Raw genomic sequence first — 45,011 nt, 5'->3', positions numbered from 1 at the left:
CTCAAAGAGTTTTCCGTTTCGACTGCGCCGGAAGTGGGGCGAATTATAGGCCACTAAATTTTCGAGTCAAGCCTTAAATTCATAATTCTGTCATAAGCTCTCAAAAGCAGAGGCCAGCCTAACGGCTGGCCTCTCTTCTATATAGCTACAGCGCGAACCTTACAGACTCGGGAATGCAAATTGCGACGCTTCATGGCTGGCACGCTGCGGCCAACGCTGGGTAATCGCTTTACGGCGGGTGTAGAACCGCACGCCGTCCGGACCATAGGCATGCAGATCACCGAACAATGAACGCTTCCAGCCGCCAAAGCTGTGATACGCCACTGGCACCGGCAGCGGAACGTTAACCCCGACCATCCCCACTTCAATCTCGTCGCAGAAAAGACGAGCCGCCTCACCGTCACGGGTGAAAATGCACGTACCGTTGCCGTATTCATGATCGTTGATCAGCTTCATCGCCTCTTCGAGGCTATTCACCCGCACGATGCACAGTACCGGACCAAAAATCTCTTCTTTATAGATACGCATCTCAGGCGTCACGCGATCAAACAGGCAGCCCCCCAGGAAGAAGCCCTCTTCATGATCCTTCACGCTCAGGCCGCGACCATCGACCACAAGCTCAGCACCGGCAGCCACACCATCCTCGACATAGCCGCTGACTTTGTCGCGTGCTTGCCCCGACACTAATGGCCCCATGTCCAGGCCACACGAAGTGCCGGCACCGATTTTCAGCGCCTTGATTTGCGGGACCAACTTGGCTACCAGCGCATCTGCCACTTGATCGCCCACACACACTGCAACCGAAATCGCCATGCAACGCTCACCGCAAGAACCGTAGGCCGCCCCCATCAACGCGTTAACTGCGTTATCCAGGTCGGCATCCGGCATTAGCACCGCATGATTCTTCGCCCCGCCCAGCGCCTGAACACGCTTGCCGCGCTTGGTGCCTTCGGCATAGATGTATTCAGCAATCGGCGTCGACCCAACAAAGCTCAACGCTTTGACTTCCGGCGCCTCAATCAATGCATCCACTGCGCCTTTATCACCATGAACCACACTCAGCACGCCCTTCGGCAGACCGGCCTCATGCAGCAACTGAGCAATAAACAAGGTAGAGCTCGGATCACGCTCTGAAGGTTTGAGGATGAAACAGTTGCCGCACACAATAGCCAGCGGGTACATCCACAGCGGAACCATGGCCGGGAAGTTGAAAGGCGTAATGCCTGCAACCACGCCCAACGGTTGGAAATCCGACCATGCATCAATATTCGGGCCTACGTTACGGCTGTACTCGCCCTTCAGGATTTCTGGCGCAGAGCATGCAAATTCAACGTTCTCAATCCCACGCTTCAGCTCACCCGCAGCGTCTTCCAGAGTCTTGCCATGCTCTTCGCTGATCAATTGAGAAATGCGCGCCTCGTTCTGTTCCAGCAACTGCTTGAAACGGAACATCACTTGGGCACGCTTGGCAGGCGGAGTATTGCGCCAAGCCGGGAATGCGGCCTTGGCTGAATCAATGGCTTTTTGAATCGTTTCGCGGCTGGCCAGCGGCACTTGGTGAATCACTTTACCGGTCGACGGGTTATACACATCAGCGGTACGGCCAGATTCGCTCAGCAATTGGCCATTAATAAAGTGTTGAATGGTGCTCATGGGTGCTCCAAAAAGTTGTCCACAGGCGCGAACGCTGCGCGCCTGCCTCTATTCCCAAAACTGCTTCTATATATAGAAGAATCAGTCAATCTGGTTCAGCGCTTCACCGACCGCATCGAACAAACGATCCAGGTCTTGCGGCTTGCTGTTGAAGGTTGGTCCGAACTGCAGGGTGTCACCACCAAAACGCACGTAGAAACCTGCTTTCCACAACTTCATCGCGGCATCGAATGGACGAACAATCGCATCGCCATCACGCGGAGCAATTTGAATCGCACCAGCCAGACCATAGTTACGAATATCGATGACGTTTTTGACACCCTTCAGGCCATGAATCGCATTCTCGAAATGCGGTGCTACCTCTGCCACGCTCTGCACCAGGCTTTCCTTTTGCAGCAGGTTCAGTGCAGCAAGGCCCGCAGCACAGGCTACCGGGTGAGCCGAATAGGTATAACCGTGTGGGAATTCAACCGCGTACTCAGGCGTCGGCTGGTTCATGAATGTCTGATAGATCTCGGTGCTCGCGATCACGGCGCCCATTGGAATCGCACCGTTGGTGACTTGCTTGGCGATACACATCAAGTCCGGTGTGACACCAAAGCTATCAGCACCAAACATCGAGCCTGTACGACCAAAACCAGTAATCACTTCATCGAACACCAACAGGATGTTGTGTTGATCGCAGATTTCACGCAGACGTTTCAGATAACCCTTAGGCGGAACCAGCACACCGGCCGACCCAGCCATCGGCTCCACAAACACTGCCGCGATGTTCGATGCATCATGCAACTCGATCAGCTTGAGCAGTTCATCAGCCAGCGCCACCCCACCCTGCTCCGGCATGCCGCGAGAAAACGCGTTGCTCGCCAACAGCGTGTGCGGCAAGTGATCCACATCACTCATCGCCTGACCAAACAGTTTGCGGTTCCCGTTTACCCCACCCAGGCTGGTACCCGCGATGTTCACTCCGTGGTAACCACGGGCACGGCCAATCATCTTGGTTTTGGTCGATTGGCCTTTCAGACGCCAGTAGGCACGCACCATCTTGACCGCAGTATCGGCACACTCAGAACCCGAGTCGGTGAAGAACACGTGATTCAAGTTACCTGGGGTCAGGGACGTGATTTTCTCAGCCAACTGGAAGGACAGCGGGTGACCGTACTGGAATGCAGGCGAGTAATCGAGCGTCCCCAGTTGTTTGGCCACGGCTTCCTGGATTTCTGTGCGGGTATGCCCTGCACCGCAGGTCCACAGACCTGACAACGAATCGTAAATTTGCCGACCTTTGTCATCCGTCAGATAGCTACCCTTCGCGCCCACGATAAAGCGTGGATCGCGATGGAAGTTACGGTTAGCGGTGTAAGGCATCCAATGAGCGTCCAGCTTGAGCTGGCTAGTCACTGAGATTTCGGCATTTTCAGGCATGTTCATCGGCAAAACCTCGCAAAGCAGAAAGCGGCGTGGGATTGAAAGCGTTGTTGCAGGTAAGTTGCCACGCCTATAAAGTCGATGAAATCCAACTCTTCTAACCTTTAGTTAGGTCCGGACTAAACTATGAGCAGCCGTCGTCACGATGCACTGGCGCAAGTCAGCGACTTTGATATTCGATTGCTTCGCATCTTTCGCAGCGTCGTGGAATGCGGTGGTTTCTCTGCCGCCGAAACCGTGCTCGGGATAGGGCGTTCGGCTATCAGCCAACAGATGAGCGACCTCGAGCAACGCTTAGGTTTACGTCTGTGCCAGCGAGGTCGCGCCGGTTTTTCTCTGACAGAAGAAGGTCGTGAGGTCTATCAGTCCGCCTTGCAGTTACTGGGAGCGCTAGAAAGTTTTCGCACAGAGGTCAACGGTCTGCACCAACACCTGCGTGGCGAGTTGACGATCGGTCTTACCGATAACCTCGTCACCCTGCCCCACATGCGCATCACTCATGCACTGGCACAACTCAAAGAGCGCGGGCCTGACGTTCAAATCCACATTCGCATGATCGCTCCCAATGAAGTAGAACAAGGCGTGCTCGACGGGCGCCTTCATGTGGGGGTCGTCCCGCAGGCCAGCGCGCTGTCCGGGCTTGAATATCAACCGCTGTACAGCGAGCGCTCACTGCTTTACTGCGCCGTCGGTCATCCCTTGTTTTATGTCGACGACCGTCAACTGGACGACCAGCGCCTCAATAATCAAGACGCAATTGCCCCGACCTTCCGCCTGCCCGCCGATATCCAGGCGCACTATCAGGCCCTCAACTGCACCGCCAGTGCGTCGGACCGCGAAGGTATGGCGTTCTTGATCCTGACCGGGCGCTACATCGGCTACCTGCCCGATCACTACGCCAGCTTCTGGGTTCAACAAGGCCGCCTCCGGGCCCTGAAAGCCAAAACCCGTTTTTATGACCTGAGCCTTGCGTCTGTCACCCGTAAAGGCAGACGGCCACATCTGGTGCTCGAAAGTTTCCTTGAGAGCCTCGAAGCGACACGCTAACGTGAATAGCGGCCTCAAGCCCCCTGTTAATGTTCGGAAACCACATGCCATCGACCCTCATCGGCCTTTGCGAATTCCGCGAAGAAATCCGCAAAAGCCGCTTCATCACCCTTGCCGCTCCCATCACCAGCGCCCAGCAAGCTCAGGACTTCATCGAGCAGCACAGCGACCTGAACGCCACACACAACTGCTGGGCCTGGAAGCTGGGCGACCAATACCGCAGCAGCGATGACGGGGAACCGGGAGGCACCGCCGGGCGACCGATTCTGTCCGCCATCGAAGCGCAAGACTGCGACCAAGTCGTGGTCCTGGTGATCCGTTGGTACGGCGGCATCCAGCTTGGCACCGGGGGACTCGCACGCGCCTATGGCGGTGGCGCCAATAAATGCCTGCAAGGCGCAGAAAAACTCCCGCTCATCAGCCGCGTGGCACTGCACTGCACCTGCCATTTCAGTGAGCTGGCCCTGGTGAAACTGCGTCTGGCCGAGCTCAATGGCCTGCTCATTCATGAGACGTTCACCGCCAATGGCGTTGATCTACAGCTGGAACTCGGTGAAGAACATATCGCAGCCTTGCAGCAACAATTGGCCGGTATCAGCCGCGGCCGAATTCTGTTGCACCCAGACACCTCCCACAGCGACGCTTAATCGCGCGCATGCCCACTCCCCTGCAGTTGCCCACAATCACTGTGCACCCGACTGTGGATAACCTGAGCACATACCGCTGAAGCCCTTGAACTACGGGGCCTCCAGCAGTTTGTACACTTTTTATCCAATTCAATAGCGATTCACGAAAAATATAGACAAAACAATACTTTAGCTCCGTTAATCGCCGTTAGAACAAAGCACCATGGTGCTTATGCCTGCGCAGCCAAGTTGCGCACAGATACTGTGGAACAACCTGTGGATAACCCGTGCAAATGCAGCGCGGATTCAGTGCCCATAACGCTTACTTAATCCTGTACGTTTTTTAATCAGTTCCGGTCATACGGATCCATTCCCCAAGCTCTCCGGTTCATGAGTCCTACTCACTAAATTACGTGAGCGTACATACAGACACTGGGCACTTGCACAGGGAAGGAGTAAAAACAGCAACGGTGACTTCCATTACTTTTCAGAGGGCGGATTCATGGCAGCAAAAAAAGCACTTATCGTTGGAGCCTCACGCGGACTAGGCCTGGGATTGGTCACAGCCCTAGCCCATGATGGCTGGCACGTCACCGCAACCGTTCGTGACCCTCAGCGTGCAGATGCATTAAAGAAACTCGATCACGTGCAAGTCGAACAACTCGATATCGACAACTTGCAAGCCATCAAGTCACTGCAACAACGCCTGAGCGCAGAAGTCTTTGACCTGGTGTTTATCAACGCCGGTATCAAGGGTCCCGACGATCAGACCTCCGGGAGTGCCAGCCTCACCGACATTGGCCAGTTATTCCTGACCAACAGCGTGGCCCCCATCAACGTCGCAAAGGCCTTTGTCACCCAGATCACCAAGGGCAATGGCGTTCTGGCGTTCATGAGCTCACGGCTGGGTAGCATCACTATTCCCAACGCCCCGCAACTGGCGCTCTACAAAGCCAGCAAGGCCGCGCTCAACTCACTGACCAACACCTTCGTGACCCAACTCCCAGAGGAGCGGCCAACCGTACTCTCCCTCCATCCAGGCATTGTGAAAACCGATCTCACCGGTGGCACTGGCGACATTGACGTCGACACCAGCATCCGGGGCATCGTGGAACAGCTCTACACGTACGCGGGAAAAGGCGGGCATCACTATATCGACTACAAGGGTCAGACCATTCCCTGGTAATGATATGAAGGGCAGCCGCATCAGGCTGCCCTTTGCTTAAAGCCCCAGCAGCGACAACATGATGAACGTGGCAAACAACACAAAATGCGTCATGCCCTCAATCGCATTGGTCTCTCCGTCGTTCAAATTAATCGCACACACCACCAGCGTCATCACCACCATGACCGTCTGCACCGGGGTCATTGCCATCTGAAAGGGCTGGCCGGTATACAGCGCCATCGCCTCCATCACAGGCACCGTCAAAATCACAGTGGACAACGAAGCGCCCAAGGCCACATTCACCACCGATTGCATGCGATTAGCCAGTGCTGCCCGCAGTGCGGTCAGAATTTCCGGGGCTGCCGAGATCGCCGCGACCAGAATAGCCGTCACCACCGGCGGCGCCCCCGTCCCCTCAAGCCCCAGATCCAGCGCCTTGGACATCACTTCTGCCAGCGCGCCAATCACAATCACACCCAGGCCCAGAATCGTGACCGACCACTTCACACTGCCAGACGCCCCTTCGGGTTCACGCTTACGGCCCTTTTTCTCCGGGTAGCTGTAACTGAAAAAGTAACTGTGCGGCCCCACCTGCATCCGCAAAAACAAGGTGTAAAGCAGCAGCATCGCGCCGATGGTGAAGGCTGAGTAAATTTTCCAGTCTGACTCGGGGATAAATTCTGGCACCACCATCGACACACCCATGGCCGTCAGAATCATCACGCTATAGGTACGGGCAGAGTCGTCGTTGTAGGACTGCTCGCCATGCTTGATCCCGCCCATCAGCGCGGCCAGACCGAGGATGCCGTTGATATCGAGCATTACTGCCGAATAGATCGTGTCGCGCACCAAGGTCGGCGACGCTTCGTTGCTCATCATGATGGCCAGAATGACCACTTCCACCAACACCGCGGACAACGTCAAGATCATCGTTCCATAAGGATCGCCGACCTTTTCTGCCAACACCTCGGCGTGATGAGCCACCCGCATCGAGGCGCAGACAATGGCGGCGATCAACACGAAACCGCCGACCAAAGCCATTGCCTGACCATTGCCCAATAACCAATGCTCCAGCGGGAAAGCCACACAGGCCATGATTACCGCCAGCAGCAGGAGTTTTTCATCTTTCAATAAAGTCAGCATCGCGCGCCTTTTGCCGAGAGTCGAATACAGGTTGTGAGGTCACAGACTGCCGAAAGTCACTAACGTTTCGTTACATCTTAGTTCACAGATACCTTCTTCGAAGGTGCAGCCCTGCGTCTGAACGGCGGCTGGTGCGACAAATGGCGAGGGCTTTTTTACAAGCTGTGTTGCCGCGCGCCTGTAGAATGCCGCCATCTGCACCTGATCTGATGAGTAAAACGACTATGTATGACTGGCTGAACGCCCTGCCAAAAGCAGAACTGCACCTGCACCTTGAAGGCTCGCTGGAGCCCGAGTTGCTGTTCTCGCTGGCCGAGCGCAACAAGGTCGCCCTCCCCTGGAACGATGTTGAAACCTTGCGCAAGGCCTATGCCTTCAACAACCTGCAAGAGTTCCTCGACCTCTACTACAAAGGCGCGGACGTACTGCGCACCTCGCAGGACTTCTACGACCTGACCTGGGCCTACCTGTTGCGTTGCAAGGCACAGAACGTCATTCACACCGAACCGTTCTTCGACCCACAAACCCACACCGACCGTGGCGTGCCATTTGAAGTGGTACTCAACGGCATCGCGGCCGCACTCAAAGACGGCGAACAGCAACTGGGGATCACCAGCGGGTTGATCCTGAGCTTCCTGCGCCACTTGAGCGAAGAAGAAGCGCAAAAAACCCTCGACCAGGCACTGCCATTTCGCGACGCATTTGTCGCCGTTGGCCTGGACAGCTCAGAAATGGGCCACCCGCCGAGCAAGTTCCAGCGTGTATTCGACCGTGCCCGTCACGAAGGCTTCCTGACCGTGGCCCACGCGGGTGAAGAAGGCCCGCCGGAATACATCTGGGAAGCCATCGACCTCCTTAAAATCCAGCGTATCGACCACGGTGTTCGCGCGATTGAAGACGAGCGCCTGATGCAACGCATCATCGACGATCAAATCCCGCTGACCGTCTGCCCGCTGTCCAACACCAAGCTGTGTGTGTTCGACCACATGTCGCAACACAATATTCTCGACATGCTTGAGCGCGGCGTTAAGGTCACTGTCAACTCAGATGACCCGGCCTACTTTGGTGGCTACGTGACCGAAAACTTCCACGCGCTGCACACCCATTTGGGCATGACGCAGGACCAGGCCAAACGCCTGGCGCAAAACAGCCTGGACGCCCGCCTGATCAAACCGTAAAAACCCAGCCCTGTAGGAGCTTGCCTCGCGATCTTTTTAAAGGATCAAAAGATCGCGAGACAAGCTCCTACAGGGCACTACGCTGCCCTGCCAACTCCGCACACCGCTCAATCAGCATGTCGCGCAGCAGCTTCACCGGTTTACTCAACTGCGCTCGATGGCTGCACAGCAAATTCAATGGCGCGCGTTCGCACGTCAACTCCGGCAATAACACCTTGAGCCTGCCCGCCGTCACATCGTTCGCCACGTCCAGCCACGACTTATACGCAATCCCCGCCCCGGCAATCGCCCACAAACGCACCACATCAGCATCATCACTGAAACGGTCGCCACTCACCGTCAGCCCCACCTCCCGCTTGCCGTCATCAAACTGCCAATGGTCATGCACCCGCGTTCCGAGCATGTACAAGAGGCAATTATGTTGCAGCAGATGTTCAAGCTGACGCGGCTCGCCTTGTCGCGCCAAATAATCGGGGGACGCACACAGCACCCGCCGATTGTCTGTGGCAACCGGCAGCGCGACCAGGCTGGAGTCTTCCGGCTCGCCATAACGCAAGGCGATATCCACCGGCTGGCGAAACAGATCGGCTATCCGATCACCCAACAACAAACGCACCGCCAACTGCGGGTGCTCACGCTGAAACTCGTCCAGCCACGGCAACAGCAGGTTACGTCCAAAGTCGGACGGCGCAGAGAGCTGCAGCATCCCGCTCACCTGATCTTGCCCACGAGCTAAAAGGCGACGTCCTTCATCCAGGCTGCTCAAGGCCGTACGGGCATAATCAAGAAAGCCTTGCCCTTCTGCCGTCAGGCGCAAGCTGCGTGTGGAGCGCGCCAACAATCGAGCGCCCAGTTGCACTTCGATGCGCTTGAGTGCGGCACTGGCCACGGCGGGCGAAAGGTCCATCACCCGCGCGGCCGCCGACAGGCTGCCCAAGTCCGCAGCGCGAACAAATAATTGCAGGTCATCGAAACGCAGCATTCGGCGCAACCCCTGGTGATTATCAAAATAATATTGAAAGAGACTGCTGTTTTAGCCGGTTTTATCCTTCAATGAAATGGTTAATGATCGACCCACTTTCGTACTCACTGCCAGGACTTGTCCCATGAAAGCTATCGCCTACTACCAGTCGCTGCCGATCCAAGACCCCAACGCCTTGCAAGACATTGAGCTGCCAGAGCCGGTGGCGGGCCCCAGAGACCTGCTGGTCGAGGTCAAGGCCATTTCGGTCAATCCGGTAGATACCAAGGTTCGCCAGAACGTACAGCCCGAAGGCGGTGCCGCCAAAGTACTGGGTTGGGATGTGGCCGGGGTAGTCAAAGCCGTCGGCAATGAAGTCAGCCTGTTCAACGTCGGCGATAAGATCTTTTATGCAGGCTCTATCGCTCGTGCTGGCAACAACAGCGAACTGCACGTGGTCGATGAGCGCATTGTCGGGCACATGCCCAAGAGCCTGGGCTTCGCAGAAGCGGCGGCGCTGCCATTGACCGCCATCACTGCCTGGGAACTGTTGTTTGAACGTCTGGGTATCAAAGAAGGCAAGGCCGACGAGCAACAAAGCTTGCTGATTGTTGGCGCTGCTGGTGGCGTCGGCTCGATCCTGACCCAACTGGCCAGCCAGTTGACGGCACTCAAGGTGATTGGCAGCGCCTCGCGCCCCGAAACCCAGGCCTGGGTGCGCGAGCTGGGTGCCGATGAGGTCATCAACCACGCGCAGCCTCTGAGCGAAGAACTCAAACGCCAGGGCATCGACGCGGTAACCCACGTCGCCAGCCTGACGCAAACTGATCAGCACCTGGACCAACTGGTCGAAGCCCTCGCCCCTCAAGGCAAGTTCGCGCTGATCGACGATCCGAAAACCTTCGATGTCACCAAACTCAAGCGCAAGAGCCTGTCCCTGCACTGGGAGTTCATGTACACCCGCCCACTGTTCGAAACACCGGACATGATCGAGCAGCATCACCTGCTGAACCGAGTCGCTGAGCTGATTGACGCGGGTACCTTGCGCACCACTGTGGGCGAACACTTTGGCACCATCAATGCCGCGAACCTGCGCCGCGCACACGCGCTGCTGGAAAGCGGCAAGTCCAAAGGCAAAATCGTACTGGAGGGGTTCTGAACAAAAACTTGGGGATTAAAACGGTCAAATTTTAACCGTCAGTCAGAGACTTGATGCCTGTCATACCTCGTCGTGATTTCAGGCATACACTGGCCACCTTTGCCAACCAAAGGAGGCCAGTCATGAAAATCCTGATAAAGGCGTTAGCAAAATCTCCTGATTGCCAATGGCAGGTTCAAATCGATCAGCAAGCCGTAAACTTTCGCACAAAGGCCGAGGCCAAAGCCTTTGTGGATACATTGCAAACACGCTTGCGGGCCCCGCACACATTGCCCAAACGCTTGGCGGTCTGACTCAGACCGCTTCTTCAGCGGCGACTCGCGCCTTGTACACACGGCGAGTCGCCATCGCGATCGTCACCACCAGCACCCCGCATAAGGTGATGACCATCGCCATCGGCATCGCGCTGCCATCATGCAGAACGCCCACCAATGAAGCCGCTCCGGCTGCCACACTGAACTGTAAAAAGCCCATCATCGCTGAAGCACTGCCCGCACGCGCGCCCTGCCCATTCATGGCACACGCCGCCGCGTTCGGGATGATGCACCCCAGGCTGGCAATGCAAATAAACAGCGGGATAAGCAATGGCCACAACTGCTCAGTGTGCAAGGCGCTGACACCCAGCAAAGCCACGCCCGCTGCCAGATAAACCCAGACCGTACGCGCCAGCAAAAAGGCCGGTCCGCGCTTGGCCAGCAAACGGGAGTTCAGTTGCGCCACCAGGATAAAACCTGCCGCATTGCTGCCGAACAGCCAGCCATAGTGCTCGGCGGGCACGCCGTAGAGTTTGATAAAGACAAATGGCGAGCCGGCGATGTAGGCAAACATCCCGGCCATTGCGATCCCCCCGGTCAACGCATGCCCCAGAAACTCACGTTCCTTGAGCAAACGACCGTATTGGCGCAGCGCGCCAGACAACGGCTGACGAGGCACGTTGGCAGGCAAGCTCTCCGGCAACCCCAATGCCACGGCCACCGCCGCGAGTACGCTGAAGCAGGTCAAGGCGATGAAAATCGACTGCCAGCCATAGAGGTTGACCATCAGGCCACCCAGCATCGGCGCCAGAATCGGTGCCAATCCCATCACCAGCATCAGTTGCGAGAACACCTTGGCCGAGCCCACCGCATCGCACTTGTCACTGACAATCGCACGCGACAGCACTATCCCCGCGCAACCGCCCAGCGCTTGTACAAAACGCGCGCCAATCAACCAATCGAGCGTCGGGGCAAAGGCACAGGCAAATGAGCCGAGGGTGAACAGGCCCACGCCAACCAGCAACGGTATGCGCCGGCCAAAGCGGTCAGCGATGGGACCGTACACCAGTTGGCCAATGGACAAACCCAGGAAATACACCGCGAGGGTGAGTTGGATATGTGTTTCATCGGTAGCAAAGGCCAAAGCCATCGCTGGAAACCCTGGCAAGTAGAAGTCGATCGCCAAAGGGCCAAAAGCGCTGAGCGCGCCCAGAATCAGGATTGTTCTAACGTTCATCAGTTGTCCAAATCGTACTGTGGGTGGCGCGGTACGACAGTCTAGCTGTGGTTGCAGACGATGAACATTAAGTTAGCGAGCTATCTAATCAATCCTCTGTAAAGCGAGCTGCCTCGCGATCTTTTGATCGTTTAAAAGATCGCGAGGTTTTATTCGTCAAGCCGTGGCTGACACCTCAAAACCAGCACCTTCAATCGCGCCGACAATGTCTTTTGCAGGCCGCTCGCTATTGACCTTTACGGTCTTGGACGCCAGGTCCACTTCGACTGTCGACTGCGGATCAAGGTGCTGAATCGCGCCGGTCACGCCGCGCACACAGCCACCACAGGTCATTCCATCCACTTTAAAAGTTTGCATGTCACCGCCTCCTTTGTTTGAGATGAGCCCAGCATCCACCTTGCCATCGTGGCAAGGTCAAGCCCCTTCTTGCGTCAGCCCACTGGCAATCTGCTTCTGGCTCGGCCAAGCTGGATGCCTTGTGATTTCAAAACAGGGTACCGAGCCATGCGCTGGTCCACTTTGAGCCTAGTCAGTGTTTTGAGCCTCGCCGGTTTGCCCCTGTGGGCAGCGGCCGATCAGGACTATGGCGTCCTGATCATTTCTCGCGAGCGCCTAGAAGTCCCCACCAGTTGCGAGGTCGGGGTGTACATCGACGACCAATTGGCCGGGCGCTTGTTTCAAGAGCAGGCGCTGTCCTTCAACTTACCTGCGGGCAATGTAGGTATTCGTCTCAAACTGTTACCCGGTCAGGCGCCAGGTTGCTTGCCCGGCATGCTGGTGCCACCTGCACAGCAACTCACGTTGAAAGCCGGTGATGTGCGCAAATACCGAATCGCCCTCGGGCAAGACGGCATGTACCTCAAACCCGCCAAATTGGAATACTGACTGTAACTCGCGAAATAACCCACAGCAGTGGCCTTGACCTTCCCACGGGGTCAAGGTCGATCCTAGGGACAGATAACTTCTAAAGGAGGACTGCTCGTGCCCACCCAATTCGATCTGCCGATTGAAGGTATGACCTGCGCCAGTTGCGCTGGACGCGTCGAAAAAGCGTTGGCCAAAGTCTCGGGCGTCAGTGCTGTCAGCGTCAATCTGGCCACCGAACAGGCGCGTATCGAGGCCCCTGCCGACAGCTTGCCCGCACTGGTCGATGCCGTGCAAAAGGCGGGTTACAGTGTTCCGGCCCACAGCCTGGAACTGAATGTGGGTGGCATGACCTGCGCATCCTGCGCCGGACGCGTGGAAAAAGCCCTCGGCAAAGTCCCCGGCGTCGAAAGTGTCAGCGTCAACCTGGCCAATGAACGCGCCCACGTTGAACTGCTTGGCCATGTCGACCCCGCCCAACTGATTGATGCCGTCAACCGCGCCGGCTATTCGGCCAGTCTGTACCAAGCGCAAAACCAGAAAGCCGTGCAGGACGATCAGCAAAAACGCTTGCACCGTGAGCGTTGGGCACTGGTACTGGCCATTGCACTGGCGCTGCCATTAGTCCTGCCGATGCTGTTAATGCCCCTGGGGATTCATTGGATGCTGCCCGCCTGGGCGCAATTTGTACTTGCCACCCCGGTGCAATTCATTTTGGGGGCACGTTTTTACTCGGCCGCCTGGAAGGCCGTTAAAGCCGGCGCCGGCAACATGGACCTGCTCGTCGCCCTCGGCACCAGCGCGGGCTACGGCTTGAGCCTGTACGAGTGGGCTATCGCTGCACCCGGCACCACACCGCACCTGTACTTTGAAGCCTCGGCCGTGGTCATCGCCCTGGTGCTGCTCGGCAAATACCTCGAAAGCCGCGCCAAACGCCAGACCGCCAGCGCTATTCGCGCCCTGGAAGCCTTACGCCCGGAGCGCGCCTTGCGGGTAATAGATGGCCAGGAACAAGACGTTGCCATCAGCGACTTGCGCCTCAATGACCTGGTGCAGGTCAAACCCGGCGAGCGTTTCCCGGTGGACGGTGAAGTGGTCGAAGGCCAAAGCCACGCCGATGAGGCGCTGATCAGCGGCGAAAGCCTGCCCGTGCCGAAACAGCCAGGCGATAAAGTCACCGGTGGCGCAATCAACGGCGAAGGCCGCCTGGTGATCAAAACCCTCGCACTCGGTACAGAGACCGTGTTGGCGCGCATCATTCGCCTGGTCGAAGACGCCCAGGCCGGCAAGGCGCCGATCCAGAAGCTGGTGGATAAAGTCAGCCAGATCTTTGTTCCGGTCGTGCTGCTGATTGCCCTCGCCACGTTGCTGGGCTGGTGGCTCTATGGCGCGCCGATTGAGACAGCACTGATCAACGCGGTGGCCGTGCTGGTGATCGCGTGCCCTTGTGCGCTGGGGCTGGCGACACCGACGGCGATCATGGCCGGGACCGGTGTCGCCGCGCGCTACGGGATCCTGATCAAAGACGCCGAAGCACTGGAGCGTGCGCATGAAGTCAATGCCGTGGTCTTCGATAAAACCGGCACGCTGACCTCCGGCAGCCCACAAATCGCCCACCTTGCGGCGCTGGACGGCGATGAAGCAGGCTTGCTGCAAGCCGCCGGCGCCCTGCAACGCGGCAGTGAACACCCCTTGGCCAAGGCTGTGCTGGATGCCTGTGCCGCACGCCACTTGAACGTACCGGATGTGGCAGACAGCCAGTCCCTGACCGGGCGCGGCATCGCTGGCACACTCGAAGGCCGCCGCCTGGCCTTGGGCAACCGTCGCTTGCTCGATGAAACCGGCCTCGCCCCGGGTTCACTGGCAGAGTCCGCAACCGCTTGGGAGCACGAGGGCCGCACCCTGTCGTGGCTGATCGAGCAAAGCCCTGAGCCTCGTGTACTGGGACTGTTTGCCTTTGGCGACACCCTGAAAACCGGCGCGCAGTCGGCGATCGAGCAACTCAATGAGCGCCACATCAGCAGCCACTTGCTGACCGGCGACAACCGCGGCAGTGCACGCGTGGTCGCTGAGGCGCTGGGCATTCGTGATGTCCACGCCGAAGTCCTGCCTGCCGACAAAGCCGCCACCGTGGCCGAGCTGAAAAAAACCGGCGTAGTGGCGATGGTTGGCGACGGCATCAACGACGCCCCGGCGCTGGCTGCGGCCGACATCGGTATCGCCATGGGTGGCGGCACCGACGTGGCCATGCATGCCGCCGGTATTACCTTGATGCGCGGCGATCCACGGCTGGTGCCTGCCGCCCTGGAAATCAGTCGCAAGACCTACGCGAAAATCCGTCAGAACCTGTTCTGGGCCTTCGTCTACAACGTGATCGGCATCCCGCTGGCCGCCTTTGGCTTTTTAAACCCGGTACTGGCGGGCGCGGCCATGGCATTCTCCAGCGTCAGCGTGGTCAGCAACGCACTGTTACTGAAGTTCTGGAAACCCAAAGACCTTGAGTGAGGAGGCAACTGTCATGAATATCGGCCAGGCCGCCAAGCACAGCGGCCTGAGCGCCAAAATGATTCGTTACTACGAGTCCATTGGCTTGCTCAAACCCGCCCACCGCAGCGACAGCGGCTATCGCCTGTACAGCGACGACGACTTACACACGCTGGCGTTTATCAAACGCTCGCGTGACCTGGGGTTTTCACTGGAAGAAGTCGGCAAGCTGCTGACCTTGTGGCAAGACCGCCAGCGCGCCAGCGGTGATGTGAAAGCGCTGGCACGCCAACATATCGAGGCCCTGAATCAAAAGATTCTGGAACTCAGCAGCTTGCGCGACACCTTGCAGGTACTGGTCGAAAGCTGCCAGGGCGATCACCGCCCGGATTGCCCGATCCTCAAGGACCTGGAGTCGGGCAGTTGCTGTGAACACGTCACCCGATGACCCCGTGTGGCTGCCTCGGCAACGGTTACAGTTGCTGTCAAACCACCATCCACAGCACTTTGCCGATCATCAGCACGCTGACCACCGCACACAGCACCGCAAAGCCCTGCTGCATCCGCTGCCCCGAGACTTTCGGGGCTGCCACACGCCCGATGATCATTCCCGCCAACGTGGCGCTGATAAACAGCACACCTTGCTCTGACAAGCTGAAGCCCTGATAGACCAGATGCCCCAGGGTGCCCAGAGACACCAGCGCCACCACCATCAGCGAGGTGGCGACAATCCCGTGCATCGGCACATCACTGAACTTGCGAAAGGCTGGGACGATCAAAAAACCGCCTCCGACGCCCAGCAATCCGGTCAGCAACCCCGAGCTGGCGCCGATCGATGCCAGTGTGGCCGCGCAGCGCAGGTCCCACTTCAGATGTCCGGTCGATGGATTGAGCTGGCAATTTTTCGGCTGCATGTCTTCGTCTGCCGGGCAACCTGCGCGGGCCTTCAAAAACATGCGTGTGGAGACGAACACCATCACACCGCCAAACAAAGCCATCAGCACCGCGCCCGGCAGCAATTTGGCCAGATGCAGGCCCAACGGCGACGCCAGCCAGCCGGCACCGGCCATCAGCGCTGCAGCCTTGTAGCGCACCAGCCCCTTGCGCAAGCCGTCAACCGCACCCACCGAGGCTGCAACGCCCACCGCCATTAACGCCACCGGCGTGGCGTCGACCAACGTCCAGCCCAGGCCCAGCGTCAACGCGGGTATGGCCAGAATACCGCCGCCGGCGCCGGTCAGCCCCAACAGCAGGCCCACCAGCGCTCCCAAGATGATAATCAGCATGGTTGAACTCAGTCCGGCTTGCAGTCAGTAAACCACTCGCGCCCCTTGAGCATCCCTTGCCAGTAGAACCAAGGCAGCAACGTCGCTTTCAGGAGCCAGGCCGACTTGCGCGGCACGGTAGGGTCCATCGGAAATGTCGGGAGCAGTTTTCCGCCGTAGCCGAACTCAGCCAGGATCACCTTGCCTTTCTCTACGGTCAGCGGACAGGAACCATAGCCGTCATAGCGCTTGGGCAGGGCTACGCCTTTGCGCAAAGCAATCAGATTCTCGGCCACCACCACAACTTGCTTGCGCGCTGCGGCCGCGGTCTTGGCATTCGAGGTGCCGCACACATCACCCGCGGCGAAAATCTCGGGGTAGCGCGGATGCTGCAACGTGGCCGGATCGGTCTCAAACCAGCCCGCCTTGTCCGCCAGTTCGCTGCGGCGGATGACATCCGGAGCCTGTTGCGGCGGCACCACGTGCAGCATGTCGAAGCGTTTCTCGATCCGCGTGACTTGGCCATCGGCGCCCGTTACATCGAACCAGGCGGTCTTGTTCGGCCCGTCGACCTTCACCAGATTGGACTGAAAGGCCAATTGAGCCTTGTAGGCTTCAACGTACTTCATCAATGGCGCAACAAAGGTCGGCACGCCAAACAACGCAGCCCCCGCCAGATTGAACTCCACCGATATAGCATCCAGCACACCCTGCTTGCGCCAGTGATCGCACGACAGGTACATGGCCTTTTGCGGCGCGCCGGCACACTTGATCGGCATCCCCGGCTGCGTGAATAACGCCTTGCCCCCGCGCATCGAGCGCACCAGTTCCCACGTGTACGGTGCCAGGTCATGACGGTAATTGGACGTCACGCCGTGCTTGCCCAAGGTTTCTTCCAGGCCTTCAATTTTTTCCCAGGCCAGTTGCAGGCCAGGGCAAACGATCAACTGCTGATAGCCCACCTCGGTGCCGTCACACAACAACACCACTTTGCGCTGGGGGGCGAAGGCACACAGGGACGCCTTGATCCATTGCGCGCCCTTAGGCATCACCTCACCTGTCGAACGCACCGTGTCGCGCACGTCATAAGCGCCACCGCCCACCAGTGTCCAGGCCGGCTGATAAAAGTGCTCGGTGTTGGGCTCGATTACCGCGATGCGCAGGGACGCATCGCGCTTCAACAGGCTCGCAGTCACCGACAGCCCCGCCGAGCCGCCGCCCACGACCACCACGTCAAACTGCCGCACTTCACGCGAGCCCTGGGTCGCCAATTCATACAACTTGGAAGACCGATTGCCGGTGCGGCAATACGCCAATACCGGCTGCGGCAACTCGCTCAGCAACTGACGCAGTTGTTGCGCCTGTTCAGTGGTGGCACCCGAGGTCTGCACCGGTACATACGCAAAACTCAGCCCCAACGCCTCGGCGGCCTGACGCATCGCGCTGTGCTCGGGTTGCTCGGGGCCGCCTTCATGGTCCGGACGGTTGCAGACCACACTGCGAAAACCCTGTGCAGCCAGCGCTTGGAGGTCAGACAGCGCGAGCTGGCCAGACACCGAGAACGAGGCATCGATTCGCTTGATGTTTTGCTCCATTGGGCACTCCAGGCACAACAAAAATGAATGGAATTAGAGGGCGGAGAATGTCGCTGGCAACGGCCTGTATTATTTTTTAAGGGCTTGCCCGCAATACAGGCCAGACAACGTTTGCATCACCGAGACCACTTCGAAACTGGCGAGAGAATAGAAAATATATTTGCCCATCCTGCGGGTATTGACCATGCCCTCATCGCGCAACACGCCGAGTTGTTGCGACAGGGTGGGCTGGCGAATGCCGGTCAGGTCTTCAAGCTCACCGACATTGCGTTCGCCCTGGGTCAGTTGGCACAGCAATAACAGCCGGTCTTCATTGGCGAGGGCTTTGAGAAGGGTGCAGGCTTTGGACGCAGAATCGCGCAGCAGGCCGATCTCTTCACTGGTGAGTTGGGCAGACATGGAGAACTCCGTGACGTAATGGTCGACAGTCTACGTCTCGATAATATATGTTTCAATATATTGAAGTATCTTTTGATTCACGCGAGGCCTTTCATGCACGCCGAAATTCAAGGTTTCTACGACCCCAATACCTCAACCGTGAGCTACGTGGTGTACGAAGCAAACGCCAGCGAGTGTGCCATCATTGACCCGGTGCTCGACTACAACGCCGCAGCCGGGCGCATCAGTACCGACAGCGCAGACAGCATCATCCGGTTTGTAGAAGCCCACGACCTCAAGGTGCAGTGGCTGCTGGAGACGCACGCCCACGCCGATCATTTGTCTGCCAGCGCCTACCTCAAGCAAAAGCTCGGCGGCCAGATCGGCATTGGTTCGGCAATTACCCAGGTACAGGGTGTGTTCCGCGATATCTACAACCTTGAGCCTGAGTTCAGACTGGACGGTTCGCAATTCGACCATTTGTTCGAGCCGGACGAAGTCTTCCATATCGGCCGCTTGCACGTGCGTGCTCTGCATGTGCCGGGCCACACGCCCGCCGACATGGCCTATCAGATCGAACACCACAACATCTTCGTGGGTGACACCCTGTTCATGCCGGATGTCGGCACCGCGCGGTGCGACTTCCCGGGGGGCGATGCACAGCAGCTGTATCAATCCATCAAGCGCCTGCTGGCTTTGCCAACAGACACCCGACTGTTCATGTGCCACGACTACCCACCCGCCGGGCGTGAGGCCTCGTGGTCGACCACGGTCGGCGAACAGCGGGCACGCAATATCCACGTCAATGACAGCGTGGCCTTGGCCGACTTTGTCGACATGCGCACCACCCGCGACGCCACCCTTGGCGTCCCGGCGCTGTTGATCCCGGCGATCCAGGTCAACATTCGCGCCGGTCATCTGCCGCCTGCCGATGAAAGCGGCGTGTGCAGCCTGAAAATCCCGCTGAACCGGTTTTAAAAACTCGCAGGCATAAAAAATCCGGCCCAGGCCGGATTTTTTATTCATCGAATCACTGCATCCACGGGGGAGGCGGTTCTTCGGACTTGCTTGATGGCGCCTCATCGGCCGCGCGCACTGCCTGACGACGTTCTTCGTCCAGACGCGCTGCTTCGATCTCGCGGATCACCCCGCCAACATCAGCCAGCTCTTCTGGGTCGTCAAACTCACCGGTCAACAAGCTGCCAGGGTGCAACGTACCCGCTTCGTAAAGCGCCCACATTTCCTTGGCATAGCGGGTGTTCTTCAACTCCGGGGCAAAGCGTCCAAAGTAAGCAGCCATGTTGCCCACATCACGCTCCAACATGTTGAACGCGTGGTTGTTACCCGCGGCATCCACCGCCTGAGGCAAGTCGATGATCACCGGGCCGGTGGGCGTCAGTAACACGTTGAATTCGGACAAGTCACCGTGAACCAGCCCCGTGCACAACATCAGCACGATCTGCGAGATCAGGTACGCGTGGTATTCGCGGGCCTGTTCCGGCTCCAGCACCACATCGTTCAGACGTGGCGCCGCATCACCGTACTCATCGGCCACCAACTCCATCAACAGCACGCCTTCCAGGAAGTCGAACGGCTTGGGCACCCGCACACCGGCACCCGCCAGCCTGAACAGGGCCGCCACTTCGGCGTTCTGCCAGGCGTCCTCGGCTTCTTTGCGGCCGTACTTCGAGCCCTTGGCCATCGCTCGGGCCTGCCGGCTGTTGCGAACCTTGCGACCCTCCTGATACTCGGCGGCCTGGCGGAAACTTCGTTTGTTAGCCTCCTTGTAAACCTTGGCGCATCGCAGCTCTTTGCCGCAGCGGACCACATAAACAGCTGCCTCTTTGCCACTCATGAGTGGGCGCAGCACCTCGTCGATCAGACCGTCCTCGATCAGGGGTTCTAAGCGTTTTGGAGTCTTCATCAGCTTTTATTGTGGGTCCTTTGTTACCAAACACGCGAATGTCACTCGTTATACGGCAATCCACTCACTACGGGGAGAGGGAGACCGTGCAAGAGTCGCTTGTAGGCACGCCATGTGCCAAAAAATCCCGACGTCAGCCGTTCTAGATGATAGACGAGCGCCTACATTCGGGCATCGACTAATCCCGTTCATCAAACGCGCACCCTACTAGAGCCAAGCAGAATGTATGCAGGACGCATCCCAAAACAACCTTATCAATGTCTGAATAATTCGCCGGGTGTGAAACTGAACATTTTTTTAAATGCCGCAATAAAAGCAGACGTCGACTCATAACCACACGACAACGCCGCCAGGGTCACACTGCCGCCCTCTTCCAGCACCCGCAAGGAGGACAGCAAACGCATGCGCTGGCGCCAACTGCGAAAACTCATGCCGGTTTCACGGTCAAACATGCGCATCAGGGTTTTTTCGGATGTTCCCAAACGCTCGGCCCAGACGCTGAGCGTCACTTCCGCTTCAGGGTTTTCAATCAATTCATTACACAGCGCCAACAACCGCGCATGACGGGGCAATGGCAGCGAAAAACCGACCTGATTCAAACCCGCCAACTGGTCAAGCAACACCTGCACCAGGCGCTCCTCAGGGCTGCCACCCTGAGGGTATTCCACCGGCAAGGCGCAAAAACGCTTGATCAGTTCACGCGCCAGCGGTGTCACTTCCAGCACCCGGCAATGCGCGGGCGCCCACAGGCAATCCTCCCGGCGCACATACAGGCTGCGCATTTCGGCCCGCATCGAGGTCACGACTTCGTGATCCAGCCCGGCCGGAATCCAGATTCCCCACTGCGGCGGCGCATAAAAACTGCCTTCATCGGTGTGCACGCCCAGCACACCACTGATGGCGTAAGAAAACTGTACCCAATCATGTCGATGGCGCGGCGTCCACGAACCGGCGCTCAAACTTTCGGCGCGCGCATACAGCGGTCGAGGCAAGGTCTTGAGCGCAGGAATAGCGCGTTCTGCACCACGTTGTCCGTTTGGCGGCATTGGTTGGCCTTATGTCGCAAGACGTCAGATAGACCCGACGTTAGGCTAAGTCATCAATTCTTACAATGCTCTGGTGATCACGATGCATGTGTTCAAACACCTCAAACGCTTGTTCACAGACTGGTTTCTGTGCGGCATGTTGCTGGCGACCTTGCTCGCCTATGTCTTCCCCACGTTCGGCAGCACCGGCGGTGGCATGCACGCGGAAGTGGTGATCAACATCGGCGTGTTTCTGGTGTTCTTCCTGCACGGGGTCAACCTGTCCAGCGAGCAAATCCGTCACGGGCTGAAAAACATCCGCCTGCATTTCATGGTGCAGGGCTTCACCTTTATTGTGTTTCCGCTGATCTGGGTGGTGGGCAACAAGCTGCTGGGGGCACACATTCCGCCACTGCTGATGCTCGGCTTCTTCTACCTGTGCGCGCTGCCTTCGACTATTTCCTCGTCGGTGGCACTGACCGGCAGCGCCGGGGGCAACGTCCCCGCGGCGATTCTCAACGCCAGCCTGTCCAGTGTACTGGGGATATTCTTGACCCCGTTGCTGGTGAGCTTTGTGGTCGGTAGCGGTTCGGGCGGTATCGATCTGGGCTCAACCTTGCTGGACCTGTGCGCCATGCTGTTGCTGCCGTTGGTACTCGGGCAACTGGTGCGCCCGGTGTTCGGACGCTTTTTTGCCCGTCACAAGCGCTACACCAACATCTGCGACAAAGTGGTGATCTTGCTGCTGGTGTACGCCGCGTTCTGCAACTCGATGGTCTCGGGCATGTGGCAACAGCAAGGTACTTCGGTGATTTTCAGCGCCCTGGCCGGCAGCGCGATCCTGCTGGCGATCATCCTGTGGCTGACCACCCGCTCTGCCCGTGCCTTGAAGTTCAGCACTGCCGATGAAATCGCCGCCGTGTTCTGCGCCAGCAAAAAATCACTGGCGGCCGGCGCACCGATGGCAGCGCTGATTTTCGGCGCCAACCCTGGCCTGGGGTTGATCTTGCTGCCGATCATGATCTACCACCCGCTGCAGCTGATCGTCTGCTCGGTAATGGCTGAAAGCTACGCCAGCCGCACTCGGCAAGAAAGAGCCGAACAAAACGACACCGCGGTGGCCGCTGCCAACTAAACCGTCAGGACGAATCACCTTAATGTGGGAGCGGCTTGCTCGCGATGCAGACAACGCGATCTTTGTTGATCCGCGTAAATACAATCGCGAGCAAGCCCCCCACAAGTTATCAGCCCGTTAACGCTCAATAATCGCCGTCACGCCCTGCCCACCGGCAGCGCAGATCGAGATCAGCCCACGCCCCTGCCCAGCCACGGCCAGCAATTTGGCCAGATTGGCAACGATGCGCCCGCCCGTCGCAGCGAACGGATGCCCCGCTGCCAACGAACTGCCTTTGACGTTCAGCTTGCTGCGATCAATGGCGCCCAGCGCTGCGTCCAGCCCGAGCTTTTCTCGACAGTAATCTGCATCTTCCCAAGCCTTAAGGGTGCACAGCACTTGCGCGGCAAACGCCTCGTGAATTTCGTAGTAGTCGAAGTCCTGCAAGGTCAGGCCATTGCGCGCTAACAGCCGTGGGACGGCATACACCGGCGCCATCAGTAAACCTTCGGCGCCATGTACGAAATCAACCGCCGCCGTTTCGCCATCGCGCAGGTAAGCCAACACCGGCAACCCACGCTCTTTGGCCCACTCCTCGCTCGCCAGCAAGACCACCGAAGCGCCATCGGTCAATGGTGTCGAGTTGCCCGCCGTCAACGTGCCTTTGGCGCTGCGCTCGAACACCGGCTTGAGCGCTGCCAGCTTCTCCAGGGTCAGGTCCGGGCGCAGATTATTGTCACGGCCAAGGCCCAGGAACGGGATAAGCAAGTCATCCTCCCAACCCGAGTGATAGGCCGCCGACAACGCTTGATGGCTGTGCAAGGCCAGCGCGTCTTGTTCATCGCGGGGGATCTGCCAGGTCTGCGCCATCAGCTCGCAGTGCTGGCCCATCGACAACCCGGTCCGTGGTTCACCATTGCGCGGGAAGGCCGGCTTCAAAAACCCCGGGCGCAACTTCAGTAATGCTTTGACCTTGTCCAGTGGCGCCTTGGTGCGATTGAGCTGCAACAGCCATTTGCGCAGGCCGTCATTGAGGCCAATCGGCACGTCCGAGGCGCTGTCGACACCCCCGGCAATTGCGCAATCAATCTGCCCGAGGGCAATTTTATTGGCCACCAGCAACGCGGCTTCAAGGCCCGTGCCGCAGGCTTGTTGCAGGTCATAGGCGGGGGTTTGTGGCGACAGGCGTGAGCCCAATACGCACTCGCGGGTCAGGCTGAAATCCCTGGAGTCCTTGAGCACCGCCCCGGCCACCACTTCGCCCATGCGCAAGCCGTGCAAGTTGTAGCGTTCGATCAGCCCTTCCAGGGCGGCCGTCAACATCGTCTGATTGCTGGCGGTCGCGTACGCTCCATTGGAGCGGGCAAATGGAATTCGGTTACCGCCAATTATGGCTACACGACGCAAATTCATAAGATGTTCCCTATTCTTTCGAGGCCGTTGATCGTTACAAGCGTAGGCCTTATCGCTGATAACGAACGACCATGACGTGTTTGTGGTCAACCCTTTGAACCCCATCTGTCGGAGAGTGTTCCATGTCAGACCGTTATATCGACTTTGCCAACTCATCCATCGGCCATCGGGTGGTCGGTGCATTGGGGCTGCCGTCACCGGTACGACTGGAACGCTGGCAAGCAGGCCGCTTGCGACCGGTGGATGGAGCGCTGTTATTAGGCGGCGGCGCATTGGCAACCAAGGTTGGCACTATCGCCCCTAAACTCACCGATACCGTGTTCGGATACGGCCCCGGCTCATGGGAGGCCACCCCGTGGATTCCAGGCCAGGGGCCCAAGCTCAAGGCTGTGGTGTTTGATGCCAGCGAACTGCTGCACACCGATCAGCTCAAGCAATTGCGTGAATTCTTCCAGCCCCTGTTGCGCAGCCTGGCGCCCAGCGCGCATATCGTGATCCTGGGCCGTGCGCCCGAAACTCAACGCGATCCGTTTGCCGCCAGCGCCCAGCGCGCCCTTGAAGGCTTTGCCCGTTCGCTGGCCAAAGAGCTGCGCAGCGGCGGCACCTTGCAACTGCTGTATGTCGGCGAAGGGGCCGAAGACCAGCTTGAAGGCGCGCTGCGCTTTTTTCTCTCGCCCAAAAGTGCCTTTGTCAGCGGCCAGGTATTGCGCCTGAGCCCATGTGCCACACAAGTGGCGGACTGGACGCGCCCGCTGGCCGGACGTAAAGCCCTGGTCACCGGCGCAGCCCGAGGCATTGGCGCTTCGATTGCCGAAACCCTGGCCCGCGACGGTGCAGAGGTTGTTTTGCTCGATGTGCCCTCGGCCAAAACCGATCTCGATGCGCTGGCAGCACGGCTGGGCGGGCGCAGCGTGGCCCTGGATATTTGCGCCCCGGACGCACCCGCCCAATTGATCGAACACTTGCCGGAGGGCATCGACATCGTGGTGCACAACGCGGGCATCACCCGCGACAAAACCCTGGCCAACATGACGCCCGAGTATTGGGATGCGGTGCTGGCGGTCAACCTCAATGCACCACAAGTGCTGACCAAGGCGCTGCTGGACAGCGGCACCCTGCGCGATAACGGGCGAGTAGTCCTGCTCGCGTCCATCAGCGGCATCGCCGGTAACCGCGGCCAAACCAACTACGCCGCCAGCAAAGCCGGGCTGATTGGCCTGGCCCAGGCTTGGGCGCCCGTGCTGGGCGAGCGTGGTATCAGCATCAACGCAGTCGCGCCGGGCTTTATCGAAACCCAAATGACCGCGCATATTCCGTTTGCCCTGCGAGAAGCCGGGCGGCGCATGAGTTCGCTGGGCCAGGGCGGTGTGCCACAAGACGTGGCCGAAGCCGTGGCGTGGCTCAGCCAGCCGGGCTCGGGGGCGGTCAGCGGGCAAGCGTTGCGCGTGTGCGGGCAAAGTGTTTTGGGGGCCTGACTCATGACCGTGCACTGGCTCGACCTCAGCGCTGCGCCCCACCTGCCCGCGCTTTACGCTCAGGCGGCCAGCAAACGCAAGATCACCGGTAGCACACTGCCAGAGCAGGGTTTACGTTGCTGGATCGACATCGACGCTAAGCCGTTAATGGCTTTTCGCGAGGTCTGCGCGATCGCGCCGGGGCCATTATTGCCGCCGACGTACCCCCATGTGCTGGCGTTCGGCCTGCAAATGCAGCTACTGACCGACAAGGACTTCCCTTTCCCACTGCTAGGGCTGATTCATCTGACAAACCGGATCCGGATTCTACGACCGATGGGCGGCGTGACCCGGTTGCGTATCGGCGTGTTTGTGCACAACCTGCAAAAACACCCCAAGGGCGCCACCTTTGAAGTCGTAACCCAAGTCGAAGACCTACTTGGGCCACTCTGGGAAGCTGAAAGCACGCTGCTGTGCAAAGGCGTCGACTTGCCCGGCGAAGTGCCGGCAACCCCGGCTTACAGCCCCCTCGCCTTGACCGAACTGACTCGCTGGTATGCGCCGTCGAATATCGGGCGCCGCTATGCCAAAGTCTCGGGCGACTACAACCCCATTCACCTCAGCACCGCCAGCGCCAAGCTGTTTGGCCTGCCCAGCGCCATCGCCCATGGCCTGTGGCTCAAGGCACGTGCGTTGGCGGCATTGCACGCGCACTTGCCTGCGGCGAATGTCGAGATCAGCGTGGCGTTTAAAAAGCCGGTGCGGTTACCCAGCGAAGTGATTTTGCTGAGCAGCGATGCGGGCTCCAGCGGCGACTTCCAGCTCAACGGGCACGCAGAACTGCTGCATTTGCTAGGCCAATGGCGCCCCATCAGCTGAACATCAACCTGTAGGAGCGAGCTTGCCTCGCGATCTTTTGATGGTTTAAAGCTCGAGAGACACGCTCGTTCCTGCACGGGGTTTGTGTTTGTTGCTCATGCCTTTCACTTGCACCAATCTGCATTCAGTCGCAAGCTTTGCTCCTTCTGGAGAATCCACCCGCAATGAACCTCGAAGAACTCACTCAGCGCATGCACCGCATCCGCGATAACAACGATTGGAAGCAGTTCCACAGCCCGAAAAACCTGGCCATGGCGGCCAGCGTCGAAATGTCCGAGCTGGTGGAAATATTCCAATGGCTCAGCGAAGACCAATCACGCCAATTGCCCGCCGACAAACTGGCCCACGCCGGGCAGGAAGTCGGGGACATCGTGCTGTACCTGTTGCTGTTATGCAGTGAGTTGGGCCTGGACATGGATCAAGTGGTGCGCAGCAAACTGGCCGACAATGAAAGGCGTTTCAGCAAATGAGTGACCGTCACTTCGATCAACTGGCCACCCGTTTCGCTGAAAAAATCTACGGCGGCGCCAAGGGCGCGATTCGTCTAGCCGTGCTCCAGGCCGACCTCGAAGAGGCGCTGCCTCAGCGCCCGCTGCGGGTGTTGGATATCGGTGCCGGGCTGGGCCACATGTCACTGTGGCTGGCCGAGCGTGGCCACGACGTGACCCTCGCCGAACCGGCCGAACCGATGCTCGAAGGCGCTCGCCAACGCTTTGCCGAGGCCGGCCAGACCGGCACCTTTATTCAGGCGCCCTGGCAAGATCTGCCAGGCCTGCTGACCGAGCCTTACGACCTGGTGATCTGCCATGCCGTACTGGAGTGGCTGGCCGAACCCCACACGATCCTGCCGGTGCTGCACCAACTGACCGCCAAAGGCGGTTGGCTGTCGCTGGCGTTTTATAACCGCGACGCCCTGATCTACCGCAACTTGCTCAAAGGCCACTTCCGTAAAATGCGCAAGAACACCCTGGCCGGTGAAAAGCAAAGCCTCACCCCGCAAGAACCGCTAGACCCACGAGAACTGGCGAGCGCTCTTGAAGGCCTGTGGCAGGTGCAAAGCCAGAGTGGTGTACGGGTGTTTCACGATTACATGCCAGTAGAGTTTCAGGCCCGCGCCGACCTTGAAGCATTGGTCGAAATGGAACTGGCCCATCGTCGCCACCCCGCCTTCGCCGGGCTGGGACGTTATCTGCATTGGGTATGCCGCCCGGTTTAAAGAACCCTCTTGGGGAGAACATGATGTATCGCCGCGTTGCCTTGCTCGCTTTAAGTCTGGGATTGGGTGCGTGTCAAAGCCCCAACCCCTACACCGCCAGCTCCATCCCGATCCCGCCCGCCCCACCGCAGGCGGCCAATACCCTGGACTTGAGCGCTTACCCGGCGCCGCCAAGGGATTACGGCCGCTATCAAAGCTGGGGCTGGCTAAATGGCCGCCTGCCAGCAGGATCGGCATGGGCTGACTCCGCACAAATCGCCGAAGCCGTCAGTAATGCCCTGGACCAGCGCGGGTTGCGGCCTGCACAACCTAACCGACCTGCAGACTTGTGGGTCAGTGCAGATTTGCATACAGAAAAACGTCTGCGTCAGGTTCAGGACGACTATGGTTATGGCGGTATGTATGGCGACCGTTATGGTCGCTACGGGAACCAGTACGGCATGTACAACAGCGTACCGGTTGTCCGCACGTACGAAGTTGAAGTAATGGTCGTGCGGCTCAACCTGTATGACGGTAAAACAGGTCAGCCGGTCTGGAGCTCCAGTGCAGAAACCAGTAGTAAAGGCAGCCTGAGCGAACGCAGTGACGCCCTGCGCGAATCACTGAACAAAGCAGTGCAGGCTTATCCTCCCCATTAAAACTGTTTGTTTAAGCGGAGACTTACCACATGTTAAGACGCATTGCTTTACTGGGACTGGCCCTGCTGCTGAGCGCTTGCAACAGCATTCAGGTCACCCATGACTACAACCCGGCGGTAGATTTTGCCCAGTACCGAACCTGGGCCTGGAAAGACCCGGCAGTGCAGTTCTTGCCCGACACTCCAATGGTCAAAAATGGCCTGAACGCACAACGCGTGGTCATGGCCCTGAGCAGCCAACTTGATCAACGCGGCCTGACCCAGGCGGCGCCCGGCGCCAAACCCGACCTGTGGGTGCAAACCTACATGGTCGTAGCCAACCGTCAGGAACAGGTCACCAACTACAGTTATGACGGTGGCCCATGGGGTGGACCTTGGGCTGGGCCGTGGGGCGGCTATTGGGGAGGCAACTATTGGGGTGCACCGGCTTACGCCGAGACCCGCAATATCGTCTACCAGGTGGGCACGTTGCAGGTTGACTTGATTGACGCCAAAGACGGCAAATTGGTCTGGCGCGGCAACGCCGAAAAAATCGTCGACGAAGATGCCACACCGGCAGAGCGTAGCGCGGCGATTTCCAAGGCCATCAACGACATCATGAGTAATTATCCGCCCAAGCCAGGGCGTTAATTAAATCGGGCCAACTCACTAACAAAGTATATAACTGCGAAGTATTAATACTTTAGTAAGTGAGTCGGCCCTACTCTTCACTCTTTACAACCTTTCATCCAACAGTTCCCAATAGTTGCATACGCGGGCCTTATAAAGTGTGCAATTGGCCAGCATCTCGATCACTTCTTGACTACACTCGCTAAAACTTTGGAGCGAAGCGCTGGACAGTGTTCCAGTATCAGGAGTGCTCAATGTCTCCCCCCTTCCGTCGTGCGTATTTCAACGGCCCCCGCCAACAACACGGGGCGATTGGTTTAATCGCGGCACTGACGCTGGGGATGGTGCTGATCTTTATGTTGCTGGTGGTCGACGGCGGCCGCCTCTACCTGGAACAACGCAAGCTGCAACGGGTTGCTGACATGGCGGTGCTTGAGGCGGTCAGTCGGGGCGGCAGTTGTGCTGCCACCCCGTCGACCGCCACGCTGTACGCCACCCAAAGCGCCGCCCGCAACAGCTTCGTGCCGGCCGGCACGCAACAAACCCTGAATGCCACCTGCGGCACTCTGGTCACCGTCAACCAACTGCGCACCTTCCAGCTCGACCCCAGCAAAAGCGACGCTATTCGCGTGATTGCCACCAACACCATTCCGACCAGCATTGCCGGTGGGGTGTGGGATTTGGTGAGTAAGGGGACGTTGTCGACGACCACGAAGTTGACGGCGAGTGCTGTGGGGGCATTTGGGGGCTCACCACTGGCCATGTTGACTATCCGTAGCTCTCTGGCGAATGTCGATAGTACGAGTTCTCCTCTACTTAATAGTTTAATTGGTGGCATGTTGGGTGGATCATTGAACCTCAGCGCAGTTTCATGGCAAGGCTTGGCAACAACCAATATAAACTTACTCAGCTATCTAGACCAATTGGCGATTACGGCAGGCGTGTCCGCAGGTAATTACAACCAACTTCTTAACAGCGATATAAAACTCACTCAATTTTTAGATGCCGCAATCACTGTCTTGGAAAAAAATGGCGGCGGCGTTACTGTAGCATCCAAGGCCCTTGGAAACATAAAACTTATCGCCAGTAACACCCAGGTTTTAAAATTAGGCGATTTACTCAACATCCAAAATGGCACCCCTGCTGCTGGACTGAATACAAATATTAAAGTTTTCGACTTGCTTGAAGGCATTGTGCAACTGTCAAACGGCAAGAGTGCAGCAACGGCAACTATCAACACAAACATCCCATTAATTGGCGCCGCAACCATTTACCTAAAAGTTATCGAACCCCCTCAAGTATCGATTATAGGAAATCCAGCCTTAGCTAAAGCCAACCCCACCGGCCCCAATAAAATCTATGTAAAAACAGCGCAAATCCAAACAAGAATCCATCTCGACCTTGCAATTGTCCGACTCTTAAACCCATTAGTCGACGCACTGACGAGTGTACTATCAACTGTTCTAGAAGTTGTAAAACACCTCCTAAATCTTAACCTAATAGAAGTTATAAAATGCACACTCTCATGCCAGTCCGCGCCTTTAAGCATTGCTTCCGCCCTTGACATTTATGTCGAAGCAGGAAGTGCCAGCGGCTATGTAACAGATTACAGTTGCGCCTCTGACGGCCCTAAAAGCTTGACAGTTCTCGCCTCAGCTTCACTGGCTAAGCTCAGTATCGGGAGCGCACCACAAACCGGTGCATTCCCGCCGGTTGACTCAAACAACAATCTAATCATCGATCCGGTAAAACTTATAAACATGGATGTTAAAACCTGCTACGTTTTGGGGCTTTTGTGCACTACAGATGAAGGAAAGGCTGGCAGCTTCAATGTGAAGGTGCAAAGCAGCGTGAGCCAACCACCTAAAAACATATATTACACCTCAACTATTCAGTCTCCGACCACACTGCCGAACATCAACCAAACACCCTACTACCAGCAGTACACAACTCAAAATATTGTAGACAGCCTTGGAAACTCTCTTCTGGGCAACATAACGACTTCTTACACACCACCTCCAGGCAAAACTGTAACAGGAGACCTTCTTAACTCAATTTCATCTTTGGTCAATCAACTCACTTCTGCACTTGCAACGGCGTTCAGCAAATTGCTATCGCCTTTACTAGATCCACTCATCAATACTTTATTGAAAGCACTCGGCGTTTCTTTAGGTAACGCTGAAATAGGAGCCAATCTCTCCTGCAACCAAGGCGGTCGGCCCCAACTCGTGCTCTAACCTTCAACCACCGGCAATTCCACACAAAACCGGGCCCCTTGCCCGGTGTTGCTGACGCTCAACCGGCCGCCCATGTTGTCGATAATCCCGTAGCTCACGGACAGCCCCAGCCCTGTGCCCAGGCCGACCGGTTTGGTGGTGAAGAAGGGCTCGAAGATCCGTTCCAGCAAGCGCGGGTCAATGCCGCCCGCATTGTCTTCCACCGTCACACGCACGCCGTTGTCACACTCGCATGCGGTCAAGGCGATCCAGGGGGTGAACTCTGGGTCGGTTTCGCGCTTGTTCATCAATGCATCACGGGCGTTGATCAACAGGTTGATCAGCACTTGCTCCAATTGGTCGACGTGACCGCGCACCTGCAACGCATCGCTTAAACACTCCGTGCGCAACTCAATGCCTTTGCCGCGCAAGCCTTCGCACAACAAGGCCAAGGCGCCTTCCAGCGCTTGCGCCGGGTTGAAGGCTTGTTGCTCGACTTCTGAACGACGGCCGAACACGCGCATGTGGTCGACCACCCTAGCCGCCCGCTGAATTTGTGCATCGATGCGGGTGAGTTTGTCTTGCAGGTAGTCGTGCTCCACATCGCCGTTGCTCACACGCTTGAGCACGTTGGCGATGGCCATGCGCATGACGTTCAATGGCTGGTTGATCTCGTGGGCAAGGCCCGTGGCCATTTCACCCAAGGTGGCCATTTTGGCGCTTTGGGTCATTTGCTGTTGCGAACGGCGTACGTCGGTGTTGTCGCGGCCCACGGCCTGCACTTCTAGCAACTGACCCTGAGCATCAAACACCCCCCGATCCGACCATACCCACCAAGCGTATTCATGCCCCGGCAGTTGCAAGCTGATTTCTGCAGTACTTACCGGGTTTTGCGGGGTCAACTGCGCAATGCGCTGCATAAATTCCGCACGCTGCTCGGTCGACAACCAACTGCCCAGATTCACCCCCGGCAATGCCTGCGGGGTGCACTCCAGGTAAGCCGCCAGCGGCTGGTTGCCAAAGGTCAGGGTCAAGTCCGGCAGATAACGGCAAATCATCGCCGGCGAGTCTTCGACCAACACTCGATAACGCTCTTCACTGCGTCTGACGCGCTCACTGGTCTCGGTGGCTTCGGTCACATCCAGCCACAGCCCCACGGCCTCGATCGGCAGCCCAAGGTCATCGCGCAATAATTTGGCTTCGTCCAGCAACCAGTGATAGTTACCTTTGCTATCGCGCAAGCGATAACGACGCCGTGCACTGCCAAAGCGCAGCAGTTGCCGGGTGCGTTCAAAGTATTGCTCTCGATCGTCAGGGTGAATCCACTCGATCAAACCGCCATCAAGACTATCGACCAGGGTCCAACCGAGTAACGGCTGCAGGCTTGCGCTAAAAAAACTGGGCACCAACGCCCCTTTCTCATAACGCTGCACATAAATCACCGCCGGTGAACTGGCGATCAAGTTGTCCAATCGCGCATGGGCGGCTGTTGCTTGCAATTGCTGGCTCTTGATCTCACTGACATCCAACATAAAACCGATGATACGGCGCTGACTGCCCTCGCCCACCACTTGCCCCTGAACCCGATACCACGGGGCCGGCCCTGCACTCTGCGGCAGCTCCAGACGTGCAACCACCATCAGGTCTTTGCCGTGCTCAATCAGTTCATCAAAACGGATACTGAGCTCATCGCGATCGGCGGGATGAAACAGCGCTAACCAGGCTTTGCAGGTTAAGGGCGTGTGGGGGGCCGACAAGCTTTCGGCCAATTGCGGGGCCAACTGCACCTGCTCGGTGGCCGTCGACCACTCCCACCAACCCGTGCTCAACAAACCTTCCAGTGCATGCACACGATCGCGGTGCTCAGCCTGCTGCTGCTCACGTAAACGCTCCAGCAAAGGCCCGGCCAAGGCGGCGCACACGTGCGACCAATCACTCTCTCTCATCAACGCAGGACGCGTAGAAAACCCCAACAGCAGCCAAGCGCAAAGCCCGCGCTGATCGTGATAAGGCATGCACAAGCCATTGGTTGCGCCCAACAGGCTGCTGAACTGAAACGGTTGCTCTTTGGCAGCCGCAAATCCCGAATTGCGCGTACCACTGAAACTGTCCAGCGCACTGCCCAGGCTTTGTCCCGCCCCCCACCATTGCGGTGCGCCAGGCGCCTGATAAACACTGAAGAGGCTCCAGTCAGGCTGTCCTTCTTGACGCAACGCCAGTGCGATACACGGCACCTGCCATTGCTCACCGATGCGCTGCAACGACTCCTGCGTCACCTCATGCAAACGCAGCATGCTGCATAAGCGCAATTGCCTGGCCAGGCTCAGGCACAGTCGCATGCACAGTTCACAGTTTTGGCCCTGCTGACCTTCGCGCCGCAGGTCGCTGATGTCCAGTAACTGCAACAGCCAGCCTTCAGCGTTTGGTTGGACCCAGCCGCGGGTATGCAGCACAGCCTCCCCGGCGCGCTGAAAGTCCAGATCAAGGCTGTGCCCCAACCAATCTGCCGGAGTCCCTTCAAGGGCCTGGGTGCTGCCCGGCACCAAATAGTCGAGCAGCAAACGCGGAGCCTCAGTATCACAGACCAGTTGCAGGCCAAAACGCTGCGCGCCATGCACCTCTAACACCCGCCCCTGATGATCAAGCAACAGGTGCAAGGCCATACCCTTGCCGATCAGCGCTGCACGGTGTTCAGGCGAAATTTCTTGAGCGCGGCCCAAGAAACGTCCAAACGACTTTCCACCCAGGTTCAAAACTGCAGGCTCGACTGGGCCGACAAGTTGTCCGGCAGGCTCGGCACAGTGATGCCGCCAGGCAGTTTCAGTACCGGCAGGAAGTTGCTGAGCGTGGCGGCCGGGAGGCTGACGCTCACCGTTAATACGCCCGCGCTATATACCGCCGTTTTACTGATGTTGGTGGTCATCCTGCTTGGCATCCAGTCCAGTTGCTGGTCCAGCACGCCTTTGGCCACTGATTCGACCTTGGCCTTGTAATCTACCGGCGCCAACGTCGGGTCCACCGCCATGCTGCGGCGCACCGCCTCTGCCGTCGATTGGTTAAAAGACTGCATCAGCAGCAACGGAAAGCTGTAGCTGAGCACGCCATACAAAACTGAGAAAAAGATCACAAAAACCAGGGCGAACTCAATCGCCGTTGCGCCTTTTTGTGAGTGGGGAAGGTCAACTTTCATGACTGCGTCTACCCTGACAATTCACAGTGATATCAGCATAGAATCATTCGTAGAAAAGGGATGGGAATACGTGATCCATTTAGCGGTTTTATTCATTTGGCTTGCCGCCTGCGCCGCCCAAGACCTTTACCAACGCCACATCGCCAACACCCTGACTTTTGGCGCCGCGGCCCTGGCGTTGGTGTATCTACTCTGGACAGGAACCACCTGGCTCGGCGCCAGCGCTGCCGAGGGCGGCTGGGCCCTGTTGATTGCATTGGTCCTTACCTTGCCTGGTTACGCCCTGAACAAACTGGGCGCTGGCGATGTAAAACTACTAATTGCACTCGCGCTGGCAACCGATCGTCCGATACTGCTGGGCACATTTATTGGTGCAGGTCTTTGCGCTGGCCTGTGGTTCTGGCTAGCGCCAAAAATTCTCTCTCCATTGAATCAACGCTTTACCCAGCCCCCCGGCGAAAACATCAGACAAACGTCAAAAAAACTGCCCTTTGCCCCATTCCTTTTATGCGGCTTCAGCTTGTCCGTTTTGTGTCTAACCTAATCAAAACGAAGGATTTATTACATGTACAGCCTAGGGAACTACGTCTATGTTTTCTGAACCCCTCTCCATTCACACGGATGGGACAAGACGTCTTAAATTGGCTTGCCAGGCATGGAGTAGCGCGTGAACAAGCTCACCTCAAAAATAAAAGTATTAGTGGTCGACGATCAGCCGTTAATTGTCGAAGAACTCAGTGAGTTCCTGGAGAGCAACGGTTACCGTTGCGTACGTTGCGAATCAAGTCGTGAAGCCGTGGAGGCGTTCATTGCTGATCCCGAGATAAGTCTGGTGCTGTGTGACCTGCGCATGCCCGACATGAACGGCATCGAATTGACACAGCATCTGCAGAAAATTGCCGGTAAACACCGTCTGTTTGAAAGCATCCTGTTGACCGGGCACTCCGACAAGCAGGACGTCATCAAAGCCTTGCGCATTGGCATTGCCGATTACTACCCCAAACCTATCGACCTTGACGAATTGCTCGAGGGCATTCAACGCCAAGATGCCGTTCTGCGCGAACGGCAAAAGAACGAGCATCTGGGGCATTTGAACCAGAAGCTGCAGTATTTGGCTGAGTCTATCGACGGTCTCTATCAAGACATGGAATCGGTCCGCCATCCGCCATCATTCAAAAGCACGTCCGCAGCGGACGACGAAGCCTTGCGCGATTTACCGCCGATTTTCAAACAGTTGTCACCGCGTCAGATGGACGTGGCCAAACTGGTGGGCAAGGGTCAGACCAACTACCAGATCGCCTGCGACTTGGGCATTACTGAAAACACAGTCAAGCTCTACGTGTCCCAGGTGTTGCGCCTGACCCACATGAACAACCGCACCCAGTTGGCACTCGCCCTCTCTCCAAGTGGATCCGCCCAACAACATCGGCAAACGGCGCACTGATACCCTGGTGGTCGCTGCCGAAGCATGAGGCTGCGATGGGGTGCGCAGCGGCCCACAACGCAGCCTCGTTCCTAGACAGCAGCTAGCGAGTCCTATTCCTGCTTGGCCTTACCGCCTTCGTCCTGTTTGTAGTATTCAGGAATGGGGTGGGTGTAGCTGTCCAGCCAACGTTGCAGGCTGCGTTCACGCTCCGCCGGGGTCGCCACCTGACGCTCCTTGGACTGAGCCTGACCGCTGACTTGGAGGTGTAGCCAGCGCTCGGTTTCCTGCTGGTACTGAGAAGCTGGCCCAGGCTCAATCGCCAGGACACCCAGTGGCATCACACCCAATAGCACTGCCAAACGAACTGAGAATTTCATGGCAAACCTCCAATGCTTTATTTAATTGCAGCCACCTGACTACTGGCCGGTTTGGCAGCCTGGGCTTTCAGGGCCTGGGCCCTGGCTTGTGCATCACTGATTTGCTCAGGGGTTAACTCTGCACGACTAGCCAGCTCCGCCGCCTGGCTCCATTGGTCCTGATAGATGAGCAAGGTGACCAGATTCAACGCCGCCAATTGATCCGACTGCTTAAGCTCCAACGCCGTCAAAAACTCAAAGCGAGCTTCGTCTGTGCGCAGTTGGTTGAGGTACACCACGCCCAGGTCATTGCGGATTTTCTCGTTCGTGGGCGCCGCTCGCGCAGCACGTTCAAGGTAGGACACGGCCAGCGTGTTATCGCCTCGTGCGGCCGCCAACTGGCCAAGCCCATGATCACCCTCAGCGCTCAAGCAGGTACCTAGCAGCCCGCGGTACAACGGGCCAGCTTCAGGACGGCCTAATTGGCGATAGATTCGCGCCTTGCGCAATTGCACCTGGGCGTAGTGTTCCGGCAAGTTTTGCAGATTGGCCAGGCTGGCATGCAGCTTGCCCTCCTTGGCCATGTCGTCGGCCAGGTTCATCGACAACTCCTGATCGTCACTCAACTTGCCGCAACTGCCCCCGCTCAAAGCGGCCCAAGGCGGGTTGCTTTGCCCCCCGCTGGCGCATCCACCCAACATCAACAGCGCACACACGGTCATGAGTGCTTTCATGCTCATACTCCTGATCAAGAGCCAAAGGCCCGTGCGATAGCAATAAAGCTCGGTCCGCCCAACACAATCAACAACGCCGGAAACAGAAACATCATCATCACCACCGACATTTTGGCGGACATTTTTGAGATGTATTCCTCCATGCGGGTGAGACGTCGGTCATCCAGCAGGCTTTTCAATGACTGCAACGATTTCATCGCGCCACCACCCTGCTGAATCAATTGCTTGAGGATCACGCAGGTATCGTCAAACTCATCCACCGCCAGCAAACTGGCCGCCTTGTCCAACTCCTGGCTCAACTCCAGGCCGGAATCCACACGGGCCAGCACCAACTGCAACTCGCCGGTCAGCACTGGCAACAGTTGCCGCGCCTCTATGCTCAACACCCGCAGCGCTTGCTCAACCGCCATGCCCGACTCAAATAAAATGCGCAGCAGCGGGATAAACGTCGACACCTCCACCGCCGCCGCTTCCTGGCGCTTTTTGGCGACGTGGGCAAGCATCCGCTTGGGCAGGAGATACCCCAACGCCAGGGCGAACAGCAGCACGATCATTAAATTGCCGGAACCTGGGTAAAACAGTTCATGCCCCAGAAACGCCAACCCGGCCATGGCCACCGGCGTACCGATCTGAAACGCCGCAAACAGCGAACGCTGGCTTGCCGTGCGCCAACCCACGCGGTTCAGCAGGACTTGAGTTTCGTTATCCATCGACACCGAACGCTGACCGAACTTGCTGCTGCCCAGTGCGCGCATCCACAGGCTGATCTTCCCGGGACCGGTCTTTTCGCCCTCCAGACGTTGCACCACGCGTTGTTGGCGCAAGCGCTGTTGAATCGCGCTATAGATCAAGACCCCAAGGGCCGCCAACAGCAACACTGAGCAAATCAGCAAAGCCATGTCATACACTCCGTACCATGCGCCACAAGGCAAAACAGCCGATGGCCTGCATGGCAAAAGCGGCAATCAACAAATGTTGGCCACTTGCGTCATGCCACATATTCACCAGGAAGGTCGGGTTGGTGACCATGAAATACCCACCCACCAACAGCGGCAAAAGCGCCAGCACCAACGCCGTGACCCTCGTTTCACCGGTCATCGCCCTAAGCTTGCGCGCCCCTGACTCACGTTCACGAATCAACACAATGAGGTTTTCCAGCAATTCGCTGGCGTTGCCGCCGTAGCGATGGTTGACCTTCAAGCCCAGGGCAAACATGCGAAACTCGTCACGCTCGTACAGCTCGGCAAAATCCTGCACCGCTTCGGCCAAACTCACGCCTAACTGAACGTTGCGCGCCACCCGGCCGATGCTGCTTTTGAGCGGGTCATGGGAGGCCTCGATGGCATTGAGCACCGCATCGGCCAGGGTGCGGCCGGCCTTCAGACTGCGCACGCAGTGATCGAGCAATTGCGGCAATTGCTCAACCATGCGCTTGACTCGACGCTGGTAACGCCAACTGACAAATAGCTTCACGAATACCGGTGGCGCGACCAGGAACACGAGAAAAAAAAACCAGCCGCCCAACAGCGCTGCCAACGCTACACCCCCGGCCCAGATCAGCAGCCACAACCCAAGACGCTCCGAAGGACGCCCCAGCCCCGCCTGCAAAAAAGCTCGGTCCAGCCACTCGACACCCAGCGCCTTGTCCGACATTTGCGGGCGTCCCTCGGTCAAGCGGCTCAGCACCCGGCTGGTGGCAGGATCACGTAGAGCGCTGTAGACCAGGCTCATCGACAACATGAACATCATCAAGCTGATCGCGAACAGTATCAGGGCCGGCATCATGATCTACGCCTCAGCCGTTGGCATTCAGAATCGGGGCGCGACGCAGCTTGTCGCTCGCCGGGTTCAGTGCTTCACGCACAAAACCAAAACCGGTGCGTTTGTCCAGCCGGAACAAAGTATTGGTGACGTATACATCGTCACGCACACCCACCACCTCCAGCACTTCACTGACACAGCGACGACCGTCAGACATGCGGGTCAGCTGGATAATTACGTCGAGGGCGGCACAGATCATTTGGCGCAGGGTCTTTTCCGCCACCGTCCTTCCCGTCAAACCCACCAGTGTTTCAAGGCGCAACAGAGCGTCTTGTGCGGTGTTGGCATGCACCGTGCTCATCGAACCATCGTGACCGGTGTTCATCGCCGTCAGTACATCGAGCACTTCAACGCCTCGAATTTCGCCGAGGATGATGCGGTCCGGGCGCATCCGCAGGGCGTTACGGATCAAGTCGCTGGATTTGACTTCACCATGCCCTTCAGAATTCGGCGGGCGGGTTTCAAGGCGCACCACATGGGGATGCCCCAGTTGTAATTCGGCCACGTCTTCAATGGTCACCAAGCGCTCGTGCGGGCTGATCAATTGGCTAAGGATGTTCAGCAACGTAGTTTTGCCAGTCCCGGTGCCACCGCTGATCAAAATATTGCAGCGCTTGCCAACCGACTCCTGAAAAAACTCATAGATCGACTGGTCAATGGTCTGCATCGTCACCAGGTCGCTGCTATTGAGCATGTCTTTGCGAAACTTCCGAATCGATAGACAGGGGCCGTCCAACGCAATGGGCGGGATGATCGCGTTCACCCGGCTGCCGTCCGGCAGACGCGCATCGACCATCGGTGAAGACTCATCAAGGCGCCGACCGAGCGGTGCCAAAATGCGCTGCATCACGCGCTCGACATGATGATCATCGATAAAACGCAAATCGCTGTGGCTCAAAAGACCGTCGCGCTCAACAAACACGTGGTGCGGCCCGTTGACCAGAATCTCGGTGACAGAGCTGTCGCGCAACAACACTTCCAGCGGCCCGTACCCTGTCAGCTCATCAACGATTTCCTCCGCCAGACGCTCCATTTCGTAGCGTGAAATGGCCAGGTGCAAACGCGATACGTATTCGGCCACGCGGTCAGTGACAAACTGCGACAAGACATGCCGCGAGTCTTCCAGCAGGTTTTTGCCGCTCTCCTCGATGGCGTCGATGATGTAACGGTGCAACACCAGTTTCAGGCCGTCGTGATCCGCTCGCCCGTCTTTATGAAGCCCAGAACCGAACAACTGCTCCTTGGTCATTTTGCCCCCCACATGCGGTTTAGCCACTTGTCAGCAATGGAGGACGATTTGCCCGAAGCCACAGAGCGCTTGGGCAATTGCTCACCGATTTTTTTCAAGCCTTGGCTCAAGGCCTCACGCGGTCCCAATTCAAAGAGAGTGACAGCCTGATTTTTCGCATTGAGGCGTAACTCGGCGCTCAGCGGCAACGAGATCAATACCGGTAAATCAAAGCTCTTGGTCAACGCATCGACATCCGGCGCAATCCCCCGCAAGTAGCGGTCGATCACCAAGCCCGTATGCTCGAACTTCATGCCTTTGTTGCGCCAAAGATTGAGCACATCCAGATTGCGGCGGCAATCAAGCACGTTCTGATCGACGTACCAGAGCAACTTGTCGCAATGGGTCACAAACGTTCGCAGCGCCTCACCATCCGGCTGGCCCGTAAGGTTCACCACAATGTGCTGGAAGTGGTGACGCAAGGCGCTGAGCAACATGTACAACTCAGCGGCGCTGGTTTGCTCCAAAGGCTCATCGGTGTTGCTGTGCGCCAGCACCCGCAAGCCGTTTTGGGTTTTGGTGAACGCACTATCGATCAAGGTGCTGTCCAGGCGCCGCAGATGACGCAGCGCATCGCCAAAAAAGAATGAACCTTCAAGGCCCAACAGCGCCAGGCCGTCGCCACGGGGGATACCCAAATCCAGAAACAAGGTTTTTTGCCCGCTCTTTTGCACCACCAGCGCCAAGTGGCTTGCAAGCAGCGCACCATCGGCATTGCATTGCGCGCTGAACAACACGCTGAGGCCGCCCAGATCGGTATTCGGCGACACGGGGGGCAGACGTTTGCTTAGCCGACGTACCAGCCCGGCCACTTCACTGGAGCGCGAGCCATAAGCCACAAAATCTCGCGCGCCGGCGCGCATGGCATTGAGCACCAACTGGTTATCCATGCCATCACCCATCGCGACAATGGCAAGCATGGGTTTGGCTTCTAGTGCTCCTTCGATCAACGCACACTGAGACACAACTTTATCGCGGTCCAGGCCGACAAAAATCAGCCCGGCGAAAGTCACATCGATCAGCGCCAGCAGCTCATCCAGCGTACTGCCACCTGCGCCCACCACCTGCCCCAACGGGGCCAGCGCCCCTTGCAGCCATTCAAGGTCAGTGTCATTGCGCGTCAGCGCGAGAAACGTCTGGCTCAGGCTCTGGCTCATTGGGATAACCCGCTACGGCGATTGAAATTGCCGTTCTCAAGGAAATACAAGCGATACCAGTTGGGGTCGTAATTACGCAGCTTTTCGCCAGGCATGCTTGGCAGAGGAGCATTGGCAGCCAAGGGTTGAACCAGGTGCGGGGTCACGATCATCAGCAGTTCTTTCTCTTCGCGGCTGATGTTGGAGTCACGAAAAAAAGCCCCCAGAATCGGCACATCACCCAGACCCGGGAATTTGTTTACCTGCGAGGTGTTTCGAGTACTGATCAAGCCGCTGATCACAAAGCTTTCGCCATCGGCCAGCGAGATGCTGGTGTCGGTACGGCGCACGTTAAGCCCCGGCACCAATGTGCCGGCGATGTTCACCGCGTTGGTGTAATCCAGCTCGCTGACTTCCGGTGCGACCTTGAGCAGGATGCGGTTGTTGCCCACCACGGTCGGAGTCAACGTCAAGCGAATACCAAACTCCTTGTACTCGATTGACACGTTATCGCTGCCGCTGCTCGGCACAGGGATAGGCACTTCGCCCCCCGCCAGAAAGGTCGCACTTTGCCCGCTCAATGACACCAGGCTCGGCCGCGCCAGAGTGTAAGCAAAACCACTGCCCTCCAGTGCATTGATCATGGCCCGAACCCGGCCACCGCCGAAGCCGATATTGAAGTTTTTGCTGTTGGCGAGCGGGCCGCCTGTGATGATGTTTTCAGCGCTGGTAATGAATGAGTTAGGTGAGCCAAACAGATAGTTGCTGCCTTGCCCAAAAATCGACGTGCTGGCTTCCTGCAACTTGGTCCGGCTGACTTCGACAAAGCGAATATCGGTTTGCACCTGGCTGAGCAAGGCCGGGTCGTCTGAGGGGGACACTGAGGCGCTGGTAAAGCTCTGGGTGGCCTTGCCCTTGACGAACACCATGCTCTGGCGGGGTGTTTTGGAGCAGGAGGTCCAGACCATCAGGCTGGTGGTGCCCGGTGCGACACCGGTCAGTAAAAAAGCATTGTTGCCGTTGGCCTGCACATCGGCGATGCTCGGATCGCCCACAGCAATGCGCGTGATGGCGACCGGTGAATCCATTGCTTGCTGGCTGCCTTGACCTACTTCCAGCACCGCAGGCAATTGCCCAAGCGCTGAGCAATTTGAGGACGCGGCCAGAGCTATTTCAAAAGGCAAGCTGCTTAGAACCAGAGTCCAGACAACTCGTTTGTACAGCGCTACGCAACGATGGCTCATAGGGTCTTCCTTGCAGATCAGGCTTTTTATTGAGCAGGCTGTTGAGCCGTTTGATTGCCGCGAATAATTTCGATGCCCCGCGCTCGAGGGGCACCGCCGCCAGGGTTCGCCACCGGTGCGGCTTTTGCCGAGCCGGTTAAGGCCAATTGGTTGAACTGATAAAGCTCGCGTCTGGCGTTCTCAAGCTTGTCTGGGACGTCCTGCTCACCGGCCCAGTATTTGCTCAAGCGATTTTCCTGAGCGCTGCGCACAGCCAGACGCAAGGTGCCTGCCTGGGCCGCGAGCATCAGCTGACTAAGCAGCGGCGCGGGAACTGCCAGCACCGCCGAGCGTGCAGTGGCACGGCGCTGCACTTGTTTGAGTGCCTCGTCAGCACTCAGCGATGCCTTGGTTGACTGACCATCACTGGTCTGCCCCAACTCATCCCCCACGCTCAAGACCCGAACGGCCGGCACTACGACTTGCGCCGACTGTTGTGGGTTGGAGGGGTCCTCGCGCAGAGACAACAACACATCTACATAATCATCGGGGGACAACTGCCCGCTGGCGCCGATCACTTCATCAATGGCCACCGCCAGTGCGCGCTCATCCGGGCGAATCATCCGCGCCAGCGGCCCTCCGACTTCAAAGCTTTGTTCATTCAGCCAAGTGCCAGCACTCAGGCTGCGCCACGGGGTACGGCCAAGCACCTGATCAATCGAGGCAAAACTGCCTGCGGGCGCCGTGCGCAATTTCTCAAGGGTCACATCGTCGGCCGTCAAGGCCACATGAGGGGCGATATCACGCACTAACACGACCACGGGCTGACGCGTCTGGTCTTCAACCGTGGCCACGCTCTGCTCAACGACCTGAGTTGCCGGTACCTGCGCAACCGGCTGCTGGCGTGTCAAAACCAATCCCCAAAAACCTGCGGCAATGGCACCAATAAACAAGAGCGCGGCCAGGATCAAACTGCGTCGGTTATTCATTAACACACTCCCTTTGCCACTCAGTACTGCACATCAGGAAATCCATTCACACATCGATCGCTATGACAGGCATTATTGTTGCGACCATTTCGCTATTTGAAAGTAGCGCACACAAAGCAAAACGCCATTAGGCTACTCAAAAAAATTAAAGTGCCGCCGAACACCTTGTTTTTCCGAAACTTTCACAGTGACACTTTAGGATTAATACTTTTGCATTAGTGCTTTTTAACAGTTGATGGATACGCTTTTCTTGCCGATGCTGTGATGGCAATTAGTAATTACGTCGTTCCTTTGCTGCGAAGTGCCCTCTTTGGTGCACCCAGGAGAAATCAGATGTTTACCAATACCGTTCTGAAAGTCTATGTTCCGACCCAACTCTTCGTGGCGCACCATGTCAAGCAATTTGCAAAGCGCACTGAAGGAGCGTCGGGTATTGAATACGCCATTATTGCAGCGATGGTTGCGATTGCGCTTGCTGCCTTTGTGACGCCTATTTCCACTCAGATCAAGGCCATGTTTACAACTATTCAAACAGCGGTGACCAAACCAGCCGGTTAATATTGGGCTATTTCAAAACATGGACAAGCGGCTATACGTGCGGCGTTCAAGGAGAGATCAGATGCTTTCAACAACCGCTCTGAAATTGTATGTTCCGGCCAACGTGTTTCTGACACGTCAAGCCAAGTTGTTTTGGCAACGTACAGAGGGTGCTTCGGGTATTGAATACGCCATTATTGCAGCGATGGTCGCTATCGTTTTAGCAGCCTTCGTCACCCCAATATCTGGCTCAATCAATGACATGTTTACGACCATTAAAGATGCTGTTACCAAACCTGCTTAACCCCATGAACAGCCGATCTAAACGCCAACAGCTTCTCTTGGTAGACGACGAAGAGGACGCTCTGCTGGAGCTGGCAGAACTGCTGGAGGGCGAGGGCTTTTGTTGCTTTACGGCAACCTCAGTCTCACTCGCCCTTCAACAGTTGACCGCTCACCCAGACATCGCACTGGTTATCACTGACTTGCGCATGCCCGAAGAAAGTGGCATCGCGTTGATTCAACGCCTGCGAAACCACACCTCCCGACAGCACCTACCTGTCATCGTTATTTCCGGCCATGCCGACATGGACAATGTCAGTGACTTATTGCGTCTGCAAGTCCTGGACTTGTTTCGTAAACCCATCTATCACGATCGTTTGATCCACACCCTTAATTACTTATTCCCCGCCCCCAAACTCTACTCCGTCCGCCCATAACCCCGACTGTAGGAGCGAGCTTGCCTCGCGGTCTTTTAATTATTTAAAGACCGCAAGACACATTCATTCTACAACTGATAACTAAAGCTCAAGCTATAACGCAGTCGCCGGTTAAAACTATCCAGCGCCATATCTGACATAGGCTTGGCCACTTCCAGTGACATATTGTAATAACGCTTATCGCCAAAACGCACTCCCAATGCTGCCGAGGACATATCAGAGCCTTTGAGCGGAAGTTCGTTAAACCAGGTTTTCGCCCTGTCCAATACGGCATAAGGCTGCAACAGTTTCACCCACTCACCTTCGCGATTGAAACTGTAGTTGAGTTCGTACGCTACCCCCCAGCCTTTATCACCGGACGCTTGATCATCGGGATAACCACGGCCAAAATTTTGACCCCCGAATACGGCACGCTCACTGTCTGCCAAAGTATCGTCACTCCAATACACCGCAGCCGACATCACGCCTTGCCAATTATCGAAAAATGTATTGCTTTGCACTCCGGACAAACGCAAACGAAAGAAGTCGAGATCATAGTGGTTGCCCGTCAAGTTACTTTCAGTCTTGGCACCCAGCCCATTAATGCCCTGATATACACCTGCACTGACAATACGCAATTGCTGGGCATCGGACTTGCGCCAGTCCCCCTCAAACGCCAGAGCACGCAC

46 protein-coding genes (1 of these 46 only partly in view) are annotated in these 45,011 nt (G+C 57.4%); 23 read left to right on the top strand and 23 right to left on the bottom strand.

From position 1 onward, the window contains the following. Nucleotides 1–159 precede the first annotated feature (159 nt). Both NTD86_RS15725 and NTD86_RS15720 read right to left on the bottom strand, forming a co-directional pair. A complete protein-coding gene (locus NTD86_RS15725) occupies nt 160–1,653 on the bottom strand; it encodes a CoA-acylating methylmalonate-semialdehyde dehydrogenase (RefSeq protein ID WP_262203544.1) in 1,494 nt (497 codons plus the stop codon). Nucleotides 1,654–1,734: 81 nt separating this feature from the next. Continuing rightward, on the bottom strand, nt 1,735–3,084 hold the full coding sequence (locus NTD86_RS15720; protein ID WP_262203543.1) for an aspartate aminotransferase family protein: 1,350 nt from the start codon (nt 3,082–3,084) through the stop codon (nt 1,735–1,737). Nucleotides 3,085–3,207: 123 nt separating this feature from the next. Here NTD86_RS15720 and NTD86_RS15715 point away from each other — a divergent pair, with 123 nt between their 5' ends. From NTD86_RS15715 to NTD86_RS15705, 3 genes are all read left to right on the top strand, one after another. Next, nucleotides 3,208–4,128, top strand: a complete 921-nt coding sequence (locus NTD86_RS15715; protein ID WP_262203542.1) for a LysR family transcriptional regulator — start codon at nt 3,208–3,210, stop codon at nt 4,126–4,128. A 44-nt stretch (nt 4,129–4,172) separates the two neighbouring features. Further along, nucleotides 4,173–4,775 (top strand): IMPACT family protein, encoded by a 603-nt coding sequence (locus NTD86_RS15710; protein WP_262203541.1) that lies wholly within the window; start codon nt 4,173–4,175, stop codon nt 4,773–4,775. 481 nt (nt 4,776–5,256) lie between these two features. Beyond that, nucleotides 5,257–5,940 carry an SDR family oxidoreductase gene (locus NTD86_RS15705; RefSeq protein ID WP_262203538.1) on the top strand — a complete coding sequence of 228 codons (684 nt, stop codon included), beginning with the start codon at nt 5,257–5,259 and terminating at the stop codon, nt 5,938–5,940. Between the two features lie 36 nt (nt 5,941–5,976). On the opposite strand, the gene NTD86_RS15700 is transcribed toward NTD86_RS15705, so the two are convergent. Further along, nucleotides 5,977–7,062 carry a calcium:proton antiporter gene (locus NTD86_RS15700; RefSeq protein WP_262203537.1) on the bottom strand — a complete coding sequence of 362 codons (1,086 nt, stop codon included), beginning with the start codon at nt 7,060–7,062 and terminating at the stop codon, nt 5,977–5,979. A 224-nt stretch (nt 7,063–7,286) separates the two neighbouring features. Here NTD86_RS15700 and NTD86_RS15695 point away from each other — a divergent pair, with 224 nt between their 5' ends. After that, complete coding sequence (locus tag NTD86_RS15695) at nt 7,287–8,240, top strand: adenosine deaminase (protein WP_262203550.1); 954 nt, start codon at nt 7,287–7,289, stop codon at nt 8,238–8,240. A gap of 67 nt (nt 8,241–8,307) precedes the next feature. Here the strand turns inward: NTD86_RS15695 and NTD86_RS15690 are convergent, their stop codons facing one another. Next, complete coding sequence (locus tag NTD86_RS15690; protein ID WP_262203536.1) at nt 8,308–9,222, bottom strand: LysR family transcriptional regulator; 915 nt, start codon at nt 9,220–9,222, stop codon at nt 8,308–8,310. A gap of 124 nt (nt 9,223–9,346) precedes the next feature. On the opposite strand from NTD86_RS15690, the gene NTD86_RS15685 reads away from it, so the two are divergent. Beyond that, entirely contained in the window at nt 9,347–10,360 is a 1,014-nt protein-coding gene (locus tag NTD86_RS15685; protein ID WP_262203534.1) for a zinc-binding alcohol dehydrogenase family protein, read from the top strand. Between the two features lie 122 nt (nt 10,361–10,482). Then, on the top strand, nt 10,483–10,653 hold the full coding sequence (locus tag NTD86_RS24355) for a hypothetical protein (protein ID WP_410016985.1): 171 nt from the start codon (nt 10,483–10,485) through the stop codon (nt 10,651–10,653). Nucleotide 10,654: 1 nt separating this feature from the next. Here NTD86_RS24355 and NTD86_RS15680 read toward each other — a convergent pair whose 3' ends face one another. Together NTD86_RS15680 and NTD86_RS15675 are read right to left on the bottom strand one after the other, a co-directional pair. Next, the gene (locus NTD86_RS15680; RefSeq protein ID WP_262203533.1) at nt 10,655–11,851 is read right to left on the bottom strand and encodes a multidrug effflux MFS transporter; all 1,197 of its coding nucleotides are present in this window, start codon (nt 11,849–11,851) and stop codon (nt 10,655–10,657) included. A gap of 156 nt (nt 11,852–12,007) precedes the next feature. Continuing rightward, nucleotides 12,008–12,208, bottom strand: a complete 201-nt coding sequence (locus tag NTD86_RS15675) for a heavy-metal-associated domain-containing protein (RefSeq protein ID WP_262203531.1) — start codon at nt 12,206–12,208, stop codon at nt 12,008–12,010. 147 nt (nt 12,209–12,355) lie between these two features. Between NTD86_RS15675 and NTD86_RS15670 the strand changes: the two genes are divergently transcribed. The 3 genes from NTD86_RS15670 to cueR all read left to right on the top strand — a co-directional run bounded on the left by NTD86_RS15670 (nt 12,356) and on the right by cueR (nt 15,647). Beyond that, a complete protein-coding gene (locus NTD86_RS15670) occupies nt 12,356–12,736 on the top strand; it encodes a hypothetical protein (RefSeq protein ID WP_262203529.1) in 381 nt (126 codons plus the stop codon). A 96-nt stretch (nt 12,737–12,832) separates the two neighbouring features. Next, nucleotides 12,833–15,220, top strand: a complete 2,388-nt coding sequence (locus NTD86_RS15665; protein ID WP_262203527.1) for a heavy metal translocating P-type ATPase — start codon at nt 12,833–12,835, stop codon at nt 15,218–15,220. A gap of 13 nt (nt 15,221–15,233) precedes the next feature. Beyond that, on the top strand, nt 15,234–15,647 hold the full coding sequence (gene cueR, locus NTD86_RS15660) for a Cu(I)-responsive transcriptional regulator (RefSeq protein ID WP_262203525.1): 414 nt from the start codon (nt 15,234–15,236) through the stop codon (nt 15,645–15,647). A 37-nt stretch (nt 15,648–15,684) separates the two neighbouring features. On the opposite strand, the gene NTD86_RS15655 is transcribed toward cueR, so the two are convergent. The 3 genes from NTD86_RS15655 to NTD86_RS15645 form a co-directional block, all read right to left on the bottom strand. After that, entirely contained in the window at nt 15,685–16,485 is an 801-nt protein-coding gene (locus NTD86_RS15655) for a sulfite exporter TauE/SafE family protein (protein WP_262203523.1), read from the bottom strand. Nucleotides 16,486–16,493: 8 nt separating this feature from the next. After that, on the bottom strand, nt 16,494–18,059 hold the full coding sequence (locus NTD86_RS15650; protein WP_262203521.1) for a bifunctional protein tyrosine phosphatase family protein/NAD(P)/FAD-dependent oxidoreductase: 1,566 nt from the start codon (nt 18,057–18,059) through the stop codon (nt 16,494–16,496). A 69-nt stretch (nt 18,060–18,128) separates the two neighbouring features. Beyond that, a complete protein-coding gene (locus NTD86_RS15645; protein WP_262203519.1) occupies nt 18,129–18,458 on the bottom strand; it encodes an ArsR/SmtB family transcription factor in 330 nt (109 codons plus the stop codon). Between the two features lie 93 nt (nt 18,459–18,551). Between NTD86_RS15645 and NTD86_RS15640 the strand changes: the two genes are divergently transcribed. Next, nucleotides 18,552–19,415 (top strand): MBL fold metallo-hydrolase, encoded by an 864-nt coding sequence (locus tag NTD86_RS15640; RefSeq protein WP_262203517.1) that lies wholly within the window; start codon nt 18,552–18,554, stop codon nt 19,413–19,415. A gap of 52 nt (nt 19,416–19,467) precedes the next feature. Here the strand turns inward: NTD86_RS15640 and NTD86_RS15635 are convergent, their stop codons facing one another. Both NTD86_RS15635 and NTD86_RS15630 read right to left on the bottom strand, forming a co-directional pair. Then, nucleotides 19,468–20,361 carry a PA4780 family RIO1-like protein kinase gene (locus tag NTD86_RS15635; RefSeq protein WP_262203515.1) on the bottom strand — a complete coding sequence of 298 codons (894 nt, stop codon included), beginning with the start codon at nt 20,359–20,361 and terminating at the stop codon, nt 19,468–19,470. A 254-nt stretch (nt 20,362–20,615) separates the two neighbouring features. Next, complete coding sequence (locus tag NTD86_RS15630) at nt 20,616–21,407, bottom strand: AraC family transcriptional regulator (protein WP_262203513.1); 792 nt, start codon at nt 21,405–21,407, stop codon at nt 20,616–20,618. Nucleotides 21,408–21,489: 82 nt separating this feature from the next. Between NTD86_RS15630 and NTD86_RS15625 the strand changes: the two genes are divergently transcribed. Further along, nucleotides 21,490–22,521 (top strand): bile acid:sodium symporter family protein, encoded by a 1,032-nt coding sequence (locus NTD86_RS15625; protein ID WP_262203511.1) that lies wholly within the window; start codon nt 21,490–21,492, stop codon nt 22,519–22,521. 117 nt (nt 22,522–22,638) lie between these two features. Here the strand turns inward: NTD86_RS15625 and NTD86_RS15620 are convergent, their stop codons facing one another. Beyond that, nucleotides 22,639–23,913, bottom strand: a complete 1,275-nt coding sequence (locus NTD86_RS15620; RefSeq protein WP_262203509.1) for an acetyl-CoA C-acetyltransferase — start codon at nt 23,911–23,913, stop codon at nt 22,639–22,641. A gap of 122 nt (nt 23,914–24,035) precedes the next feature. On the opposite strand from NTD86_RS15620, the gene NTD86_RS15615 reads away from it, so the two are divergent. The 7 genes from NTD86_RS15615 (at nt 24,036) to NTD86_RS15585 (ending at nt 30,945) form a co-directional block, all read left to right on the top strand. Further along, a complete protein-coding gene (locus tag NTD86_RS15615; RefSeq protein WP_262203507.1) occupies nt 24,036–25,388 on the top strand; it encodes a 3-oxoacyl-ACP reductase in 1,353 nt (450 codons plus the stop codon). A 3-nt stretch (nt 25,389–25,391) separates the two neighbouring features. Continuing rightward, nucleotides 25,392–26,246 carry a MaoC/PaaZ C-terminal domain-containing protein gene (locus NTD86_RS15610; RefSeq protein ID WP_262203505.1) on the top strand — a complete coding sequence of 285 codons (855 nt, stop codon included), beginning with the start codon at nt 25,392–25,394 and terminating at the stop codon, nt 26,244–26,246. 164 nt (nt 26,247–26,410) lie between these two features. Beyond that, entirely contained in the window at nt 26,411–26,716 is a 306-nt protein-coding gene (locus NTD86_RS15605) for a nucleotide pyrophosphohydrolase (protein WP_262203503.1), read from the top strand. Beyond that, entirely contained in the window at nt 26,713–27,462 is a 750-nt protein-coding gene (locus NTD86_RS15600) for a methyltransferase domain-containing protein (RefSeq protein WP_262203501.1), read from the top strand. Before NTD86_RS15605 ends, NTD86_RS15600 begins: the two co-directional genes overlap by 4 nt. Nucleotides 27,463–27,485: 23 nt before the next feature. Then, on the top strand, nt 27,486–28,100 hold the full coding sequence (locus tag NTD86_RS15595) for a DUF4136 domain-containing protein (RefSeq protein ID WP_262203499.1): 615 nt from the start codon (nt 27,486–27,488) through the stop codon (nt 28,098–28,100). 29 nt (nt 28,101–28,129) lie between these two features. Next, nucleotides 28,130–28,729 carry a DUF4136 domain-containing protein gene (locus NTD86_RS15590; protein ID WP_262203497.1) on the top strand — a complete coding sequence of 200 codons (600 nt, stop codon included), beginning with the start codon at nt 28,130–28,132 and terminating at the stop codon, nt 28,727–28,729. 233 nt (nt 28,730–28,962) lie between these two features. After that, on the top strand, nt 28,963–30,945 hold the full coding sequence (locus NTD86_RS15585; protein WP_262203495.1) for a pilus assembly protein TadG-related protein: 1,983 nt from the start codon (nt 28,963–28,965) through the stop codon (nt 30,943–30,945). Here NTD86_RS15585 and NTD86_RS15580 read toward each other — a convergent pair. Continuing rightward, nucleotides 30,942–33,677 (bottom strand): PAS domain-containing sensor histidine kinase, encoded by a 2,736-nt coding sequence (locus tag NTD86_RS15580; protein ID WP_262203493.1) that lies wholly within the window; start codon nt 33,675–33,677, stop codon nt 30,942–30,944. The genes NTD86_RS15585 and NTD86_RS15580 overlap by 4 nt on opposite strands. Next, nucleotides 33,674–34,114 (bottom strand): TadE family protein, encoded by a 441-nt coding sequence (locus tag NTD86_RS15575; RefSeq protein WP_262203491.1) that lies wholly within the window; start codon nt 34,112–34,114, stop codon nt 33,674–33,676. The genes NTD86_RS15580 and NTD86_RS15575 overlap by 4 nt, the downstream gene beginning before the upstream one ends. 70 nt (nt 34,115–34,184) lie before the next feature. Here NTD86_RS15575 and NTD86_RS15570 point away from each other — a divergent pair, with 70 nt between their 5' ends. Together NTD86_RS15570 and NTD86_RS15565 are read left to right on the top strand one after the other, a co-directional pair. Then, complete coding sequence (locus tag NTD86_RS15570) at nt 34,185–34,658, top strand: prepilin peptidase (protein ID WP_262203548.1); 474 nt, start codon at nt 34,185–34,187, stop codon at nt 34,656–34,658. A 123-nt stretch (nt 34,659–34,781) separates the two neighbouring features. Beyond that, nucleotides 34,782–35,558, top strand: a complete 777-nt coding sequence (locus NTD86_RS15565) for a response regulator transcription factor (protein WP_262203490.1) — start codon at nt 34,782–34,784, stop codon at nt 35,556–35,558. A gap of 92 nt (nt 35,559–35,650) precedes the next feature. Here the strand turns inward: NTD86_RS15565 and NTD86_RS15560 are convergent, their stop codons facing one another. From NTD86_RS15560 to cpaB, 8 genes are read right to left on the bottom strand one after another with little or no spacing between them, the layout of a single operon-like run. After that, on the bottom strand, nt 35,651–35,917 hold the full coding sequence (locus tag NTD86_RS15560) for a DUF3613 domain-containing protein (RefSeq protein ID WP_262203488.1): 267 nt from the start codon (nt 35,915–35,917) through the stop codon (nt 35,651–35,653). A 17-nt stretch (nt 35,918–35,934) separates the two neighbouring features. Beyond that, a complete protein-coding gene (locus tag NTD86_RS15555; RefSeq protein ID WP_262203482.1) occupies nt 35,935–36,630 on the bottom strand; it encodes a tetratricopeptide repeat protein in 696 nt (231 codons plus the stop codon). A 14-nt stretch (nt 36,631–36,644) separates the two neighbouring features. Continuing rightward, on the bottom strand, nt 36,645–37,529 hold the full coding sequence (locus tag NTD86_RS15550; RefSeq protein WP_262203480.1) for a type II secretion system F family protein: 885 nt from the start codon (nt 37,527–37,529) through the stop codon (nt 36,645–36,647). Nucleotide 37,530: 1 nt separating this feature from the next. Next, nucleotides 37,531–38,415, bottom strand: coding sequence for a type II secretion system F family protein (locus tag NTD86_RS15545; protein WP_262203478.1), 885 nt, complete (start codon nt 38,413–38,415; stop codon nt 37,531–37,533). 10 nt (nt 38,416–38,425) lie between these two features. Then, nucleotides 38,426–39,700, bottom strand: a complete 1,275-nt coding sequence (locus tag NTD86_RS15540; RefSeq protein ID WP_262203476.1) for a CpaF family protein — start codon at nt 39,698–39,700, stop codon at nt 38,426–38,428. After that, complete coding sequence (locus NTD86_RS15535; protein WP_262203474.1) at nt 39,697–40,896, bottom strand: pilus assembly protein; 1,200 nt, start codon at nt 40,894–40,896, stop codon at nt 39,697–39,699. The genes NTD86_RS15540 and NTD86_RS15535 overlap by 4 nt, the downstream gene beginning before the upstream one ends. Further along, the gene (locus tag NTD86_RS15530; RefSeq protein ID WP_262203472.1) at nt 40,893–42,119 is read right to left on the bottom strand and encodes a type II and III secretion system protein family protein; all 1,227 of its coding nucleotides are present in this window, start codon (nt 42,117–42,119) and stop codon (nt 40,893–40,895) included. The genes NTD86_RS15535 and NTD86_RS15530 overlap by 4 nt, the downstream gene beginning before the upstream one ends. A gap of 26 nt (nt 42,120–42,145) precedes the next feature. Further along, complete coding sequence (gene cpaB / locus NTD86_RS15525) at nt 42,146–43,087, bottom strand: Flp pilus assembly protein CpaB (RefSeq protein WP_262203470.1); 942 nt, start codon at nt 43,085–43,087, stop codon at nt 42,146–42,148. A 333-nt stretch (nt 43,088–43,420) separates the two neighbouring features. Between cpaB and NTD86_RS15520 the strand changes: the two genes are divergently transcribed. The 3 genes from NTD86_RS15520 (at nt 43,421) to NTD86_RS15510 (ending at nt 44,343) form a co-directional block, all read left to right on the top strand. Beyond that, nucleotides 43,421–43,645, top strand: coding sequence for a Flp family type IVb pilin (locus tag NTD86_RS15520; protein WP_262203468.1), 225 nt, complete (start codon nt 43,421–43,423; stop codon nt 43,643–43,645). 61 nt (nt 43,646–43,706) lie between these two features. After that, nucleotides 43,707–43,928, top strand: a complete 222-nt coding sequence (locus tag NTD86_RS15515) for a Flp family type IVb pilin (protein WP_262203466.1) — start codon at nt 43,707–43,709, stop codon at nt 43,926–43,928. A 4-nt stretch (nt 43,929–43,932) separates the two neighbouring features. Further along, the gene (locus NTD86_RS15510) at nt 43,933–44,343 is read left to right on the top strand and encodes a response regulator (RefSeq protein ID WP_262203464.1); all 411 of its coding nucleotides are present in this window, start codon (nt 43,933–43,935) and stop codon (nt 44,341–44,343) included. Nucleotides 44,344–44,411: 68 nt separating this feature from the next. Here the strand turns inward: NTD86_RS15510 and NTD86_RS15505 are convergent, their stop codons facing one another. After that, on the bottom strand, nt 44,412–45,011 hold the end of the coding sequence (locus tag NTD86_RS15505) for a ShlB/FhaC/HecB family hemolysin secretion/activation protein (protein ID WP_262203462.1). Its footprint extends 1,083 nt past the window's final position; the window shows 600 of its 1,683 coding nt (coding positions 1,084–1,683); the start codon falls outside the window, past its right edge; it ends in the stop codon at nt 44,412–44,414.

Origin of the sequence: Pseudomonas sp. 7P_10.2_Bac1 (assembly GCF_025465935.1) — a bacterium.
Classification (GTDB): Bacteria; Pseudomonadota; Gammaproteobacteria; order Pseudomonadales; family Pseudomonadaceae; genus Aquipseudomonas.
This window is presented reverse-complemented; position numbering and strand designations above follow the sequence as displayed.

What these genes read in the sequence shown, in the direction of transcription:
- NTD86_RS15585 (WP_262203495.1), top strand. Translation starts at nt 28,963, where the DNA reads ATGTCTCCCCCCTTCCGTCGTGCGTATTTCAACGGCCCCCGCCAACAA.
- NTD86_RS15725 (WP_262203544.1), bottom strand. Translation starts at nt 1,653, where the DNA reads ATGAGCACCATTCAACACTTTATTAATGGCCAATTGCTGAGCGAATCT.
- NTD86_RS15680 (WP_262203533.1), bottom strand. Translation starts at nt 11,851, where the DNA reads ATGAACGTTAGAACAATCCTGATTCTGGGCGCGCTCAGCGCTTTTGGC.
- NTD86_RS15635 (WP_262203515.1), bottom strand. Translation starts at nt 20,361, where the DNA reads ATGAAGACTCCAAAACGCTTAGAACCCCTGATCGAGGACGGTCTGATC.
- NTD86_RS15530 (WP_262203472.1), bottom strand. Translation starts at nt 42,119, where the DNA reads ATGAGCCATCGTTGCGTAGCGCTGTACAAACGAGTTGTCTGGACTCTG.
- NTD86_RS15720 (WP_262203543.1), bottom strand. Translation starts at nt 3,084, where the DNA reads ATGAACATGCCTGAAAATGCCGAAATCTCAGTGACTAGCCAGCTCAAG.
- NTD86_RS15715 (WP_262203542.1), top strand. Translation starts at nt 3,208, where the DNA reads ATGAGCAGCCGTCGTCACGATGCACTGGCGCAAGTCAGCGACTTTGAT.
- cueR (WP_262203525.1), top strand. Translation starts at nt 15,234, where the DNA reads ATGAATATCGGCCAGGCCGCCAAGCACAGCGGCCTGAGCGCCAAAATG.
- NTD86_RS15705 (WP_262203538.1), top strand. Translation starts at nt 5,257, where the DNA reads ATGGCAGCAAAAAAAGCACTTATCGTTGGAGCCTCACGCGGACTAGGC.
- NTD86_RS15630 (WP_262203513.1), bottom strand. Translation starts at nt 21,407, where the DNA reads ATGCCGCCAAACGGACAACGTGGTGCAGAACGCGCTATTCCTGCGCTC.
- NTD86_RS15700 (WP_262203537.1), bottom strand. Translation starts at nt 7,062, where the DNA reads ATGCTGACTTTATTGAAAGATGAAAAACTCCTGCTGCTGGCGGTAATC.
- NTD86_RS15615 (WP_262203507.1), top strand. Translation starts at nt 24,036, where the DNA reads ATGTCAGACCGTTATATCGACTTTGCCAACTCATCCATCGGCCATCGG.
- NTD86_RS15695 (WP_262203550.1), top strand. Translation starts at nt 7,287, where the DNA reads ATGTATGACTGGCTGAACGCCCTGCCAAAAGCAGAACTGCACCTGCAC.
- NTD86_RS15620 (WP_262203509.1), bottom strand. Translation starts at nt 23,913, where the DNA reads ATGAATTTGCGTCGTGTAGCCATAATTGGCGGTAACCGAATTCCATTT.
- NTD86_RS15515 (WP_262203466.1), top strand. Translation starts at nt 43,707, where the DNA reads ATGCTTTCAACAACCGCTCTGAAATTGTATGTTCCGGCCAACGTGTTT.
- NTD86_RS24355 (WP_410016985.1), top strand. Translation starts at nt 10,483, where the DNA reads ATGAAAATCCTGATAAAGGCGTTAGCAAAATCTCCTGATTGCCAATGG.
- NTD86_RS15555 (WP_262203482.1), bottom strand. Translation starts at nt 36,630, where the DNA reads ATGAAAGCACTCATGACCGTGTGTGCGCTGTTGATGTTGGGTGGATGC.
- NTD86_RS15605 (WP_262203503.1), top strand. Translation starts at nt 26,411, where the DNA reads ATGAACCTCGAAGAACTCACTCAGCGCATGCACCGCATCCGCGATAAC.
- NTD86_RS15535 (WP_262203474.1), bottom strand. Translation starts at nt 40,896, where the DNA reads ATGAGCCAGAGCCTGAGCCAGACGTTTCTCGCGCTGACGCGCAATGAC.
- NTD86_RS15710 (WP_262203541.1), top strand. Translation starts at nt 4,173, where the DNA reads ATGCCATCGACCCTCATCGGCCTTTGCGAATTCCGCGAAGAAATCCGC.
- NTD86_RS15675 (WP_262203531.1), bottom strand. Translation starts at nt 12,208, where the DNA reads ATGCAAACTTTTAAAGTGGATGGAATGACCTGTGGTGGCTGTGTGCGC.
- NTD86_RS15655 (WP_262203523.1), bottom strand. Translation starts at nt 16,485, where the DNA reads ATGCTGATTATCATCTTGGGAGCGCTGGTGGGCCTGCTGTTGGGGCTG.
- NTD86_RS15690 (WP_262203536.1), bottom strand. Translation starts at nt 9,222, where the DNA reads ATGCTGCGTTTCGATGACCTGCAATTATTTGTTCGCGCTGCGGACTTG.
- NTD86_RS15520 (WP_262203468.1), top strand. Translation starts at nt 43,421, where the DNA reads ATGTTTACCAATACCGTTCTGAAAGTCTATGTTCCGACCCAACTCTTC.
- NTD86_RS15610 (WP_262203505.1), top strand. Translation starts at nt 25,392, where the DNA reads ATGACCGTGCACTGGCTCGACCTCAGCGCTGCGCCCCACCTGCCCGCG.
- NTD86_RS15545 (WP_262203478.1), bottom strand. Translation starts at nt 38,415, where the DNA reads ATGATGCCGGCCCTGATACTGTTCGCGATCAGCTTGATGATGTTCATG.
- NTD86_RS15685 (WP_262203534.1), top strand. Translation starts at nt 9,347, where the DNA reads ATGAAAGCTATCGCCTACTACCAGTCGCTGCCGATCCAAGACCCCAAC.
- NTD86_RS15645 (WP_262203519.1), bottom strand. Translation starts at nt 18,458, where the DNA reads ATGTCTGCCCAACTCACCAGTGAAGAGATCGGCCTGCTGCGCGATTCT.
- NTD86_RS15640 (WP_262203517.1), top strand. Translation starts at nt 18,552, where the DNA reads ATGCACGCCGAAATTCAAGGTTTCTACGACCCCAATACCTCAACCGTG.
- NTD86_RS15600 (WP_262203501.1), top strand. Translation starts at nt 26,713, where the DNA reads ATGAGTGACCGTCACTTCGATCAACTGGCCACCCGTTTCGCTGAAAAA.
- NTD86_RS15540 (WP_262203476.1), bottom strand. Translation starts at nt 39,700, where the DNA reads ATGACCAAGGAGCAGTTGTTCGGTTCTGGGCTTCATAAAGACGGGCGA.
- NTD86_RS15510 (WP_262203464.1), top strand. Translation starts at nt 43,933, where the DNA reads ATGAACAGCCGATCTAAACGCCAACAGCTTCTCTTGGTAGACGACGAA.
- NTD86_RS15575 (WP_262203491.1), bottom strand. Translation starts at nt 34,114, where the DNA reads ATGAAAGTTGACCTTCCCCACTCACAAAAAGGCGCAACGGCGATTGAG.
- NTD86_RS15595 (WP_262203499.1), top strand. Translation starts at nt 27,486, where the DNA reads ATGTATCGCCGCGTTGCCTTGCTCGCTTTAAGTCTGGGATTGGGTGCG.
- NTD86_RS15670 (WP_262203529.1), top strand. Translation starts at nt 12,356, where the DNA reads ATGCGCTGGTCCACTTTGAGCCTAGTCAGTGTTTTGAGCCTCGCCGGT.
- NTD86_RS15590 (WP_262203497.1), top strand. Translation starts at nt 28,130, where the DNA reads ATGTTAAGACGCATTGCTTTACTGGGACTGGCCCTGCTGCTGAGCGCT.
- NTD86_RS15550 (WP_262203480.1), bottom strand. Translation starts at nt 37,529, where the DNA reads ATGGCTTTGCTGATTTGCTCAGTGTTGCTGTTGGCGGCCCTTGGGGTC.
- NTD86_RS15650 (WP_262203521.1), bottom strand. Translation starts at nt 18,059, where the DNA reads ATGGAGCAAAACATCAAGCGAATCGATGCCTCGTTCTCGGTGTCTGGC.
- NTD86_RS15625 (WP_262203511.1), top strand. Translation starts at nt 21,490, where the DNA reads ATGCATGTGTTCAAACACCTCAAACGCTTGTTCACAGACTGGTTTCTG.
- NTD86_RS15560 (WP_262203488.1), bottom strand. Translation starts at nt 35,917, where the DNA reads ATGAAATTCTCAGTTCGTTTGGCAGTGCTATTGGGTGTGATGCCACTG.
- cpaB (WP_262203470.1), bottom strand. Translation starts at nt 43,087, where the DNA reads ATGAATAACCGACGCAGTTTGATCCTGGCCGCGCTCTTGTTTATTGGT.